Raw genomic sequence first — 57,671 nt, 5'->3', positions numbered from 1 at the left:
TCTCCCGGAAGACCTCCAGCGAGCGCTCGGTGCGGACGGCGGCCTGGGTGACCCGCACGCCGGCGACGTCCTCCTGCAGCCGGGCGTTGACCGCGCTGACCCGCTCCCGGGCCTCGGTGTAGGCCGGCACCGAGCGCCGCCGGAACCACCAGGTGGCCACGGCCAGAACCGGCAGGAAGGCCACCATCACCAGCGCGAGCTCGACGTCGAGCAGGGTCAGCGCGACCAGCACGCCGACCAGGGTGAGCAGGCTGACCACGGCCGTGGTGAGCCCGGTCTGCAGGAACGCCGACAACGCGTCGACGTCGGTGGTCATCCGGGTCATGATCCGGCCGCCGAGCTCGCGCTCGTAGTAGTCCAGCCCCAGCCGCTGCAGCTGGGCGAAGGTCTTGACCCGCAGCGTGTAGAGCAGCCGCTCGCCGGTGCTCCCGGTCAGCCGGGTGGACCCGATGGTGACCGCCCAGTCGACGAGGACCACCAGCAGCGCCAGCCCGCTGATCGCCATCAGCACCGCGGTGGACCCGGCCGACACCCCGCGGTCGATGCCGCTGCGGACCAGCGCGGGCACCGCGATCTGGGCGGCCGCGTCGGCCGCGGTGAGCAGCAGGGCCAGCGCCAGCACCCAGCGGAAGGGGCGCAGCAGCCCGGCCAGGGTGAACCCGGGGTCGGCGGCCCGGGCGCGCTCCTCGGGCACCCGCGGGTCGTCGTCCGACGGCGGCAGGGCAGCGACCAACGCCCGCAGCTTGGGCGTGGGCGCCGCGTCGGCGGTGGCGGACCCGCGGCCGCCGATCGCGGTGGACACCCCGCGCAGCGGCTGGTCCTCGGTCTCGGCGGTGGCCACGACCGGCCACGCGGCCGGGTCGGTCCGCTGCCCCGACCAGGTCTCCTCCGCGGGCACCGGCAGGCCGTCGGCGGCGGGCTCGGTGATGCCAGAGACCAGCAGCCGGAACTCCGCGCTGCGCTCGGTGAGCTCGTCCACGGTGCCCACGTCGACCACCCGGCCGGCGTGCAGCACGGCCACCCGGTCGGCCAGGGCGAGGGTGGAGGCCCGGTGGGCGACCAGCAGCGTGGTGCGGTCGGCCCGGCCGTCCTCGCGCAGGCCCTGCTGGATGCGGGCCTCGACGGTGGCGTCGACGGCCGAGGTGGCGTCGTCGAGCACCAGCACGCGGGGGTCGGTGAGCAGCGCCCGGGCCAGGGCGACCCGCTGGCGCTGGCCACCGGACAGGGTCAGGCCCTGCTCGCCGACCACGGTGCCGTAGCCCTCGGGCAGGTCGGCGATGAAGCCGTCGGCCTGCGCGGTGCGCGCGGCGGCCGCGACCTCGGCGTCGGTGGCGTCGGGCCGGCCGAAGGCGATGTTCGCCCGCACGGTGTCGGAGAACAGGAAGCTGTCCTCGAAAACCACGCCCAGCGCGCCGCGCAGCTGGTCGGTGTCCAGCTCCCGGACGTCGGTGCCGCCGATCCGGACGGCGCCGGACCCCACGTCGTAGAACCGGGGCAGCAGGCCGACCACCGCGGACTTGCCCGAGCCCGCGGTGCCCACCAGCGCCAGGGTCTCCCCCGGCGCGACGGACAGCGAGACGCCCTGCAGCGCCGGGGCCCCGCCGGCGAAGGCGAAGGTGACGTCGTCCAGCTCGACGGACAGCGGGCCGGCGGGCACCGGCGTGCTGCCCGACCGGAGCACCGGCTCGGTGTCGACGATCTCCAGCACCCGCTCGACGCCGGCGCGGGCCTGCTGCCCGATGACCAGCACCGCGGCGAGCTGGCGGACCGGGGAGACCAGGGCGGCCAGGTAGGTGGCGAAGGCCAGGAAGGTGCCCAGCGTGATGCTGCCCTGCAGGGCCAGCCAGCCACCGAGGGCGAGCACACCGACCTGGCCCAGCGCCGGCACCGCCTGCAGGGCCGGGTTGTACCGGGCGGTGAAGGCGACCACCCGCATCCGGGCACCGAACAGCCGGCGGGCGCCGGCGTCGAGGCGGTCGAGCTCGCGGCCCTCCTGGCCGAAGCCCTTCACCACCCGGACCCCGGTGACGGCGGCCTCCACGTCGCCGACCACCGCACCGGCCTGCTGCTGGGCGGCCCAGTTGGCCGGGAACAGGTCGCGGCGGGAGCGCAGCGCCAGCCACCACAGCGCCGGGCCCACGGCCAGCGCGACCACGGTGAGCACCGGGGACAGCCAGGCCATCACGGCCAGGGAGACGACGAACAGCAGGGCGTTGCCGGCCAGGTTGGGCAGGAAGGCCAGCAGGCCTTGCACCAGGGTGATGTCGGAGATCGACCGGCTGACCACCTGGCCGGTCTGCAGCCGGTCCTGGGCCGGGCCGTCCAGGCGGGACAGCGCCCCCGCGACGTCGTTGCGCAGGTCGTACTGGACGTCCAGGCTCAGCCGGCCGGCCAGGTAGCGCCGCACGAACCCGGCGCCGAACCGGACGACGCCGGCCACCACCAGCAGCCAGACGTAGGGCGCCACCGAGCTCGTGCCCCCGGCGACGACGTCGTCGACGACGGCGCGCACGACCAGCGGGACGCCGGCGGCGATCACCGAGCCGATCAGCGCCGCGGCGAACGCACCGACCAGGTCGGCGCGGTGGCGCAGGCAGTAGCCGACCAGGCGGCGCAACCACCCGCCGCGGTCGGGATCGGGGGTGGAGGGGCGCGGCACGCCCCCCAGTCTGCGCCGGGGGTCCGACAGCCCGGGGTGGGAAGCTCCTGCACGTGGCGGACAGGGGGTTGCGGGCACCGGCCTGGCTGGAGGAGCTGGTCCGCACCGGTCGCCCCGCCGTCCCCTGGGCCGACGTCGTCCGGTTCGCCGTCGCGATCTCCGGTCCGCTGGTGCTGGTGGCCCTGCTGGGCCGCCTCGACGACCCCGCCGGGCTGGGTGCCGGCGTGTTCGGCACCACCGGCGCCCTGGCGGTCACCCTGGCGCCGCAGGGCGGGCCGCTGCGCACCCGGATGCGCCGGGTGGTGGCCGCCGGCGGGTTCGGCGCGCTGGGCCTGGTGGCCGGCGAGGCCGCGTCGGGCGAGGGCTGGGGGCCGGTCCTGGTGATCGGCCTGCTGTCCGCGGTGGCCGCGCTGGTCAGCTCGATCGACGCCGCGCTGTCCCTCGGCGCCCTGCAGCTGCTGGTCTACACCGCCCTGTCGTCCGGGCTGCAGACCACGCTCCCGCTGCCGGCCGAGATCGGCTTCTTCGTCGCCGGCGGCCTGTGGGCCACCGTGCCCGTGCTGCTGCAGGCCCGCACCGAGGCCGCCGACCCGGACCGCACGTCGGTCGGTGCCGTGTTCACCGCGATCGGCGACCTGCTGGCCGCCGTCGGCACCCCGCGCACGGAGGACGCCCGCCGCGCGCTGACCCTGGCGCTGAACACCGGCTACGACCGGGTCATCCACAGCCGCAGCACCTCGGCCGGGCGCAGCGCCGAGCTGGCAGAGCTCGCCGGGCTGCTCAACGCCGCGGCGCCGCTGGTGGAGGGTGCCGTGGCCACCGCCCGGGCCGGGGTCACCGCCGACCCGGTCGACGTCACCGCCGCGCACGCCCTGGGCGCCGCGGTGGTCGGCCGTCGTCCCCTGGTGGGCGACCGGCCGCCCGCGCTGGAGGACGGTCCGACGACCCGCCGCGCGGTGCGGCACGGCGTCCGGCTGGTCTGGAACGTGGTCGGCGACCCGGAGGAACGGGCCTCGGCGGCGGTCGTGCGCGAGACGCTGCCGTGGCGGTTGCGGGTGCGGGACCTGGTCGACCGGACGACGGGCAACGCCGACTCCCGCGCCTTCGTCGTCCGGCTGACGCTGTGCATGGTGGTCGCGGAGGTCGCCCGGCAGCGGCTGCCCATCGAGCGGCCGTACTGGGTGCTGCTGACCGTGGCCGTGGTGCTCAAGCCCGACTTCGGGTCGGTGTTCTCCCGGGCGGTGCAGCGCGGTGCCGGCACCCTGCTCGGGGTGCTGCTGGGCTCGGCGTTGCTGGCCGTGCTGCCCCGCGGGGCGCTGGTGGTGCTCGCGCTGGCGCTGTTCGCCGCCGTGCTGCCCTGGGCGCGCAACGCGAACTTCGGGCTGTTCTCGGTGTTCCAGACCCCGCTGGTGATCATGCTGCTCGACCTGGCCGCGCCCACCCCGTCGGACCTGGTGGGGCCGCGGCTGGTGGACACCCTGATCGGCTGCGCGATCGTGCTGGTGTTCGGCTACCTGCTGTGGCCGCAGACCTGGCGGGCGCCGCTGGACGACGCGCTGCACGGGGCCTCGGTGGCCCTGGACCGGTTCGTGGACGCCGCGTTCACCGGGACGCCGGAGGAGACCCGCCGGGCGCGCCGGGGCAGCTACCGGGCACTCACCGAGCTGCAGACCCAGCTGCAGCGCCGGCTGGCCGAGCCGCCGCCGATCAGCACCCGGGCGGCGGCCTGGTACCCGGTGATCGTGCAGCTGGAGCGGACGTCGGACGCGGTCACCGAGGCGGTGATCGCCATGCGGGCCGGCGCGGAGATCCCGCTGCGCGGCCAGGTGCACGTGCTGCGCCGGGCCATCCGCGAGCTGGACGACGACCTGCGGCTGGACCGCTTCCCCGACGACACCGAGATCCACGCCGAGGGCGTGCTGGCGCCGGTGGCCCGCGAGGTGGACGCCGCCCGGCGGCTGGTCCGCGCGCAGGCACCGGGTCGGAGCTGACCGGTGGGCGCGACAGGGATCGAACCTGCGACCGCTCGCTTGTAAGGCGAGAGCTCTACCGCTGAGCTACGCGCCCGGGAGCCGCCCCACCGTAGTGGGGCGGGTCCGGGATCAGGCGGCCAGCGCGGCGACGGCGTCCTTCCAGCCGGTCTGCGCCCGGGCGTCGCCGGGGCCGTTGACCTCGGCGAAGGCGATCTTCCCCTCGGCGTCGACCAGGAAGGTGCCCCGGTTGGCCATGCCGGCGACGTCGAAGAACGCGTCGTAGGCCTTGGCCACCTCGCCGTGCGGCCAGAAGTCGCTGAGCAGCGGGAACTCGAAGCCCTGCTGGTCCTTCCACGCCTTCAGCGTCGGCGCCGGGTCGCAGGACACGGCGACGACCTTCACGCCGGCGTCGGTGTAGGTGGCCAGCTCGTCGCGCAGCTGGCACAGCTCACCGGTGCAGATGCCGGAGAAGGCGAACGGGTAGAAGACCACGAGCACCGGCGTCCCCCGCTGCTCGGACAGCGTGAAGGGCTGGCGGTCGGAGTCGTTCAGCGTGAAGTCGGGGGCGGTGTCGCCGACGGAGAGGCTCATGCCCGCGATCGTGCCGTACCCCTCAGCGCTTGGAGCGGGCGGCCTTCGGGGTGACCAGGCGGATCCCGGCCCACTCCTTGGCCGCGGAGATGCTGCTGGTCTGCTGCAGGCCCGCGGTCGGCGCGGCCTCGGTGACCTCGCCGGGCTCGACGTGGCCCGGGCGCCCGGACTTCGGCGTCAGCAGCCAGACGACCCCGTCGTCGGCCAGTGCGGCGAGGGAGTCGACGAGGGCGTCGATCAGGTCGCCGTCCTCCTCGCGCCACCACAGCAGGACGACATCGGCGACCTCGTCGGAGTCCTCGTCGACCATCTCGCCGCCGGAGAGCTCGACGACGGAGTCGCGGAGGTCCTCGTCGGCGTCCTCGTCCCAGCCGAGCTCCTGCACGACCATGCCCGGCTTGATCCCCAGCCGGGCCGCCATGCTGGCGCTGCCCGAGTCGACGCTCATCCCCGCTCGTCCTCCATGTGCTCGACGTACCCGGTGCCGGTGGCCGCCGTGGTGCGGCGCACCCGGGTCGGTGCGTCAGTGTGTCCGACGCACGCCCGGAGCGGTAGCCGACGGGTCCGATCCGTGCCCGGAACGTGTCCCGACCGGCGAACTCCACGACCAGAACGTGAGGCGGCGTGACGTCGGCGGGGGCGGCAGGAGACGATGTCCCCATGAGCGCCACGCAGCAGTCGGACGGAGACCCCGCCCGAGAGTCCGGCACCCCCCGCGCGGTCATCACCGACGGCCTGCCGAGCCAGTTGATCGACAACGACCCCGACGAGACCGGTGAGTGGCTGGAGTCCTTCGACGCCGTCGTCGACCACGCCGGCAAGGGCCGCGCCCGCTACCTCATGCTCCGCATGCTGGAGCGCAGCCGCGAGCAGCAGGTCGGCGTCCCCGCCCTGCGCAGCACCGACTACATCAACACCATCGCCCCCGAGCGGGAGCCGTGGTTCCCCGGCGACGAGCACGTGGAGCGGCGCATCCGCGCCTACATCCGCTGGAACGCCGCGATCATGGTGCACCGCGCGCAGCGGCCCGGCGTCGGCGTCGGCGGCCACATCTCGTCCTACGCCTCCTCGGCGTCGCTGTACGAGGTGGGCTTCAACCACTTCTTCCGCGGCAAGGACCACCCCGGCGGCGGCGACCAGATCTGGTTCCAGGGCCACGCCTCCCCCGGCATCTACGCCCGCGCCTTCCTCGAGGGCCGGCTGACCGAGCACCAGATGGACGGGTTCCGCCAGGAGGTCAGCCACCCCGGCGGCGGGCTGTCCTCCTACCCGCACCCCCGGCTGATGTCGGACTTCTGGGAGTTCCCGACCGTGTCGATGGGCCTGGGCCCGATCAACGCGATCTACCAGGCCCGGTTCAACCGCTACCTGCACGACCGCGGCATCAAGGACACCTCCGACCAGCACGTCTGGGCCTTCCTCGGCGACGGCGAGATGGACGAGCCCGAGTCGCTCGGCGCGATCGGCCTGGCCGCCCGCGAGGAGCTGGACAACCTCACCTTCGTCGTCAACTGCAACCTGCAGCGCCTCGACGGCCCGGTGCGCGGCAACGGCAAGGTCATCCAGGAGCTGGAGAGCTTCTTCCGCGGCGCCGGCTGGAACGTCATCAAGGTCGTCTGGGGCCGCGGCTGGGACAAGCTGCTGGCCGCCGACCGCGACGGCGCGCTGGTCAACCTGATGAACACCACGCCGGACGGCGACTACCAGACCTACAAGGCCGAGGACGGCGCCTACGTCCGCGAGCACTTCTTCGGCCGTGACCCGCGCACCCGCAAGCTGGTCGAGGGCATGACCGACGACGAGGTCTGGGCGCTGCAGCGCGGTGGCCACGACTACCGGAAGGTCTACGCCGCCTACAAGGCCGCGATGGACCACAAGGGCCAGCCGACGGTCATCCTGGCCAAGACCATCAAGGGCTGGACGCTGGGCAGCCACTTCGAGGGCCGCAACTCCACGCACCAGATGAAGAAGCTGACCGCCGAGGACCTCGCCACCTTCCGCGACCGGCTCTACCTGGACATCCCGGACTCCGCGCTGGAGGACAAGTACCTCCCGCCGTACTACAAGCCGGACCCGGACTCCGACGAGATGAAGTACATGCTGGAGCGGCGCCAGGCCCTCGGCGGTGCGGTGCCCCGGCGGCACGTGGCGGCCAAGCCGCTCAAGGCGCCGGAGGAGAAGGCGTTCGACGTGCTCAAGCGCGGCTCGGGCAAGCAGGAGGTCGCCACCACCATGGCGTTCGTCCGGCTGCTCAAGGAGTTCCTCAAGGACAAGGAGCTCGGCCCGCGCTTCGTGCCGGTCATCCCCGACGAGGCCCGCACCTTCGGCATGGACTCGCTGTTCCCGACGTCGAAGATCTACTCCCCGCACGGCCAGACCTACACCGCGGTCGACCGCGAGCTGATGCTGGCCTACAAGGAGTCGACGACCGGCACGATCCTGCACGAGGGGATCAACGAGGCCGGCTCCACCGCGTCGTTCACCGCGGTCGGGACGTCGTACTCCACGCACGGCGAGCCGATGATCCCGATCTACATCTTCTACTCGATGTTCGGGTTCCAGCGGACCGGTGACGCCTTCTGGGCCGCCGCCGACCAGATGACCCGCGGGTTCGCCCTGGGCGCCACCGCCGGTCGGACGACGCTCAACGGCGAGGGCCTGCAGCACGAGGACGGGCACTCCCTCCTGCTGGCCGCCACCAACCCGGCCGTGGTGTCCTACGACCCCGCGTTCAGCTACGAGCTGGGGCACATCGTCAAGGACGCCCTGGCCCGGATGTACGGCGAGGACCCGGGTGCGCCGCTGGGCGGCTCGCGCAGCGCCGACGTCTTCTACTACCTGACGATCTACAACGAGGCCTACCAGCAGCCGGCCGAGCCCGAGGACCTGGACGTGCAGGGTCTGCTGGCCGGCATCTACCGGCTCAACCAGGGCCCGTGGATCGACGACGCCAAGAAGGCGCAGATCCTCGCGTCGGGCGTCGGCGTGCCGTGGGCGATGCGGGCGCAGGAGCTGCTGGCCGCCGACTGGGGCGTCTCGGCCGACATCTGGTCGGTGACCTCCTGGACCGAGCTGCGCCGCGAGGCGGTCCAGGCCGACGAGTGGAACCTGGACAACCCGGCCGAGGAGCCGCGGGTGCCCTACGTGACCCGCGCGCTCTCCGACGCCCCCGGCCCGCTGGTCGCGGTGTCGGACTGGATGCGGGCGGTGCCGGACCTGCTGGCCCCGTACGTGCCGGGTCTGGTGTCGCTGGGCACCGACGGGTTCGGCCTGTCCGACACCCGTCCGGCGCTGCGCCGGCACTTCCGGGTGGACGCCGAGTCGATCGTCGTCCGGGTGCTGGGCGAGCTGGCCAAGCGGGGCGAGATCGAGCGCTCCGTCGTCGCCCAGGCGGTGGAGAAGTACCAGATCACCGACCCGTCGAAGGCGCCGGTCGACCTGACCCAGGACACCCCCGCCACCTAGCCCCTGGGCTTGGATCAGCTGGGTTCAGCAGAGTTCGTCCTGGCTCACCGACGCCGGTGAGCCAGGACGGACTCTTGCGTTCCGGGCCCGATGATCCACAGGCCGCGGCCCCATCCACAGATCCGTCGCGGTCCTCCCCCCGGGGCCGGGCACAGGCCACAGTCGGCCCGTGGATCCCCTGCTCACCGCTGCCATGGCCCGGCACGGCGACGTCTTCGCGACAGCGGACGCCCGCGCCGCCGGCCACGACCGGCACGCGATCGCGGCCGAGGTGCGGACCGGCGCCTGGCACCCCGTGCGCTACGGCGTCTACACCGACCACGACACCTGGTGGGCCTACGCCGCCAAGGGCGAGACGCACCACCTCGAGGCCGCCGCGGTCGTGCTCCGCCTCGGCCGCACGGGGTCGGTGCTGAGCCACTCCTCGGCCGCCCGGTTGCACGGGCTCGTGCTCCCGGCAGACGTGTCCACCGAGGTCGAGCTCACCGATGCCGAGCAGTTCCGCCGCGGCCGCGGCTACCGCGTCCGCCGGGCCTCACTGCCGCCGGAGGACGTCACCACCATCGGCGGGCTACCGGTGACCACCCTCGCCCGCACCCTGGCCGACGTCGGTCGGGAGTGGGATGTCGTGGACACGGTCGTCGCCGTGGACGACGTCCTGGCCGACGGTCGGTTGACCCCCGCCGACCTGACGGCGACGGCGCTGCGCCACCGGCACTGGCCCCGGGCCGGGCGGATGGCGCGCGCCTTCGGCTTGGCCCGGGTGGGCGCGCACTCCCCGCACGAGACCCGCACGCGACTGGCCTTCGTCGCGGCCGGGCTGCCGGAGCCGGTGCTGCAGGTCGCGGTCTACCGGGGACGGCGACTGGTCGGCGTGCTGGACATGCTGTGGGTCGAGCCCGCCGCCTTCGCCGAGGGCGACGGCAGGGTCAAGGTCAGCGAGCCGTGGAACGGGCGTACGCCCGCCGAGGCGGTGTGGGCGGAGAAGTGCCGGCACGACGACCTCGTGGACCTCGACCTGCGCGGGGTGCGGGTCAAGCCGGCGGACCTGTTCGACCCGTTCCCGGCCAAGATCGCCCGACTGCGGCACCTCATCGCCAACCCGCCGCCGGGACCCCGTCGGTACCGGGTCGAGCAGCGCAACGGCGGGCTCCGGCTCCGGCCCCGGGTCGGCGGGACCGCCGAGGGCACCAGCGTGCGTCCTGGCTCACCGGCGCCGGTGAGCCAGGACGCACGGTCGTGAACCCAGCTGATCCAAGCCGCGGCCGACGGCTAGGGGGTGAGGGCGGCGAGGGCCATCGCGGTGTACATCGCGACACCTGCCGGCAGGGCGGCCTCGTCGAAGACGACCAGGTTCGAGTGGTTGCCCGGGGACTGGTCGGGCACCAGGTCCGGCGGGCAGGCGCCGAGGAAGGCCATCGCGCCAGGCACCCGCTCCAGCACGTAGGAGAAGTCCTCGGCGCCCATCAGCGGGTCGACCATCGGCAGGCTCATCGCCGGACCGAGCAGCCCGGCGGCGACGGACTCCACCTGGCCGGCGACGACGGCGTCGTTGACGGTCACCGGGTAGCCCTCGACCCGCTCGAACTCCGCCACCAGCTCGTGCGCGGCCGCGACGTGCTCGGCGACCCGCTGCACCCGGGCGACCACGTCGGCCCGGCGCTCTGCGGACAGGGTCCGGATGGTGCCCTCGAGGAACGCGGTCGCCGGGATGATGTTGTTCGTCGTCCCGGCGCTGATGTGCCCGACGGTGACCACGGCGGGGTCGAAGACGTCGACCCGGCGGGTGACCATCGACTGCAGCGCCAGCACGATCTCCGCGGCGACCGGGACCGGGTCGGCGGTCACGTGCGGGGTCGAGGCGTGCCCGCCGGCGCCGCGCATCGTGATCCGGAAGTGGTCGGCCGCGGCCATCATCGGGCCGGGCCGCACGTTGATCGTCCCGGTCGGGAACGACGTGCTGATGTGCAGCGCGAACGCCCCGCTCACCGGCGCCTCCGGGACGGCGTCCAGCAACCCCTCCTCGAGCATGAACCGCGCGCCGTGGTGGCCCTCCTCCCCCGGCTGCACCATGAACACGACCTGCCCGGCGAGCTCGTCGCGGCGGTCGGCCAGCAGCCGCGCGGCGCCCAGCAGCATGGCCACGTGGGTGTCGTGCCCGCAGGCGTGCATCGCGCCGGGGATCTCGGAGGCGAAGTCGAGACCGGTGTCCTCCTGCAGCGGCAGCGCGTCCATGTCCCCGCGCAGCAGGTAGGTCGGCCCCGGCCGGGCACCCCGCAGCACCCCGACCACCGAGGACGTCGACCGCCCGGTCGTCACCTCCACCGGCAGGTCGGCGAACGCCTCCAGCACCATCGCCTGGGTCTCGGGCAGCTGCAGCCCCACCTCGGGACGGCGGTGCAGCCGGCGACGCAGGTCGACGGTGCGGTCGGCATCGGCTCGGGCGGCGGCGAGCAGCGCGGTGTCGTCGGTCATCGGGTCAGTCTCCCCCACCTGCTCATCACCCTTGACGTATATGCACTGCCCCTCATATGGTCGACGGGTGGACGTGTTCACCGTGCTGGCCGACCCGACCCGCCGCGCCGTCCTCGACCTGCTGGCCGGCGGTGAGCGGAGCGCCGGCGACCTGGGGCAGGCCGCCCCGGCCCTCACCCAGCCCGCCCTGTCCCGGCACCTGCGGGTGCTCCGCGAGGCCGGGCTGGTCCGGGTGCGGGTCGAGGGCCAGCGCCGGGTCTACCGGCTCGACGCCGCACCGCTCACCGAGGTCGACGCCTGGGTCGACCGCTACCGCAGCCACTGGACGGCGGCCCTCGACCGGCTGGCCGACCACCTCACCGAGGGAGACCCGACATGACCGGCACCTTCTCCGCGATCGCCGACGGCCGGCGCACCGTCACCTTCGTCCGGGTGCTCCCGGCCAGCCCGGAACGGGTGTGGGCAGCGCTCACCGAGTCCGCCGACCTGGCCGTCTGGCTCGCCCCGGCCACGATCGAGCCCCGGGTCGGCGGCGCCGTCCGCATCGAGTTCGACGGCGAGGACTCGCTGACCACCGGCACCGTGCTGACCTGGGACCCGCCGCGCACCCTGGAGCACGGCTGGCACTACCCGGGCGAGGACCGGTCCGTCGTCCGGTACGACCTGGTCGCGGTCGAGGGCGGCACCGAGCTCACGCTGGTCCACCGCCTGCTGCGCACCGACCAGGCGCCCGGCTACGGCGCCGGCTGGCACGCCCACCTGGACGCCCTCGCCGCCCGGCTGGCCGGCGTCGGGCACGACTGGGACGCCGCGTTCGGCGAGCTGCTCCCCCGCTACCGCGCACTCGCGGGCTAGTCGACCGCCCACAGCGGGCGGGCCCGGTCCAGCTGCCAGACGCACACCGTCGCCGGCCCGGTCACCCGGCCCTCGCCCTGCGTGGGCAGCGGGCCGGCCCAGACCCGCTGCCGGGTGGCCACCACCCGCAGGCCCGGCGGCACCGCGACGGTGTCGTCGGCCTGCACCCGGGCCACCCAGAGCCGGGCGTCCGGGCGGCCGAGGTCGACCCAGCCGCGACCCAGCCCGGCTGCCCAGCGCACCGTCCGGTGTCCGGGTTCCTGGCCCGGCGACCGGGTGCGCAGGTAGGTCTGCAGCACGTGCGCGCCGTCGGCGCCGGCCACCTCGTCGTGCACCAGCCCCGTGCCCGCCCGCAACACGCCGACGTCCCCGGCCCGCAGCGTCGCCCGCCCGCCCCAGTTGTGCGCCAGCGACCCGGCCAGGACGACGGCCACCACGTCGACGTCGGCGTGGTGGTGCGCGCCGTAGCCGGCCCCGGGCATCAGCCGGTCCTCGGCGATCCGCAGCAGGGGTCCGCCGGAGCCGTCGGTGGGCTCGACCAGGGGGCGGGAGCTCAGGCCGTCGTCCACCGCACCCCCCGGGCCACGCCGACGACCAGCAGCGTCCAGCCGACGCCGAACGCCCAGCCGGCCACCACGTCGGACAGGTAGTGCACACCCAGCAGCATCCGGGTGGAGCCGACGACCACGACCGCTGCCACGCCCGCCAGCGTCCACCACCGGCGGCCCGCGCGGGAGAGGCCGGGCCAGGCCAGCACCAGCGCCGTGGTCACCAGGCAGGCGATGCCGGCGGAGTGGCCGCTGGGGAACGACAGCGAGTCCACCTGCGCCCCGCCCTCGGCGAAGCCCGGTCGCACCCGGCCGACGAGCTCCTTGAGCCCGGAGTTCGCCACCCCCACCCCGACCACCGACACGGTCACCCACGCGGCGGCCACCCACCGGCGCGCCCGCAGCAGCAGGACGACGACCGGCAGGAACACCAGGAAGCGGAACGCCGACAACCCCGGGGCGGTGAGCACCTCCAGCACCACGGACACCGTGCGGGACCGGTCGTCGCCGGCGTAGAGCGCCCGGCTGACCGCGTCGTCCAGCCGGAGCTGCGGGGCCCAACCGGTGGCCACCCCCACCCCCAGCAGGACGACGACCAGCGCACACGCGGCGACCGGCAGCAGGCGGACCCCGATCGGGTGCACCCGCTGCGCCGTCGTCACGTGGTCAGCCTGCCCCATGACAGGCTGACCACGTGACCACGGCGGGACCCTCCGAGGCGACGCTCCGGCGGTTGGAGCGCGCGTCCGGGTCGCTGGCCACCCAGGCGGTCGCCCGGATGGACGACACGCTGCCCTGGTTCCGGGCGATGCCGGCCGACCAGCGGTCCTGGGTCACGCTGGTCGCCCAGGCCGGGATCGCGTCGCTGGTCGAGTGGTGCCGGCACCCGGGGCGGCCGCCCCGGCTCACCGGCGAGGTGTTCGGCGCCGCGCCCCGCGAGCTGGTCCGCGCCGTCCCGCTCAAGCAGACCGTCGACCTGATCAAGGTGACCGTCGAGGTCGTCGAGGACCGGCTGAGCCAGGTGGTCGGTCCCGGCGAGGCCGACGTGCTGCGGCTCGCCGTCCTGCAGTACAGCCGGGAGGTCGCCTTCGCCACGGCGCACGTCTACGCCAGCTACGCCGAGAGCCGCGGCGCCTGGGACGCCCGGCTGGAGGCCCTGGTGGTCGACGCGCTGGTCCGCGGCGAGCGCTCCGACGAGCTCCCCGGCCGGACCGCCGCGCTGGGCTGGGCGACCACGGCGCCGGTGCTCGTGCTGGTCGGGCGCACCGCACCCGACGTCGACGACCTGCACTCCGCGGTGCGCCGGGCGGCCCGCTCGCTGCGCGCCGAGGTGCTGGTCGGGGTGCACGCCGACCAGCTGGTCGTCGTCCTCGGCGGGCTGCCGGACCTCGACCCGGTGGTGCAGCGGGTGTCCCGGGAGTTCGGTCCCGGGCCGGTCGTCGTCGGCCCGGCCGTGGACTCCCTCGCGCAGGCCGGCGACTCCGCCGCCGAGGCCCTCGCCGGGCTGCGGGCGGCCGTCGCCTGGCCCGGCGCGCCCCGCCCGGTGGCCGCCGACGACCTGCTCGCCGAGCGCGCCCTGGACGGCGACCCGCTGGCCCGCACGGCCCTGGCCGAACGGGTCGCCCAGCCGCTGGAGGCCGCCGGCGGCGGGGTCCCCGACACCGTCCGGGCGGTGCTGGCCAGCGGCGGCAACCTGGAGGCCAGCGCGCGGGCGTTGTTCGTGCACCCCAACACCGTCCGGTACCGCCTCAAGCGGGCCACCGAGCTCACCGGGCTGTCGGCCACCGACCCCCGGGGCGGCTGGACGCTGCAGGTGGCGTTGGCGCTGTCCGCCCTGGACGGTGGACGCTCCCTCTGGTCCTGAGCTGTGGCACACCGCACCACGGCTCACAGATTTGTAGGAACCCTACTGAAGATCACCGGTGTTCTTCGTGGGCCTCGACCGCCCACGAGGAGCCCGCGACTGGCACCGTGGGCCACGTGCTCGCCGTCCTCGCCCCCGGTCAAGGGGCCCAGAAGCCCGGGATGCTCACCGACTGGTTGGAGCTGCCCGGCGCCGAGTCCTTCTTCCGCTGGGCCGGTGCGGTCGCCGACGCCGACCTCCTGACGCTGGGCACCACCGGGGACGCCGAGGCGATCAAGGACACCGCGGTCACCCAGCCGCTGGTGGTCGCGATGTCGCTGTTCGTCGCCCGCGAGCTCGGTGGGCTGCCCGGACCGGTGGCGCACACGCCGCAGACCGGACGGGACGTCGTCATCGCCGGGCACAGCGTCGGCGAGCTCACCGCCGCCGTGCTGGCCGGGGTGCTGTCGATCGAGGCGGCCATCGCGCTGACCGCGGTCCGCGGCCGCGCCATGGCCCGGGCCTGCGCGCAGACGCCCACCGGGATGTCCGCCGTCCTGGGCGGCGACCCCGCCGAGGTGCTGGCCGCGATCGAGACCCACGGCCTCACCCCCGCCAACGTCAACGGCGCCGGTCAGGTGGTCGCCGCCGGGTCGCTGGAGGGACTGGCCGCGCTGAAGGCCGCCCCGCCGGCGAAGGCCCGGGTCATGCCGCTGTCGGTGGCCGGCGCCTTCCACACCGACTACATGGCCTCGGCCCGCACCGAGCTCGAGGGCCTGATCGGTGGCCTGCGGCCCGCGCAGCCCTCCCGCCTGCTGATCTCCAACAAGGACGGCTCCGCGGTCGAGACCGGCGCCGGGGTGCTGAACCGGCTGGTCAGCCAGGTCACCAGCCCGGTCCGCTTCGACGCCTGCCTGGACACCCTGCGCGGCCTGGGGGTCACCGCGGTGATCGAGCTGCCCCCGGCCGGCGCGCTGGCCGGTCTGGCCAAGCGCGACTGGAAGGGCGTCCACGACGTCGAGGTGCTGGCCATCAGCAGCCCGGCCGACCTCGACCGGGCACGCGAGCTGATCGCCGCCGAGCGCGGCCGCGCCGAGGCCGAGTACCAGCCCGACTGGCGCGTGGTGGTCTCCCCCGCCCGCGGCTCCATCTCCCCGGTGGCCATCGAGGAGGGCACCGCGCTGCCCGCCGGCGCCAAGCTCGCCACCGTCACCGGCCGTCGGGAGACCGTCGACGTGGCCGCCGGGTACGCCGGCGTCCTGGCCGAGTGGCTGGTCGCCGAGGGCGACCTGGTCGACGCCGGCGACCCGCTGGCCCGTCTCTACCCGGAGGTCTCCGCATGAGCGCCATCACCCTGCCGACCGGTCCCGCCGGCGCGCAGATCCTCGGCGTCGGGGCCTACCGCCCCCGCCGGCGGGTCACCAACGACGAGCTCGCGCAGAGCATGGACACCAACGACGAGTGGATCCAGAGCCGGGTCGGCATCGCCGAGCGCCGCTGGGCCGAGCCCGACGAGACCGTCGTGGAGATGTCGGTGGCCGCCGGCGGCAAGGCGCTGGCGGCCAGCGGGCTGTCCCCCGAGGACGTCGACCTGGTGGTCGTGGCCAGCTGCAGCCTGCCCACCCAGATCCCCGGCGCCGGCCCCGAGGTCGCCTACCGGCTGGGCATCCCCCGGCCCGGCGGCTTCGACGTCAACGCCGGCTGCGCCGGGTTCTGCTACGCCCTCGCGGCCGCCTCGGACGCCATCCGCGCCGGCTCGGCCCGCAACGTCCTGGTCGTCGGCGTCGAGAAGCTCACCGACGTGGTGGACATGACCGACCGCTCCACCGCGGTGATCTTCGCCGACGGCGCCGGCGCGATGGTGCTGGGTCCCTCCGACGAGCCCGGCATCGGCCCGGTGGTCTGGGGCAGCGACGGCGACCAGCGCGACGCCATCTCCATCCCGGCCCCCGGCGAGCCCGACGCCGGCAACCTGACGATGGCCGGCCAGGCGGTCTACCGCTGGGCCACCACCAAGCTCACCGACACCCTGCAGGAGGCGATGGACCGCGCCGGCGTGACCGCCGCGGACATCGACGTCTTCGCCCCGCACCAGGCCAACCTGCGGATCATCGAGCTGATGGCCAAGCGGCTGAAGCTGCCCGAGTCCACCGTGATCGCCCGCGACGTCGTCCAGGCCGGCAACACGTCCTCGGCCTCGGTCCCGCTGGCGATCTCCGCCCTGCTCGAGTCCGGCGAGGCCAAGAGCGGCGACCTCGCGCTGCTGCTCGGGTACGGCGCCGGGCTCACCTTCGCTGGACAGGTCGTCCGGCTCCCCTGAACCCCGGGCGGCCCCGCCGCCCGGCCGCACGACCCCCTGACCCGAAGACGAAGAGGAGCCCCCGTGGCCAGCACCGCCGAGATCCAGTCCGGCCTCGCCGAGATCCTGGAAGAGGTCGCCGGCGTCGCACCCGCCGACGCCACCCCCGAGAAGTCCTTCACCGAGGACCTGGACGTCGACTCCCTGTCCATGGTCGAGATCGCCACCGCCGTCGAGGACAAGTTCGGCGTGGCCATCCCCGACGACGAGCTCGGCGGCATCAAGACCGTCGGCGACGCCATCAGCTTCATCGAGAAGCACCAGTAGAAGGACCTCGTCGCCCCCCAGGACGTGCTCCGCACGTCCTGGGGCCCTGCGACGAGGCCGTTCCATCCGCTCACCTGTCCCAGGAGGAAAGAACGTGAACTTCAACAACGGCGACGTCGTCGTCACCGGTCTCGGTGCGACCACGCCCCTCGGGGCCGACGTCCCCTCCACCTGGGACGCCCTGCTGGCCGGCCGGTCCGGGGTCACCCGCATCACCGACGAGTGGGTCCAGCCGTTCCCGGCCCAGCTCGTCGCCCGGCTGGCGGAGGAGCCCGCCGAGAAGATCGACCGGGTCCGCTCCCGCCGGCTGGACCGCAGCCAGCAGGTCGCCGTGGTCGCCGCCGAGGAGGCCTGGGCCGACTCCGGCGCGGGCGACGCCGGCTACGACTCGCTGCGGGTCGCCGTCGTCATCGGCACCGGCATCGGCGGCGCGCTGACCCTGCTCGGCCAGGACGACATCCTGGAGGAGAAGGGCCCCAAGCGGGTCTCCCCCTTCACCATCCCCATGCTCATGCCCAACGGCCCCGCCGCGGCCGTCGGCCTGGCGATCGCCGCCCGCGGTGGCGTGCACGCCCCGGTGAGCGCCTGCGCGTCCGGTGCCGAGGCGATCCGCTGGGGCCTGGACATGCTCCGCCTGGACCGCGCCGACGTGGTGCTGGTCGGCGGCGCCGAGGCCTGCGTGCACCCGCTGCCCATGGCCGGCTTCGCCTCCATGCGCGCGATGAGCACCCGCAACGACGACCCCGAGCACGCCTCCCGCCCCTTCGACGCCGGCCGCGACGGCTTCATCCTGGCCGAGGGTGCCGCCTGCCTGGTCCTCGAGCGCGCGGACGCCGCCAAGGCGCGCGGCGCCAAGGTCTACGGCCGGGTGGCCGGCGCCGGCGGCACCTCCGACGGCTACGACCTGGTCGCCCCGCACCCCGAGGGCGAGGGCGCCCAGCGCGCCATCGGTGCTGCGCTGCGCGACGCCGGCCTGACCGCCGCCGACATCGGCCACGTCAACGCGCACGCCACCTCCACCCCGGTCGGCGACATCGCCGAGGCCGCCGCGATCCTTGAGTCCATCGGCGACCACGCCGCGGTCGCGGCGACCAAGAGCCAGACCGGGCACCTGCTCGGCGCGGCCGGTGCGCTGGAGTCGGTGTTCTGCCTGCTGGCGCTGCGCGACCAGGTCATCCCGGGCACGCAGAACATCGAGCAGCTGGACGACGCCGCCGCGGTCCAGAAGCTGGACATCGTCCGCGGCGAGCCGCGCAAGGCCACCTTCTCCGCCGCGCTCAACGACTCGTTCGGCTTCGGCGGCCACAACATGGCGCTGGTCTTCACCACCGCCTGATCCCGTCCTCCTGCTGCACCCGACCTGGAGGTCGCCATGACCACCGTCCACCCCGCCCCGACCGCGGTCGAGCCGGACCCGCGCGACCCCGAGGACCGGCTCGCCCGGTTCTTCGACCCGGGCACGATGCAGCTGCTGATGCCCCGGGACACCTCCGGTGCGCTGGCCGCGCGCGGTCAGGTGCAGGGCTCCCCGGCGATCGCCTACTGCACCGACGCCACGATCATGGGCGGGGCGATGGGGGTGGACGGCTGCCGGCACATCGTCGACGCCATCGACACCGCACTGCGCGAGCACGTCCCGGTCGTCGGCATCTGGCACTCCGGCGGCGCCCGGCTGGCCGAGGGCGTCACCGCGCTGCACGCCGTCGGCGAGGTCTTCGCCGGGATGATCCGGGCCTCGGGCCGGATCCCGCAGATCTCGGTCGTGCTCGGCCCGGCCGCCGGTGGCGCGGCCTACGGCCCGGCGCTCACCGACCTGGTCGTCATGGGTCCGTTGGGCCGGGTGTTCGTCACCGGTCCGGACGTCGTCCGCTCGGTCACCGGCGAGCAGGTCGACATGGAGGCCCTCGGGGGGCCGGACACCCACGGCCGCCGCTCGGGCGTGGTGCACATCGTCACCGACACCGAGCAGAGCGCGCTGGACACCGCCCGCGAGGCGGTGGACCTGCTCGCCGCGCAGGGCACCTTCGCCGGCACCGAGGGCGAGGCCGACGTCGACCTGGCCGCGATGCTGCCCGAGGCCAAGCAGCGCGCCTACGACGTCAAGCCGATGATCACCGCGCTGCTCGACGGCCCGCCGCTGGAGCTGCAGAGCCGGTACGCCCCCAACGTGATCACCGCGCTGGGCCGGCTGGCCGGCCGCACCGTGGGCGTGGTGGCCAACAACCCGCTGCGCCTGGGTGGCTGCCTGGACTCCCCCTCGGCGGAGAAGGCGGCCCGCTTCGTGCGCATGTGCGACGCGTTCGGCGTCCCGCTGGTCGTGTTGGTCGACGTCCCCGGGTACCTGCCCGGCGTCGGCCAGGAGTGGGACGGCGTCGTGCGCCGCGGCGCCAAGCTGCTGCACGCCTTCGCCGAGGCGGTCGTGCCGCGGGTGACCCTGGTGACCCGGAAGTCCTACGGCGGTGCCTACATCGCGATGAACGCCCGCTCGCTGGGCGCCACCGCCGTCTACGCCTGGCCGGGCGCCGAGGTGGCCGTCATGGGCGCCAAGGCCGCGGTCGGCATCCTGCACCGCAAGAAGCTGGCCGCGGCGCAGCCGGGTGAGCGGGAGGCGCTGCACGCCCAGCTCGCGCTGGAGCACGAGCGGATCGCCGGCGGCGTGGCCCGGGCCCGCGAGATCGGTGTCGTGGACGACGTCGTCGAGCCGGCGCAGACCCGCAAGCGCCTGGTGGCCGCCCTGGCCGCCGCCCCCGCGGGCCGCGGCGCCCACGGCAACATCCCGCTCTGAGGGCGCCCTCCCTACAGTTGATCATCGTCACCTGCAGGTGGGACGCGCCGCCCGCCGGCGTGTCCCGCCTGCGGATCGCGATGATCAACAGCTGCTGACGGGAACAGCACTGCGGCCCGGCACCCTGGTAGGTGCCGGGCCGCGGTGCGTACTGGTCTGGGGTGGGGCCGCCTCCGGGGTCAGGGGGGGACGACGCGGACCCAGACGGAGGGGCTACCCGACAGGCCTAGACAACCTGGTGCAGCCAGCTGATGGGGGCGCCGTCGCCGGCGTGGCGGTAGACCTCGAGGTCGTCGTCCCAGGCCGCGCCCAGGAGCTCGTCGACGCCGTGCCGGAAGGCCTCACCGGAGCCGGCCGTGGCGGCCAGGTGGCGGAGCTGCTGCTCGGTCACCACCAGGTCGCCGTTGGCGGACATGGGTGCGCGGAAGACGCCGTGCCCGGGCACGTAGGCCATGCGCTCGCCGTCGTTGCCCTGGCTGGGCTCCTCGGTCACCTCGAAGCGCAGCATCGGCCACGCCTTGAGGGCAGCGACGAGCTTCGCACCGGTCCCGGTGGCTCCGGTCCAGGCGACCTCGGCACGGTAGGCACCGTGCTGCGCGGGCTGTTCAGCCCAGGACAAACTCACCGGCCCGCCGATGACCCGCTCGAGGGCCCAGTCGACGTGCTGGCAGAGAGCCTTCGGGCACGCGTGCACGAAGACAACACCCTGCGTAGACCGTCGTTGCACAGTGCACCTCCATCGGATCAAGACGGGTCTCGTCTTCCCCAACGGACCTGACTCGGTGATGGCGGTGCGTAGCTCGAACGGGTGGAGCGGAGTGCTCGGGACAGTCTGCCCGACTACCACGCCTCCGCGCTACTGCGGGTTCGAACCGCGGGCCCAGGTGTGCCAGAAGTGGCGGGTGGGGTTCATGTGGCGATGAGCGTGTCCTGCCACGACCACACATGTCGACAAGTGGACTGGGGTGCCGAACGGGGCAGCAGGCAGATGTCGCTGGACGAATCGGGCCCAGGTGACCAATCGGTGGGGCGATTGGGGACCAAGGGTCAGGTTGGCCGAACGTGACTGTGTCGTTACGCCGCGTGCGGTCTGTCGACCCGGTGACCCTGTGTGGAGCTGCCATGGTCGCTGCGTGACCTCGACACAGCGACGCGGCCGGCACTCGGTCCTGAGCCAGGAGACCTTCGTCTGCGGCCAGGCCGCCGTGCAGGTGCTCTGGAACGGCGTCAGCGGGACGCCGATCGTGGACTCCAGCGGCCCCTGGCACGCCTGCGAACCCGGACCCTCCGAGATCGTCTACGCCCTCTGCGGGCGGGAGGTGGCCCGCATCGAGGGGGCCGCCATCTGGCCCGACCAGCGCCGCACCCCCGGGTGCGTGGTCTGCGCGGAGCTGGCGCTCGACTAGGTCCCCGGCACGACAGGAGCCCCGCACCTCGAGCTGAGGTGCGGGGCTCCTTCCGTCGCGGTCAGGCGCGGCGGATCGTCATCGTCGGCGGCACCTTGAGGGTCTGGGCCACCACGCAGTACCGCTCGGTCAGCTTGGCCAGGGTGGCCAGCTTCTCGTCGTCGGCGTCGGTGTCGATCTCCATGACGACCTCGATGCCGGTCATGCCGACCGGGACGTCGCGGGAGACGCCGAGGGTGCCTCGGGCGTCCATGTCCCCGCGGGCGGTGAGCTTCGCGCTTCGGATGTCGATGCTCATCGCCGTAGCCACGCTGCGCAGGGTCACGCCGGAGCAGCCGAGCAGGGCCTGCAGCAGCATGTCGCCGGAGCAGGCGTCCGAGCCGTCGCCGCCGGTGGTCTCGTGGAACCCGGCGCGCTGCGGGCCCGACCAGGTGTCGATGGTCGCGGTGATGCCCTCGTCCCGGAAGTCACCCGCGGCGTGCAGGTGCGCCAGCGCGGCGGCTGGGTCGTCCTTGTACCTCTGCTTGATCGGGGCCTGCATCTCGCGCAGTGCGGCAGCATCCATGGGTTGAACCTTCCTCGAGGGGTCGAGGACCATCCTGCCCGGGGGGCAACCGCCCCCGCCCGGTCACCCAGCGCCGGTAGCCGTCACCTCCGCGGCCCGCGCGCTGAACCAGGCGAGCACTTCTTCCCCGGCCCGGATTCCCGTGGCGGTCAGCGCGGTGACGTGCGGCCGGGTCCAGCCGCGGTCGGCGAGCTCGCCGTGCCCGGGCCGGACGGCCAGGTGCGCGAACTCCAGCAGGTCGGTGTCCAGCAACGAGTCCCCCGCGGCGAGCACGGTCGTGGCCCCGGTCCGCCGCGCCACCTCGGCGACCGCCGCGGACTTGGCAAGCACCACAGGGACCAGGTAGAGCTTGCGTCCCTGCAGCGACACCCCCCACCCAGCTGACGCGCCCCAGGCGCGCAAGGCGTCGAGGCGCTCGTCGGTGAACGCCGGTCGGTCCACGACCGCATAGCAGAACAGGCCGGGCACGGTGTGCCGGCGGGCCGTGGGGTCTCCGGTACACGCACGGGCCAGCGCCTCCTGGGCCTCGGCCAGCGGGGCGACGTTGGTGAGGGCGGCCGCCACGCTCTCCGCCCATGCGGGGTCGGCCTCGCCGTCCTCCAGCAGCACGGCACCGTTGGCCGCCACCGCGTGCCGGGCCGGCGGGCCGGGCAGCCGGATGCGGGCCAGTTGGGCCGGTGTCCGGGTGGTCACCGGGATGACCGGCCAGCGGCGGGCCAGCGCCTCGTACCGCCCGGCCCCCAGGACGGACATGTGCGAGATCGCCCGACCGTCCAGGTGCTCGACGACCACCCACCCTGGCTCGCCGGGACGAGGCTCCCCAGCTGCGGCCAAGGAGTACACCAGCGTGCGGTCCAGGTCTGTGGCGATGAGCACCCCGCCCCTCACGCGACCTCGCCGCCGGGCCGGATGACGCCGATGCAGGAGAACGGCATGCCCTCCCGGGTCTCCACCTCGACCCCGCGGTCGCGCGCCAAGTGCAGCACGTGGGCCAGCTCTGCGGTGCGGTCCGGGCGCACCAGGACCTTCCAGGGCACTCGTCGCAGCAGCACCCGGGTGGTCTCCCCCACCCCAGGCTTGACCAGGTTCAGGTCGGTGATGCCGAACCCGGCCGCCACCTCCTCCACCGCGGTCCAGCCGGCCCAGGTCGGGGTGCGGTCGACCGGCACGGCGAGTGTGCGTGCCACATCGTCGACGACGGCGGCGAAGCAGTCCGACACGGTGTCCAGGAACCGGCCGGACACGTCCTGCGGCGCGAGCTCCCGGTAGAACTTCGCCCCGTGGTAGCCGCCCGGTGGGACCAGGTCCGCCCGCAGCACGGTGCGCGAGACCAGCCCGGAGACGGTGGAGTTCAGGCACGCCGAGGGGATGAGGAAGTCCTCCCGGGTGCCGAACAGACCCGTGCACGCGCCCGGGTCGGCGACGACGGCGAGCTCCGGGCGGAAGCCCCGGGGGCGCGCCTGCTCGACCTCCTGCACAGCGGCGTGCAACTCACGAGTGATCGCGCCCTTGCCGGTCCAGCCGTCGACGAAGACCACGTCGGCCGGGTCGTGGTGAGCGGCCAGGTGGTCCAGGGCTCGCGGGTCCAGCCCGCGGTCGCGGACGATGGAGACGGTCAGGTGCGGCACGTCGACGCCCTGGGTAGCCGCCCACCGGCGCATGAGCACGCCGATCGGCGTCCCAGCGCGGGCCAGCGACACCAGCACCGGCGGACGCGACCGCCCGGCCAGCACGCGCTCGGTGACCACGCCGACCGCCTCGGCCAGCCGCGCCGACGAGGTCGCCAGGGCCTGCTCGAACAGCTCGAGGTAGGCCGGCCCCGGCTGGTACTCCACCGGCAGGGACTCCGAATAGTGCGCACGCCCGGACTGGATCGCCCGCTCGCGGTCCTCCACGGGGGCCTCCAGAGGGACGTCGGAGAGGTCGGTGAGCAGCCACCCCACCTCGTCGGGCGCGTAGGAGCCGAAGTCCGGTCCGCGCAGCGGCTGCGGCGGAGGCCGGTGGCTGGGCACGGTGAGCACCACCACCGGCCCGTCGACGGCCGCGGCCAGCACGGCGGGCAGCGCAGCGGGGTCGTCGTCCGCCCAGTCGTGGGACACGTCGTCGACGACGAGGACGGCGGCGGCGAACGAGGTCGACCCGGCACCCGGCGCGACGTTGTAGGCGAACCGCGGCCCGGGCCCGTCGGCCGGCCGATCGTGGCTGGGGAAGCGCAGCGCGGTTCGGACGGCGTAACCCGGGTCGTCGATCGGTAGGACCGGCGAGCGGGTGGTGCTCGAGACACGGACGTCGAGGCCACGCCGGGCAAGCTCCCCGGCCACCCGCACCGGCAGGTGGACCAGCTCCTCGGTCCCCAGCACCAACACCCGGCCGGCCGGCGACCCCAACGCCCGGTGCGCCTGCTCGGCCACCCGCGGCAGTGCGGCGTCCAGCACTCGGCGGTGCGCCGGGGTGAAGCCGTGCCGCCCGCCGTCGCGGGGGACGTCAGCGTGCACCTCTACCACCGGGCCACCGTGGCGGCCGGTCCGGTCGGGCGCCAGTGCAGCCGTCCGCCGGGCGACCAGCGCGGTCCCCCGGGCCAGCACGTCGGCGGGCAGCCCGACCACCCCGCCGGCCAGGGCCACGACGTCGACCTGCACCCCGAGGTCGGCGGCGAAGCGGTCGAGCTCGTCGCGGGCGGCCCCGGTGCGCAGGTCGACCAGGCTCGCGACGACCCACCGCGGTCGGAAGGCGACGGCCTGGAGTCCGCGGATGGTGTCCATCACGGTGGCCCCGGTCGAAAGCTCGTCGTCGACCAGCACGATCGGCCGGTCCCCCGCGAACAGCGCCGGGTCGTCGGGCAGCAGCAGGTGACCGGTCGCGTGGGAGTGCACCTCCTCGAAGGTGCCGAACGGCGTCATGCCGACCGGTCGCCGGGTGGAGTGCAGGACGTCGGCATCCAGGGCATCGGCAACGAGGTGCCCCAGGCCCGTGGCGGTCTCGGCGAACCCGAGCACGAGCACGTCGCACCGGCCGCGGTCCGCCGTCCACCGGGTGAGCTCGACCAGCTGGGCCGCGGCGGCGCCGTCCCCGCGGAGGGCGGCGGCGAGCAGGTCACCGCCGGTCGCGGCCACACCGCTGTCCACCCCGACCAACCGGTCGGCGACCAGCCGCCCGAGCAGCATCCCGGCGCCGCGGACGACGTCGGGGTCAGCCGGCACGTGCTTGCCGAGCACCCGGCTGACCAGCAGGTGGGCCCGCCGCGGGTTGACCCGCACGGCCATCCCCACCAGGTCGGCGACGTCCAGGGACCCCGCAGCGCCGGTGGTGGTGACCGCGACGTCCAGCTCGCGCTGCACCCACTCCCCGGTCCAGACCGGGCCGCTCACCGGTGCATCCCGGCGCCCAGCAGGTCGACGAAGGATGTCGTGGGACGGGCGACGCCGAACACGTGGGCCCGCTGCACCAGCCTGTGGGCCCAAGCCCGGTGCGGCTTGGACTCGTTCATCTTGTTCCGGTAGGACGACGCGGCCACCCCGCCGCCGGCACCGGTACCGAGGACGTCGAGGGCGTCGGCGTGCTCCTCGTGCGGCACCACCGACAGGGCGTGCACGGCGGCCACGTGCGTCGGGTGGATGACGGTCTTGCCGTTGAGGCCGTTGGCCTGGTCGAGCACCACCTCGCGGATGAGGCCGTCCAGGTCGCGGGCCAGCAGGTTCGCCCGCAGCGGTCGCTCCTCGTGCTCCCGGAACGGGGTCTCGCGCAGCTGCGGCTTGAACACCCGGTCGGGGCTGTTGAAGTACTCCCACACCGGGCCGGTGACGACGTGGCCGGTGCCGTCGGCCCGTCCCAGCACGTTCACCACGTCAGCGATGGCGTCGGCGACGACGCGCACGTCGTAGACGGTCAGCTCGCGGCGCCGCCGCAGGCCGAAGGCGGCCGACAGGTCGGTCGCGCCGATCCGGACGGCGAGGACCTCGTCCCGGTGGTCGGCGAGCAGGTCCCGCACCTGCACCAGCGCGTCGACCCGGGTCTCGGCGTGGGCCATCTCGGGGGACTCAACGACGGGCATGACCCGCAGCGACCGACCGAGCTGGGCCGACGCAGCACCCACCGCGTCCAGGAACGCCGGGCCGGTGGCGCCGCTGAACTTGGGCAACACGAAACCGGTGAGGACGGCGGCGGCCTCCCCCAGCGCGTCGACGAGCTCGCCCACCTGCTCGGCGCGGCGGACCCGGACGAAGACCAGCGGCAGACCCGAGTAGGCGGCCAGGTCGCGGACGTGGTGGACGAGGTTGGCCTGCGCGGTCTCGACGTCGGCGTCGGCGATCGCGTCCTCGAGGCAGAGCACGACGCTGGTCACCCCCGCGGCGCGCTGCCGGCGGACGTCGCCGGCCAGGGTCGGCCGGTCGGCGGGCAGGTAGAGCGTGGCGCCCAGCGACAGGGCAAGGACCTCGGCGTCGCCGGCGGGGTCCACCGGCTGGGGCGGGTGCAGGAAGAGTCGCGCCTCGTCGGCAGGGTCCAGGTGCGCGAAGTGCCGCAGCGGGAGTGCCCGGGCGGGCGCGCTCACAGCACCGGGGTGCGGGCGTCGGCCCAGGTGATGGCACGGAAGCCGTAGGCCTGCGCGACGTCGCGGACCAGCCCCCGTACAGGCTCGAGCTCGGCGCGGACCACCAACTCGCCGTCCACCACGTAGACCGAGGCGACGACGACCGGGCCGTCGTGGGCGGGCAGGTCCAGCGGGATCTCCACCCTGGAACCGCCGTGGGTGGCAATCAGCAGGGTGCCGCCCCAGGCCAGCGAGGACTCCGACGCCGACTGCGCGTAGACGACGAACCGGCGCAGCAACCGGGTCTGCCGGAGGTCGACCCGGATCTGGTCGAACTCGCCGCGACCAGCCTCGAGCACCGGGCGGCGCGAGCGGGGCGGGGCCGTCGGAATGCCCGCGGTGCGGCTCACCACCCCGGAGCTGCCGTCGCCCAGCTGGTGCACCGCGCCCAGTACGAGGTCGCCGACGGCAGGTGAGCAGACCGCGGTCACGGTGAGCGCACCGACGCCGGACTGCACCCGGTCCAGGGTCACCGTGGGCTCGCGGCGGGTGAGGATGACACGGCCACCGGGGGCCACCCGCGGCACCGTGCGGATGACGCGCTCGGGTCGCGGGGCAGGTGCGGGCGAGCGCGCCGGCGGAGCGGTGGGGGGCGCCGGGGCCTCGGGGAACAGGTCCAGGTCCGACGCCGCGGACGGCGGGGCGGCCGGCGGGGTGGCCGGCCGCGGGTCGGACAGGTCGAGGTCACTGGAGGACGGGGCCGGAGCGGGGACCGGCCGGGGCGCCGGCGCCGAGAGGTCGAGCAGGTCCCCGCCCGACGTCCCGAGGTCGAGGTCCAGGTCCAGGTCGAGGTCGAGGTCGAGGTCGAGGTCCAAGCCCACCGGCACCTGCGAAGGCGCCACAGGCTGCGGGGTGGGTGCCTGGTCGGGCTGCCGGCGGGTGGTCCGGCCGGCCAGGAAGTCGACCAACCCGCCCGGCGCGGCGTCGGCGGTCACTGGCTCGGCCGGCGACCCGCGGCGGCTGCGGTGCCGGAGCCAGTCGAGGTCCGGGCGTGCCGGGGCGTCGCCCGGGGCCAGGATCACAACGGCAACCCGTAGTCGCCGGCGATGCCGCTGATCCCGTTGCGGTAGCCCTCGCCGACGACCTTGAACTTCCAGTCGCCCCCGTGTCGATAGACCTCGCCCAGCACCAGGGCGGTCTCAGCCTGCAACACCGGGGCGAGGTCCTCCGAGCGGACCAGCTCGCGGTGGGTGCTGGCGTCCCGGACCACCACCGAAACCGCGCGCAGCTGGCCCAGGGTGCGCCGCTGCGCGGTGCCCTCATTGACGTAGACCACGGCGACCAGCCGGGACACCTCGGCGGGCACCCTGCGCAGGTCGACCTCGATCTGCTCCTGGTCGCCGTCCAGCGCCTCGTCGCGGGCGGCCACGGACTCCTCGGGGGACGTCAGCTGGTTGAAGAACACCATGTGGCGGTCGGACAGCACCCGGCTGTCGGGGCCACAGAGCAGCAGCGCGAGGACCAGGTTCTCCGCGAGCACCCGCTCGCTGCCGGCGTCCCAGGCCACCCCGACAACCAGGCTGGTCAGGCCGGGGATCTCCCGGGTCAGGGCCACGTTGGCCCCGCGGGTCATGCGTGCCACGGTGCTCGCCTCTCAGGTGGTGCTGGTCGGGTCACAGGGCTCGGTTCACAGGTCGAGGTCGGAGCCGGAGAACTTGGTGCGCAGGAAGCTGCCCTGGGTCATCAGCGCATCGACGTCCTGCCGCCGCGCGGCCTGCAGCACCTTTTCGGCGGCCCCCTCGAGCGCCTCCAGCTGGGCGGCGAGCGACTGGGCCGGGGTCACACCCGAGGTCGCCGGGACGTCGACCAGATCGGGGTCCAGCGCCACGAAGCCGCGCACCGTGGTGGGCAGGTAGTCGGTGGCGGTGGCACGCACGGAGATGGCCGCGTAGACGTCGAGCGGGCGGACGTCGGAAGTGCGGACCACCTCCGACAGCAGGTCGGTGATCCGCCGGGCCGCCACCACCGAGGCCACCGGGAGGTCGCCGGCCGCGGCGTTGACCAGGCGGACGACGCCGGCGATCTCGGCGTCCAGTGCGGCCGGTGTGTCCTCCCGGTCCGCCTCGACCGGGGCGACCTCCAGTTCCTCGCTACGCCGGAACCAGGCCACGGTGTCTCTCCCCGGTGCTCACGACCGGCTCAACCCTCGATGGCCTCGTTCGCGCGGACCCGGGCCAGGTAGGGCTGCGCCCGCTCGAGCTGTCCCTCCAGCGCCCGGACCGTGTCGGCCATGGAGGTCACGGCCTGGGCCCGGAAGGTGTCGACGGCATCCATGGTGGCGAACACGTTGTCGAAGGCGGCCTGCAGCTTGGCGACGTCGATGGTCGAGGAGGCCGCCTGCTCGTTGATGGCCGCGCCCTGGATGCGCAGCTGCTCCGACGTGGACTGGATGAGGTCCGAGGTCACCGTGTTCAGCGCGTTGATCTGGTCGAGGACGAGCTTCTGGCGGCTCAGCGCCTGGGACACGATCACCGCGGTGCGCAAGGCCGCCACGGTGGTGGTCTGCGCCCGGTCGACGCCGCGGATCAACTCCAGGTTGTTGCGCCGGATGAGGTCCAGGGCCATGTAGCCCTGCACCGCGACCGCCATCTGGGTGGTGATGTCCTGTCGCCGCTGACGAACCGGGAACAGCGCGTCGGAGCGGACGGTGTTGGCGTCGTCGGTGCGCCCGGCGGCCTCCAGCTCGGCGACCTTGCCCTCCAGCGCTTCGTCGAGGGCCGTGGCCAGCTCGTTGTACTCCCGCAGCTTGGCCATGGTCGTCCACATGTTGGCCTTCTCGGTCTCGATGGCCGCGTTGTCCTTGCGCAGCTCGTCCTGACCGGAGTCCAGCGCCTTGATGATCGCGTTGAGGTGCGACTGGGCGGACTTGTACTTGTCGAAGTAGCGGTCGATCTTGTCCCCGCCGGGCAGCCACTTCAGCACCTTCTTGACCCCGGTGAGGTCCGAGCGCTTGGGGTCCAGGTCGGTGACCGTGCGGCGCAGGTCGATGAGGGTGTTGGAGACCCGCGTCTGCGCGTCGGCGTCCTTCCCCTTGGCCCCCATGGCTGCCGCCGGTCGGTCGAGCATGCGGTTGGAGACCGCCGCCGAAGACCGCATCTCCTTGTCGCCCATCGCCGTGATGGAGCCGACCTTCTGTGCGAAGGCCGGTGACTTGGTGTCCAGGGAGACCAGGTCGGTGACGAACGCGGTGGCCTTGCTGCGCAGCTCCACCTGCTTGGCCGTCTCCAGCGTCACCGCACCGGCGGCCTGCTCGGGCGCCACCAGCACCACGGGGGCCGGGGGCTGGAGCACCAGCGCGCCCCCGGCGGGTGCGCTCGGCCCAGCGGCGGTGGGCGTGGACGAGGAACCGAGGTCCAGCTCGGACATGGTGGCTGTCTCCTGGGTGCGGTGGTGTGGTGTGGGACTACAGGGAGCCGGCGATGGCCGGGAGCAGGTCGCGGAAGGTGCGGCCCGAGGCCGGGACACCGAGCGCGGTCATTGACCAACCGGCGCCGTCGCGGGAGACCTTGGCCATGATCTGGGCGTTGTGCCGACCCGAGCCGCTGAGCTCGTAGCGAGCGATTTCGGTCTCGGTGGTCTCGTCGATCAGCCGGCAGAAGGCGTTGGCGATCTGGGAGAAGTCCTGCCCGGTGAAGGAGTTCACCGTGCAGACCAGCGTGGTGACCGCGGCCGGGAGCTTGGTCAGGTCCACCTTCACCGACTCGTCGTCGCCGTCCCCGGCGCCGGTGCGGTTGTCGCCGGTGTGCTGCACCGAGCCGTCCTTGCTCCGCAGCTGCTGGAACCACACCTGGTCGACCAGCTGGCCGGCGGCGTCGAACATCAGCACCGAGGCGTCGAGGTCGATGGACTGGTCCCGGCTGCCGAAGAAGCCCTTCTTCTTGATCGCGTCCCAGCCCAGGCCCATGCGGACCCGGGTCAGCTGGCCGCCGTCGCGCTTAGCCAGCGAGACCTTCTGGCCCTTGCTCAAGTTGACGCTCATGCGGGGACTCCTCGTGTCGGGGGGCGGTGCGTCGTCAACGGTCGGGATGCCTTGTGCATCCCCGGGCTACTTGCGGGCCGAGCTCCACCGGATGCCCCACCCGTAGGCGGCGTCGAGCTGGGGTTGTGCTCCGTCGACGTAGCGGACCTCGCGGCGGACCGCGAGGTCCCCCGCCGAGGGTGCGAGCAGGGCCACGGCGCAGGTGGTGGCACCGGCGCGCGGCTCGTCGAGGGCCACCTCGATCTGCGGGCCGTCGGGCGGGGTCAGGGTCACCAGCGCCCGGGCCGCGGCCCAGTTCGGCACCCCCTCGTAGATGTAGGCGAAGACCAGCACCCGGCTGATGTGCGCGGCGTACTGCAGGTCGACGAACAGGTTCTCCCCGCCGGAGTTCGCGCCCGAGCGGTCGTCGCCGTCCAGCCAGATCGCCGGGGACGGCGCGCCGGGCAGACCCGCGCGGAAGGAGTTGCCGAGCGCCTGGACGACGCCCTTGGTGCCGTCGGTGAACTCGAACAGGCAACCCAGGTCGAGGTCGATGTCGGGCTCGCGGCGGGCGAAGAACCCGCCCTGCTGACCGGGCGGGCGCGCCGTCCAGTTGAGGTTCACCCGTAGCACCCCGCCGGCCGACGCCTTCTTGGTCAGGGAAACCGTGGGCGCGGACTTGGTTAGCGTGACCTTGCGCGGGGGTCCCGGCGGGGGCCCGGCGGGCGGAGGCCACGACGGGCCGTCGGAGGGGGGGACGGCCGGGCGCTTCGTGTAATCGATGGGCACGGGATCAGCCGACGTCCACGCCGAAGTCACGGGCGATGCCGGCGAGCCCGGAGGTGTAGCCCTGGCCCACGGCGCGGAACTTCCAGTCACCCGAGTGCCGGTAGATCTCGCCGAAGATCATCGCGGTCTCGGTCGAGGCGTCCTCGGAGAGGTCGTAGCGGGCGATCTCCACGCCGTCGGCCTGGTTCACCACCCGGATGAAGGCGTTGCGCACCTGACCGAACGATTGTCCCCGGTTCTCGGCCTCGTAGATCGACACCGCGAACACGATCTTGTCCGCGGCCGCCGGGACGGTGGGCAGGTCCACGGTCAGCGCTTCGTCGTCGCCGTCGCCCTCGCCGGTGAGGTTGTCACCGGTGTGGGTCACCGAACCGTCCGGCGAGGTCAGGTTGTTGAAGAAGACGAAGTGCGCATCGCTCAGCACCTTGCCCCCGGCGTCGACCAGCAGCGCCGACGCGTCCAGGTCGAAGGCGTTCCCCGACGTCGTCCGGGCGTCCCAGCCCAGACCGACGAGGGCAGCGGTCAGACCGGGCGCCTCCTTGGTCAACGAGACGTTCCCGCCCTTGCTCAGGCTCACGCTCATGATCCGCTCCCCTCGTCGTGGTTCAGGTCAGACGTTCACGCCGAAGTCGGCGGCGATGCCGCCCAGACCGGTCGAGTAGCCCTGGCCGACGGCCCGGAACTTCCAGTCGGCGCCATTGCGGTACAGCTCGCCGAACACCATCGCGGTCTCGGTGGATGCGTCCTCGGAGAGGTCGTAGCGCGCGATCTCAGCGTTGTCGGCCTGGTTGACCACGCGGATGAAGGCGTTGCGGACCTGGCCGAAGCTCTGGCCGCGACTGTCGGCCTCATAGATCGACACGGGGAAGACGACGCGGTCCAGGTCGGCGGGCGCGCCGGCCAGGTCGACCTTGATCTGCTCGTCGTCGCCGGCGCCCTCACCGGTCACGTTGTCGCCGGTGTGCTCGATCGCCCCGTCGGGGCTGCGCAGGTTGTTGAAGAACACGAAGTGCTCGTCGGAGGCGACCTTGCCGTCGGCGCGGCAGCCGATGGCCGATGCGTCTAGGTCGAAGGGCTTGCCGTCGGTCGTGCGAGCGTCCCAGCCCAGGCCGACGGTGACCGCGCGCAGGCCAGGGGCCTCCTTGGTCAACGAGACGTTGCCACCCTTGTTCAAGCTGACTACCACGCGATGTCTCCGTCTCCTCGCAGGTGGGTGAGGGACCCCGGTTGTACTGGGACCCCCGCGGCGCCGGCCTCCGGCGCCGTTCGACCGATCCTATGCAGCCTCGGTACACCCGGCAGCATGATCACGGGGGCTCACGTCTGGTCCCCAGGCGCACCAGGCCCAGCAGCTCCATCGTCCCGTCCACCGTCGTCGCCGGGGTCATCGGGCAGGCGAGGCGCCCGGGCCACCCATGGCCGGATCGGCTGGACCACCTCGCCGTAGAACCCCTCCACTGCACCAACCACGCTGGGGATGAACGCCCCGCGCACGCCGGACCGCTTGGTGCCCATCGCCACGCTGCGGCTCAGCTGGAAGGACTGCAGCGGAACACGTCCGGCCGGTGCCAGGCACGACGGGTCCGCCCGCACCAGCTGCAGCTGCTCACAGGTGGGCGGGCTCGTGCCGTCGAAGGCCGCCTCGACGAGCAGGTCGGCGGGGGCGTCGGCGAGCTGCTTGACCAGCCAGCCGGTGCGCCTGTGGTTGGTGCCCTCCTGGGGTGCAGGCACCCGGGTGGAGGTGAGCACCTGACCGGTGCGCAGGTCGGCGACCACCTCCAGCGGACCTACGGCGCCGGGTACCCGCAGGGTGGCCGTCAGGCGGCCGGTCGCGGCGAGGGTCTCGACCCCGGCCGTCGTCCGTGCGGCGGGATCGGTGGCCAGCCTCCGGGGCAGCACGTGGGCGACGTCGACACCGAGCTCAGCGGTGAGCCGCAGGCACAGCTGGCGGACCAGCCGGATCCAGGCGTCGACGGCAGCCGGAACCTTGCGATCGCCCGGACGCAGCGTGCCGGCGGCCACGGCTTCGCGGACCGGGACCCAGGAGGCCCCCATGTCCTCGAAGCCCGCAGCGCCGGAGCGGGGGTGCTGCAGGTAGCGCAGGAATTCGTGCAGCAGCCAGGCCTGCACCGGATCGCCCACCCCGCGGTGGGTCAGCACCATCTGAGCCTCGTGGACCACCTCGGCCCAGGACAGATGGTGCAGCGCGACCTTGGCCAGCTTCCGGCGGTCGACCTCGACCGGGTGCTCGTTCACCCCGGGCGCGATCTCGTTGGACAGCGTGATCACCGCGTCGTAGCCCTCGTGCCGGGCGACGTCGAGGTAGTTCTCGACCTGTTCGCGGCGCAGCTGCCCACTGCCGGTCTTGGTCTCCATCAATGCGGTCCACAGGCGTGCGCCGCGTTGCACCCGGAGGACGCCGTCGGGGACGACGACGGACTCGCCGCGGTGGAACGGGACCTCGAGGTAGGTCTCGAGCAACCCGGCGGGCGCCCCGAACCGGGAGGTGATTCCGCGCCCGAACGGCCGCACTGCCATCATCGTGGCCAGCAGCGCGGAGGTGGCCCGCTTCTCCTGCTCCCCAGCGTTGCCGACGCCCGAGATGGAGAACAACCGTGCCGCGCTCCAGGTGTCGGCGCCGGCCAGCTTGAGCGCCGGCGGAGTGGCGCGGACCGGCGGCTGCTTGCGAGTCCGCACGCCGACGGCGACCGGCTGGGGCACCGGCTGGGGGTCGTCCGGCCGTGGGGCGGGAACCACCAAAGGCTCGGGCTCTTCTACGACCACAGCGGTCGGCCCGGAAGCGGTGGGCTCGAGCTCCACTACGGCCACGTCGTCCTCGGCGCCCTCGTCGTCCTCGGCGCCCTCGACGGTGTCCGGAGCAGGCGCGGCCGGCGTCGGAGGCGAGATCACCTCGGCCGGTTCATCGGCAACGGTGACGCCGAGATCCGTGGCCAAGCCAGCGAGACCGCTGGCCCAGCCCTGGCTGACGGCCCGGACCCGCCATGACCCGTCGCGGCGGTACAGCTCGCCGAGCACCATCGCCGTCTCGGCGTCGGCACCGGTGACGCGGTGCAAGACCAGCGGGGCGCCCTCCTGGTCGAGGACGAGCAGGGCGAGACCGGGGACGTCGGCGAAGGTGCCAGAGGCCACGCTGACCGCTACTGCGACGGTGGCGACCTCCCCGGCCAGATCCTCCAAGTCGACCGCGAGGCCCTCCTGCCCACCGTCGTCGGTGAGCGACCCGCCGAGGTGCCGCACAGCGCCGTCGCTGGATGTCGGCTGGTTGTAGAACACCATGTCTGAGTCGTCCCGGACCCGTCCCGACGAGTCCAGCAGTAGGGCCGAGGCGTCGACCTCGACCTCGGCGTGTCCCCAAGCGACGACGCACCGCACACCGGGGGTCCCGGTAGGCAGCGGACCGTTTGCGCCCTTGCTTAGCTCCATCGCCTGCACGACCGCAGACTAGGAGAGGAACACGCCGTTCCGACACCGGCTCGCCCTGGTTCGTGACTTACCTGCGGACGGGCCGTGCCGTACGTATCGTGCCCCGACGTGGAACTCCCCGTCTGGTTCGAGATCAGTACGTTCGTCGGTCTCACGGTGCTCCTGCTGGCCGACCTGGCCATCGTGGCCCGTCGCCCTCACGAACCCTCGGTGCGCGAGGCCAGTCTGTGGGTGACGTTCTACGTCTCCCTGGCCCTATTGTTCGGGGTGGTGCTGCTGTCGGTGACCAACGGGGACTACGCCACCCAGTTCTACGCCGGCTGGCTCACCGAGTACTCGCTGTCGGTGGACAACCTGTTCGTCTTCGTGATCATCATGGCTCGCTTCAGGGTGCCCCGGAAGCTGCAGCAAGAAGTGCTGATGGTCGGGATCATCATCGCCCTGGTGCTGCGCGGGATCTTCATCCTCGCCGGCGCTGAGCTCATCGAACGGTTTACCTGGGTCTTCTACCTGTTCGGCGCGTTCCTGGTCTACACGGCTATCAATCTGGTGCGCGGGGAAGACGAGGACGACTACGAGGAGAACGCCCTCATCCGGCGGCTGAAGAAGGTCCTGCCGATGACCGCGGAGTTCCACGGCAACAAGCTGCGCGTCCCCGACCCCGACGCGATGAACAAGGCCCGCGGCGGCAAGAGCAAGAAGCTGTTCACCCCGATGATCGTGGTGTTCCTCGCGCTGGGCACGACCGATCTGCTCTTCGCCCTGGACTCGATCCCGGCCATCTTCGGCCTCACCCGCGAGGCCTTCATCGTCTTCACCGCCAACGTCTTCGCCCTCATGGGCTTGCGCCAGCTCTACTTCCTGCTCGGCGGACTGCTCAAGCGGCTGGTCTACCTGTCCTACGGGCTGGCCATCATCTTGGGGTTCATCGGCGTCAAGCTGATCCTGGAAGCGGTCCACGACAACTCCCTGCCCTTCTTCAACGATGGCCAGCCCATCGAGTCCGTCCCCGAGATCCCCACCTGGCTGTCCCTGGCCGTCATCCTCGGCGTCCTGCTCGTGGTCACCGTGGCGTCGCTGCTCAAGACCCGCGGCCAGACCCCCGAGAAGGACGCCGACGTCGCCGACGAGGCGGCGCCCGCGGACCGGGTGGAGCGGCCCGAGGGCAACTGACCGGTGCAGGGCCCGGCCGTGGCAGGCTGTCCGCACGCACGGGGCGGTAGCTCAGCCGGTCAGAGCATGGGACTCATAATCCCTGGGTCGTGGGTTCGAGCCCCACCCGCCCCACTCCCCCACCCGGCCCGCTCCTGCTGGTGACCGCACCATGGACCGGTGCCCTTCACCCACGAGACCACCGTCCCCGCCACGCCCCAGGTCCTCGTCGACACGCTGACCGACGAGTCGTTCGTGCGGGCCGCGCTGGCCGACCTCGGGGCCGACGTCCGCGAGGTCACCGTCGAGGGGACGACGACCCGGGCGCGCTACACCGTGCCGACCACCGGCATCCCCGAGGCGTTCGCCCGCTTCGTCGGCGACCGGGTGGAGGTCACCGACGTCCGCACCTGGACCCCGGACGGCGACGGCGCCACCGGCACCGTGCTGGTCACCACCACCCTCTTCGGCCGCGCCGTGAAGCTCGAGGCCCAGCGCCGGATCACCCCGGGCGCCACGATCACCAGCACCGGCAACTCGAAGGTCGACGCCCCGTTCGTCGGGCGCAAGGCCGAGGGTGCGGTCGACGAGCTCGCCGTCGTGGTGCTCAGGAAGGAGGCGGCGACCCTCGCCGGCCGGGTCGGCTGAGCCCCAGCAGGACGATCGGCACGGCCAGCAGACCGGCCAGCGCCGTCCGCCCGGTCCGCAGGTCCTGGCAGCGGTCGGCGATGTACTGCTGGGTCTCCGCGAGAGGCGATCTCACTTCTCAGGCGGCTCATGAAATTCGACGAGCAGACTCCCGGCGTCGCGGCAGAGGACTCAATGCTCCTGAACGATCATTGACCAACCCCGCCATGGCCGCGAACCCCTCGGTCACCGCCAGCTGATCTGTATGACGTGCTGACCGGTCAGCAGGCCATCCCACAACAACCGGCCCACGACGAGCGCCCCAGCCACCATCGTGAGGTGGCTGCGCATCCTCCAAGACCGCCGCGCTCCGTCGTTGTCCGCCGCTGCTTGGCCGGGGGCGCCGCATGCACGCTGGACCCGTAGTCAATCGAGGGCTACGAGCGCCGTTGACGAACTAGTCGTGGCCCTGCCATCCCGAAGCGCCACCGATGAGCGGAGATGGGCCTTGCTTTCTGCCGCAAACAGCTGTCGGCAGAATTTGCAGTCACGAGACACAGCGCGCCTCGCCTCGCCGTGCGGTCCTCCCTGCGAGCATCACTGCTCACTCAACGGGGGGATGAAGATGCGGCGGTCGGCAGCAATTGTCGCTGTGGGGGCTCTGTTGCTGGGGGGGTGCAGTTCGGGCGACTCGACGGAAGCCGAGTCCTCATCCACGACCCTCGCGCCTTACACCCCGGGTGAGGCCGTCCAGGACGCCAGGGAGAGCGAAGCTGCGGCACGCTCGTCCGCCGATGCGGCTGCAAGTGCGGCGTCTGCATCGGAGGCGGCTGCTGCGGCAGCCGTCAGAGCGCCTGGGGAAACAGTGAACACCCCAACCGGACAGACGGTCACCTACTACTCCATACAGCGACCGTCCGCTCAGTCTGCGCCGTCGCCGCAGGAGCCAGATTCCGAGTGGGTGTCGATCGATGTTCAGGTGTGCTACGACGCGACGGCACTCAATTTCGACAACAACCAATCATGGGTACTAATCGACGATAATAATGGAAACTACGGCCCGTCCAATACCGGATACAGTCAGTTTCCAGCGCCCAAGTTCCCGTTTGGTGACATCACCGTGGTGGCGGGGCAGTGCATCCGAGGCTGGATCGTCTACCCGGTCCTCGTCGATGCCACGATCGTCAACATCGCGTACTTGCCTTACGGGGCAACTTCGCCGGTGCGCTGGACACCCTAAACGCTCAATGCAGCACCACCACACAACCCGATCCCGCACGAGATCGGATTGCCCCCGCGTCGCGTGAAGAAGCGGGAGCGGGTCGAGTGCACTTGGCTGGGCTGCTCAACACCAATACGAGACCACCGTCCCCGCCACGCCCCAGGCCGTCGTCGACACGCTGACCGACGAGTCGTTCGTGCGGGCCGCGCTGGCCGACCTCGGGGCCGACGTCCGCGAGGTCACCGTCGAGGGGACGACGACCCGGGCGCGCTACACCGTGCCGACCACCGGCATCCCCGAGGCGTTCGCCCGCTTCGTCGGCGACCGGGTGGAGGTCACCGACGTCCGCACCTGGACCCCGGACGGCGACGGCGCCACCGGCACCGTGCTGGTCACCACCACCCTCTTCGGCCGCGCCGTGAAGCTCGAGGCCCAGCGCCGGATCACCCCGGGCGCCACGATCACCAGCACCGGCAACTCGAAGGTCGACGCCCCGTTCATCGGCCGCAAGGCCGAGGACGGAGTCGACCAGCTGGCCGTCGTCGTCCTGAAGAAGGAAGCCGGGTCCCTCGCCGCCCGCCTGCGCTGAGCTCGGCACGGATCCTGAGCAGGCTGGCGCCCGGAGTGCCCAAGATCCGTGCCGAGCTACCCGATCTGCTCGACGCCGGCGGCGTGCCGGCGGGCGAGCTCCTGGTAGATCGACGGGTTGCCGTCCACCCACTGCGCAGCGCCCGCCGACAACGGGCCCCGCACGCGGGCCGGGGACCCCAGCGCCAGCACCTCGTCGGGGACGACGACCCCCGGCGGCACCAGCGACCCGGCGCCGATCAGGGTGCGCCGGCCGATCCGGGCGCCGTCCTGCACCGTCGAGCCGTTGCCGATCAGCGCCTCGGCCCCGATGACGCAGCCGTGCACGACGCACAGGTGGCCGATCGTGGCGCCCGGCCCGACCTCGGTCACCGGGTCGTCGCCGCCGTGCAGCACCGACCCGTCCTGCACGTTCGCACCCTCGCGGACGACGATCGCCCCGAAGTCCGCACGCAGCACGGCGCCGTACCAGACCGAGGCGTGCGCCTCGACCGTCACGTCGCCGACCAGCGTCGCGGTCGGCGCGATCCAGGCGTCGGGGTGCACCTGCGGGGAACGGCCTTCGAAGGAGAACAGCGGCATGCGCGCAGCTTCACACAGCGGACCCCGCCGGGTCGGGGCACCGTTGTCGCCATGACGACACCGCAGTCCGACGAACCGCAGCCGCGCGACATCGCCCTGGAGCAGGAGACCGAGGACCAGGCCATCGACCTGGAGGAGCAGAGCGACCCGGAGTGAGCGCCGGCCGGACAGTCGCCGGCCGCTACCGGATCACCCAGGAGATCGGTCGCGGCGGCATGGGCGTCGTGTGGCTCGCCCACGACCAGGTCCTCGACCGCGAGGTGGCGGTCAAGGAGATCACCTTCGGCCCCCAGGTCAGCCCGACGGAGCGCGCGATCCTCTGCGAGCGCACCCTCCGCGAGGCCCGGGCGGCCGGCCGGGTGGACCACCCCGCCGTGACCCGCGTCCACGACGTGGTGGAGGAGGACGGCAAGCCCTGGCTGGTCATGGAGCACGTCCGCTCCCGGACCCTGCTGCAGCTGGTCCAGGAGCACGGGCCGCTCCGGCTGGACGTCGTCGCCCGGATCGGCCTGGACCTGCTCGACGCCGTCGCCGCCGCGCACCGCGAGGGCGTGGTGCACCGCGACGTCAAGCCGGACAACGTCCTGGTCGACGACGCCGGCCGGGCGCACCTCACCGACTTCGGCATCGCCACCACCACCGGTGACTCCAGCCTGACCGCCACCGGCACGGTGCTGGGCTCGCCGTCCTACATGTCGCCCGAGCGCGCCACCGGGCAGCAGCCCCAGCCGCAGGACGACCTGTGGTCGGTCGCCGCGACCCTCTACACCGCCGTCGAGGGCCGACCGCCCTACGACCGCGGCGAGCCGATGGCGACCCTGCTGGCCGTGGTGTCCGACCACCCGGCGCCGATGGTGCACGCCGGACCGCTGCAGCCGGTGCTGGCCGCGATGCTGGCCCGCGACCCGCAGCACCGGCCCACACCCGGGCAGGCCCGGGTCGCGTTCGCCGGCGTGCTGCAGGTCCCCGTCCCGCACGCCGCGACCGCCGCCGCACCGGCCGCCCCTCCCCCGGCACCGGCGCCCCGCCCGCGACCGGTGGACGCCGGGATCCAGGTGCAGCGCTTCGACGCCGCGGACCTCCGCCGCCGGGCGCACGACGCCAAGGTCAAGCTGCGCGCGCTGTCCGAGCAGCTGTCCACCACCGGGGCGGCCCGCGCCCCGGAACCGGAGCGGCCGCGGTTCCGGTTCAAGCGCCGCTGGGTGGTGGTGCCCACCGTGCTGCTCCTGCTGGTGACCGTCGCGGCCCTCGCCGGGCTGGCCTGGCTCCTCGTCGAGGGCGGCCACCTGTTCGCCGGCTGAGACGGCCCTGGCGCCGGGGGCCGGGCACGTGATCAGCTGAGGTCCCGCCCGGCCCCGCCCCCAGGGAGACACCCCCGTGACGACGACCGGCACCCCCACCGCACCGCAGCTCTCCACGGACCAGCTCCGCCGGCTCACCGCCTACGGCGACCCGGGCGAGGTCGTCCCCGGCGACGTGGTCTTCGCCCCCGGCGACACCGGCTACGACCTGGTCGTCCTGGAGTCCGGCCGGGTGGAGATCACCAGCCCGGCGACCGGCGACCAGCCGGAGTCCCCGATCGCCGAGTACGGGGCGGGCAGCTTCCTCGGCGAGCTCAACCTGCTCACCGGCCAGGTCGTCTACGTGACCGCCCGGGTGGTGGAGGCCGGCCGGGTGCACCGGGTGCCGCCGGCCCGGTTCCGCCGGCTGATGGCCGAGGACGCCGACCTCGCCGACGTCCTGCTGCGCACCCTGATGGCCCGCCGCAAGGCGCTGCGCACCGGCGTCGCCGCCCGCGCGGTGGAGATCATCGGGTCGCAGCTGTCGGCCGGGTCGCACGCGCTGCGCACCTACGCGGCGCGGCAGCGGATCGCGCACCTGTGGTTCGACGCCGAGACGGTCGCCGGCCAGGCGCTGATGGCCGCCACCCCGCTGGCCGCCGGCGACCTGCCCGCCGTCGTCGTCGGCGGGCGGGTGCTGCGCCGGGCGACCCCCGGTGAGCTCGCCGACGTCCTGGGCCTGTCCTACCGGGCGCTGTCCGGCGACCCGGTCGACCTGGCCGTCGTCGGTTCGGGCCCGGCCGGGCTGGCCGCGGCCGTCTACGGCGCCTCGGAGGGCCTGCGGACGGTGCTGCTGGACGCCGTGGGCACCGGCGGGCAGGCCGCGGCCAGCTCTCGGATCGAGAACTACCTCGGCTTCCCGTCCGGGCTGTCCGGGGTCGAGCTGACCCAGCGGGCCGCCCTGCAGGCGCTCAAGTTCGGCGCCCAGCTGTCCAGCCCGTGCGAGGTCGTCGAGCTGGACACCGGCGGCACCCAGCTGCGGCTGGTGCTCCGCGACGGCACCGAGGTGCTCGCCCGCTCGGTCGTGCTGGCCACCGGTGCGCGCTACCGCGGGCTGCCGCTGGACCGCTGGGCCGACTTCGAGGGCGCCGGCATCTACTACGCGGCCACCGAGCTGGAGGCCCGGGCCTGCAGCCACGCGCCGCTGACCGTCGTCGGCGGCGCCAACAGCGCCGGGCAGGCCGCGCTGTTCCTGGCCTCCCGGGGTGCGCCGGTCACCCTCGCCGTCCGCGGGCCCGACCTGACCGCGGGCATGTCGGCCTACCTGGTGGACCGGGTGCTCGCGCACCCGCGGATCACCGTGGCCACCGGCACGCAGGTCACCGCGCTGGGCGGCGGGGACAGCCTGGAGTCGGTCACCCTCACCCCCCGGGACGGCGGCCCCTCCCGCGAGCAGGCGTGCGTCGGGCTCTTCTGCTTCATCGGCGCGGAGCCGGCCACCGACTGGCTGGGCGGGGTGGCCGTCGACGGGGACGGCTTCGTGCTGACCGACGTCGACCTGCCGGCGGGCCCGGACCCCACATGGACGGCGCTGGGCCGGGAGCCGCTGCCCTTCGAGACCAGCGTCCCGGGCGTGTTCGCCGCCGGCGACGTGCGGCACGGGTCGATGAAGCGGGTGGCAGCCGCCGTCGGCGAGGGGGCCAGCGCGGTGCGCTCGGTGCACGCCGCGATCGGCGCGCACGTGTGACCACCGCCCGGTCCCGGGTAGGCCCGCGCGCATGCGCACCGACGAGGTCCTGACCGCTGCCTTCGACAACATCGCCGGGGTGGTCGACGCCGCCGTGGACGGGCTCACCACCGACCAGCTGGCGCAGTCCCCCGCGCCCGGGACGAACTCGATCGCCTGGCTGGTCTGGCACCTGACCCGGGTGCAGGACGACCACGTCGCCGAGGTGGCCGGGCGCGAGCAGGTGTACACCGCCGACGGCTGGGCCCGCCGGTTCGACCTGCCGTTCCCCGACGAGGCGCACGGCTACGGCATGTCCACCGAGGACGCCGCGAAGGTCCGGGCCGACGCCGAGCTGCTGGTCGGTTACCACCACGCGGTCAGTGCCAAGACCAAGGAGTACCTGGCCACGCTGTCCGACGCCGACCTGGACCGGGTGGTCGACGAGGGCTGGGACCCGCCGGTCACCCTCGGCGTCCGGCTGGTCAGCGTGGTCACCGACGACCTGCAGCACGCCGGCCAGGCCGCCTACGTCCGCGGTCTGCTCTCCGTGTGACGGAGGCGAAGGTCGACCTCAAGGACGACGACGTCTACCGGGCGCACCGCGGGGAGTTCCGAACGCTCACCGTCCCGGACCGCGCCTACCTGGCCGTCGACGGGCACGGGGACCCCAACACCCAGGTGTTCGGCGACGCGGTGCAGTCGCTGTACCCGGTGGCGTTCGCGCTGAAGTTCGCCAGCAAGGCCGCCGGGCGGGACTACGTCGTCCCGCCGCTGGAGGGGCTGTGGTGGGCGCAGGACATGGACACCTTCACCCGCCGCCGGGACAAGGCGGCCTGGGAGTGGACGCTGCTGCTCCTGGTCCCCGGTTGGCTGGGCCCCGACGAGGTGGCCGCCGCGGTCGAGGGCACCCGGGCGAAGGCCCCGCCGCGGCTGGACGACGTCCGGGTCGAGGTGCTGTCCGAGGGCCGGTGCCTGCAGACGCTGCACGTCGGCCCCTTCGACGACGAGGGCCCGGTGCTGCACCGCCTGCACCACGAGGTGCTGCCCGGGGCCGGGCTGAGCCCGACCGGCCGGCACCACGAGGTCTACCTGACCGACCCCCGCCGCACCGCTCCGGAGAAGCAGCGCACGATCCTGCGCCAGCCGGTCAGCTGACCGCCCGCTCGGCCAGGTCGGCGAGCAGCCGGGCGGGCTCGGCGAGGCAGACCGCGACGTCGGGCTCGAGGTCGACCAGGCCGTGGGCCGCGGTGAACCCGGCGGCGGACAGCTGCGCCGGGGCCAGCCGGACGACGCCGGCCAGACCGAGGCACGGCACCCCGGCGGCCGCGGCCCGGCGGGCGACGACGGCAGGGGCCTTGCCCGACAGCGTCTGCTCGTCCAGCGCGCCCTCGCCGGTGAGGCACAGATCGGCGCCGGCCAGCGCGGCGTCCAGGCCGACCAGGTCGCAGACCAGGTCCGCCCCGGAGGTGATCCGGGCGCCCAGCAGCGCCAGCGCGCCGGCCGCCGTCCCCCCTGCTCCGCCGGCGCCGGGCACGGCGTCCACCTCGACCCCGAGGTCGCGGCGGACCACCGCGGCGAAGCGGGCCAGCGCCCGGTCCAGCAACGCGACGTCGACCGCCGTCGCCCCCTTCTGCGGGCCGAACACCGCGGCCGCACCGGCCGGGCCGGTCAGCGGGTTGTCCACGTCGGTCGCGACCACCACCTCGACCCCGGCCAGCCGCGGGTCCAGACCGGACGCGTCGACCCGGTCCAGGCGAGCCAGCGCCGCGCCGCCGGGGGGCAGGTCGGTGCCGTCGGCGGCCAGGAACCGGACGCCGAGCGCGGTCAGCATCCCGGCCCCGGCGTCGGTGGTCGCGCTGCCGCCGATGCCCACCACCAGCCGGCGCGCACCCGCCTCGAGCGCGGCGAGCAGCAGGTCGCCGACCCCCCGGGTGGTCGCGGTCAGCGGGGCCGGCGGCGCCAGGTGCAGGCCGGCCGCGGTGGCCAGCTCGACCAGTGCGGTGCCGTCGTGCAGGGCGAGGACCGCCTGCCGGGGTGCGCCGTCCGGACCGCTGACGCGGACGGCCAGCGGGGTCCAGCCCGCCCGCAGCGCGGCGGCGACCGTGCCGTCGCCGCCGTCGGCGACCGGGCGCAGCAGCACCTCCGCCTCCGGGTGCACCCGGGCGACGCCGGCCGCCATCGCGTCGGCCACCCCGTCGGCGTCCAGCGTGCCCTTGAACTTGTCCGGGGCGATCACGATGCGCACGACGAGCAGCATGCCGGACACCGGCCTAGCGTCCGAGGTCGTGAGCACCGACGCCGACACCCTCGCCCCCGCCACCGACTTCTACGCCGTCGACGACCTCATCGACCCCGGCGACCTGGAGATCCGGGACCGGGTGCGCGCGTTCTGCGCGGCCGAGGTCACCCCGATCATCAACGACTACTGGGAGCGGGCCGAGTTCCCCGCCCACCTGGTGCCCAAGCTCGCCGACCTCGGCATCGCCGGCGGCACGGTGAAGGGCCACGGCTCGGCCGGCATGAGCGCCGTCGCCGCCGGGCTGGTGGCCGCCGAGTGGGCCCGCGCCGACGGCTCGATGGGCACCTTCCACGGCGTGCACAGCTTCCTGGCCATGCAGTCGATCGACCTGCTGGGCAGCGAGGAGCAGAAGGAGCGCTGGCTGCCGGGCATGGCCCGGATGGAGACCATCGGTGCCTTCGGGCTCACCGAGCCCGACCACGGCTCGGACGCCGTCGCGCTGGGGACGACGGCCACCCGCGACGGCGACGGCTTCGTGCTCAACGGGGCCAAGAAGTGGATCGGCAACGGGTCGATCGCCGACATCGTGCTGATCTGGGCCCGCGACGAGGACGGGAACGTCGGCGGGTACGTCGTGGAGAAGGGCACGCCGGGCTTCACCGCCACGGTGATGACCGGCAAGACGGCGCTGCGGGCGGTGTGGCAGGCCGAGATCACGCTGGAGAACGTCCGGGTCGGGCCGGAGAACAAGCTGGAGAACTGCCACAACTTCAAGGACGTGTCCCAGGTGCTCGACCGCACCCGGTACACCGTCGCCTGGCGGGCGCTGGGCGTCGCGCAGTCGGCCTACGAGCTGGCCCTGGCGCACACCCTGCAGCGCGAGCAGTTCGGCCAGCCGATCGCGGGCTACCAGCTGGTGCAGGAGAAGCTCGCCCGGATGCTGGCCGAGATCACCACCATGCAGCTGATGTGCTGGCGGCTGTCGACGCTGGCCGACGAGGGCCGGATGACCGCGGCCATGGCGTCGCTGGCCAAGATGAACTGCTGCAAGAAGGCCCGCACGATCATCGCCGACGCCCGCGACCTGTTCGGCGGCGACGGCATCCTGCTCGAGCACCACATCGCCCGGCACCACGCCGACATCGAGGCGATCTACACCTTCGAGGGCACCGACCACGTGCAGGCGCTCATCGTCGGCCGCGAGGTCACCGGTCTCTCCGCGATCACCGGTCGGCGCCCTCGCCGGGAGGGCTAGGCCGAGCGGCTGAGCTGCTGCGCGGTGGACCGCTTGCACTCGGTGCAGGCGGTCTCCCGCGCACCCACGCGGTCCCAGCGGTGGGCGCCCCACACCTGCACGATGGCGCCGCAGACGGCCAGCTCCACCTCCCCGTCGAGCTCCGACGGCGGGCGGTGCGCCTCGACGGCGTGCCACGAGGAGGAGACGGTGTCCTCGGGCCGCGAGCGCGACCACCGGTCCGGGCGGGCGTATCCGACGGCGTAGCTGTCCACGGCTCCAGTGTGCCCCCGATCACATGGGGCTGCCAGCGGAACGACGGCCGGGACGCCCGCCTACCGTTGCGACACGTGGCAGACCACACCGCGCGCGACCGGATCGTCACCGAGCTGGTCCACCCCGAGGACCCGCGGGCCGTCCCGATGCTGAAAGATCTGCTGCGCGAGTAAGACGCCCGCTACGGCGACCTCTTCGGCAGCGCCACCGAGGAGATGGACCGCTACCCCGCGGCCGAGTTCACCCCGCCGACCGGCGTCTTCCTCCTGCTGCTCGACGACGGCGCCGCGGTCGCCGGCGGCGCCTACCGGGCGCACGAGGACCCGGGCACCGCCGAGGTGAAGCGGATGTGGACCTCGCGGGACCACCGCCGGCGCGGACTGGCGCGCCGGGTGCTCGCCGAGCTGCAGCAGCACGCGGCCTCGGCCGGCTACACCCGGGCGTTCCTGACCACCGGCCCGCTGCAGCCCGAGGCGCGCGAGCTGTACCTGTCGGCCGGGTGGACGCCGTTGTTCGACGGCCTGCGGCCCACGGCGGTCGAGGAGCTGCGCGCCCTCCCGGTGGTCGACCGGCTCTACGCCTTCGAGACCACCCTGGGGTGAGCGACCTCACCGACCATCCTGGTCGGTAAACCGACCAGATCGGTCGGTCCCCGCGTAGCGTGCTCCCGGTGACCAGGTCGACGCGCACCCACCACGGGGACGACGACATCCTCGACCGGGCGGCCGCGCTCTTCGCCCGCCGCGGGTTCGCCAAGACCTCCGTCCAGGAGATCGCCGACGCGGTGGGCCTGTCCAAGGCCGGGCTGCTGCACCACTTCCCGAGCAAGGACGCCCTGCACGCGGCCGTCACCACCCAGGCCGACCAGCTCGCCGACCAGGTCCTGGCGGTCAGCGGCCGGTTCCCCGCCGGCGTCGACCGGGACCGGGCCACGGTCGAGGTGCTGGTCGACATCGCCTTCGCCCACCCCGGCCTGGTCGCGCTGCTGCTGTCCCCCGCCGCCGAGGAGCCCACCCCCGAGTGCGCCGTGTCCGCCGGCGACGCCGCGGTGCGCGCCTTCGGCCTGGCGCCCGGCGAGGTGCCCGACGACCCGACGCGCACCGTCCGCGTGCTGGGCGCCCTGGGTGCCCTCGCCGTCCTGTCTCTCGCCGCCACCGAGCTCGGGTCCACCACGACCTGGCGGTCCCTCGTGGTCGCCACCTGCCTCGACGCGCTCGGCCACCGCCGCCCGGACGCCGACGTCACCCCCGCCCGCTCCACCGACCCGGAGGCCTGACCCCCATGGCTGCACTGCTCGCCCGGCTGGGTGCCCTCGCGCACCGCCGCAGGTTGACCGTCGTCCTCGTCTGGCTGGCCGTCCTGGTCGCCGGCGGCGTCGGCGCCGCGACGCTGGCCGGGGAGACGACGTCGTCGTTCTCCATCCCGGGCCAGGAGTCGACCGTCGCCCTCGACCGGATCTCCGAGGAGTTCGGCGCGACCGACGCCGGGGCCAGCGCCCAGGTCGTCGTGCGCGCCCCCGCCGGCACCACCCTCGCCGACCCCGACCAGGCCACCGCGCTGGGCACGCTGGTCGCCGACCTCGGCGGGCTGCCCGGCGTGGTCTCGGCCAGCAACCCGCTGGACCAGGCCGCGCCCACGGTCAACCAGGAGCTCACCACCGGGTACAGCACCGTCACCTACGACGTCGGCCCCGGCGAGGTCACCCCGGCCGAGCAGGACGCCCTGCTCGCCGCGGTCACCGACGCCCGCGACTCCGGGCTGACCGTCGAGGTCGCCGGGCAGGCCCTGGAGGCCGCACCCGAGATCGGCGGCATCGGCGAGATCGCCGGCGTGGTCGTCGCCGTCCTGGTGCTCGCGCTGACCTACGGCACGCTCGTCGTGGCCGGGATGAACCTGCTCACCGCCGCGGTCGGCGTGGGCATCGGCGTCCTGGGCATCACCATCGCCACCGGGTTCCTGGAGCTGTCCTCCACGACGTCCATCCTGGCCGCGATGCTCGGCCTGGCCGTCGGCATCGACTACGCGCTGTTCATCATCAACCGCCACCGGCAGGAGCTGCGGCGCGGCGTCGACGTGCCCACGGCGATCGCCACCGCGGTCGGGACGGCGGGCTCCGCGGTGGTCACCGCCGGCCTGACCGTCGTGATCGCCCTGGTCGGGTTGTTCGTCGCCGGCATCCCGTTCCTCACCCAGATGGGCATCGCGGCCGGCGCGACCATCGTGGTCGCCGTCCTCGTCGCGCTGACCCTGGTGCCGGCCGTGCTGTCCTTCCTGGGCCGCCGGGCGCTGCCCAAGAAGCAGCGGGACCTGCCGCCGGCGGCCTCGGTCGACGACGCCGCACCGGCCACCGGACTGTTCGGCCGCTGGGCCGTCGCGGTGACCAAGCACCGGATCGTCGCCCTGCTGGCCGCGGTCGTCGCCCTGGGCGTCATCTCGATCCCGGTCGCCTCGATGCGGACCACGCTCATCCAGACCCCGCCGGCCGACAGCACCCAGGACCGGGCCCAGCAGCTGCTGGCCGACGGCTTCGGCGCCGGCATCAACGGCCCGATCACCGTGCTCTTCGAGGGCACCGGCGCGGCCGAGACCGCGACGGCGGCCACCCCCGGCATCCAGGGGCTGGACGACGTCGTCACCGTCACCCCGGCCATCCCGAACGCCGACGGCGACGCCGCCCTGCTGACCGTCGTCCCGGACTCGGGCCCGACGAGCGCAGCGACCGAGCAGCTGGTCGAGGACCTGCGGGCCGAGCTGTCGGACCTGGACGGCGTCACGGCCTCGGTCACCGGGCAGACGGCGGTCAGCGTGGACGTCGCGTCCTCGCTGAACAGCGCGCTGCCGGTGTACCTGGCCCTGGTCGTCGGGCTGGCGCTGGTCCTGCTCGTGCTGGTGTTCCGGTCGCTGCTGGTGCCGCTGGTCGGCGTGCTGGGCTTCCTGCTCACCATCGGGGCCGCGCTGGGCGCCACCGTGGCGGTCTTCCAGTGGGGCTGGCTGGGCGACCTGGTCAACCTGGAGAGTGCGGGTCCGCTGATCAGCCTGACGCCGATCCTGGTCATCGGGATCCTGTTCGGGCTGGCGATGGACTACCAGGTCTTCCTGGTCTCCCGCATGCACGAGGCGCACGCCCACGGGGCGGCACCCACGGCGGCGATCCGCAGCGGGTTCCGCTCGGCGGCGCCGGTGGTCTTCGCCGCGGCGCTGATCATGTTCAGCGTCTTCGCCGGGTTCGTGCCGGCCGGCGACGCGACCATCAAGTCGATCGGGTTCGCGCTGGCGATCGGCGTGCTGTTCGACGCCTTCGTCGTCCGGATGGTGCTGGTGCCCGCCGCGCTGGCGCTGCTGGGCGAGCGGGCGTGGTGGCTGCCGCGCTGGCTGCGGTGGCTGCCGGTGCTCGACGTCGAGGGCGCGGCGCTGGAGAAGGCCGACCCCCGGGACGACGAGCGGGAGCTGGTCGGCACCTCGGCACCGTGACACGCTGAAGATGCGGGGACTGCAATCTTGCAGTCCCCGCATTTTTTGTGCCACCCTCCTCGGGTGACCTCGGGGCTGCGCGACCGCAAGAAGGCCGCCACCCGTCGCGCGCTCCACGTCGCCGCCCTCGAGCTGGTCGCCGAGCGCGGGCTGGACGCGGTGTCGGTCGACGAGATCGCCACCGCCGCCGACGTCTCGCCCCGGACGTTCTTCAACTACTTCCCGACCAAGGACGACGCCGTCCTCGGCCTGGACCCCGACGAGTCGGGCTCGGTGGCCGCCGCGGTGGCCGCGCGGCCGGGCGACGAGACACCGGTCGAGGCCCTGCGGGCGGTCGCCGTCGAGCGGGCCGCCGTGATGGCCCGGGACGGCGAGCTGTGGCCGCTGCGCATGCGCGTCGTCGACGCCTCCCCCGTCCTGCTTGCCCACCTGGCCGCGGCGTTCGGGCGGGGTGACCACGAGGTCGCCGCCGTCCTCGCCGCCCGGTCCGGCACCGGCCCGCAGGACCTGTACCCGCTGCTGCTGGCCGGGGTGAGCGGGGTGGCCATGCGCACGGCCCTGCACCGCTGGCTGGCCACCGACTTCACCGCCTCGCTGCCCGACCTGGTGGACGAGGCCTGGGGCGTCCTCGCCGCCGGCCTCCCCGCCCCCCGCTGACCACCCCGCTGAGCAGGAGACCCGTGACCACCGCAGCACCCCCGCTCGTCCTCACCCGACGACGGATCAACATCATCTTCAGCGCCCTGGTGGCCGGCATGCTCATGGCCGCCCTGGACCAGACGATCGTGTCCACCTCGATGCCCACCATCGTCGGGGACCTCGGCGGCGTCTCGCACATGGCGTGGGTGACCACCGCCTACCTGCTCGCGACCACCCTGGTGATGCCGGTCTACGGCAAGCTCGGCGACCTCTTCGGCCGCCGCACCCTGTTCCTGGTGGCGATCGGGCTGTTCACCGTGGCCAGCGTCGGTGCCGCGCTGGCGCCGTCCTTCGGCTGGTTCGTGGTCTGGCGCGGGGTGCAGGGCCTGGGCGGCGGCGGGCTGATGATCCTGTCGCAGGCGATCATCGCCGACATCGTCCCGGCCCGGGAGCGCGCCCGGTACATGGCCCCGATCGGCGCCCTGTTCGGGCTGTCGGCGGTGGCCGGGCCGCTGATCGGCGGGTTCTTCACCGACTCCTCGCTGGGCTGGGAGTGGTGCTTCTGGGTCAACGTGCCGGTCGGGCTGGCCGCCTTCGCCATCGGCTGGTTCGCCCTCACCCTGCCCAAGCGGCGGAACACCACGCCGCTGGACATCGCCGGCATCATCGCGCTGTCGGCGGTCACCACCTGCCTCGTGCTGGCCACCGACCTGGGCGGCAGCGAGGGCTGGACGGCGCCGTGGACGCTGGCGCTGGGTGCCGGCTTCGTCGTCGCGGTGGTCGTGTTCGTGCTGGTCGAGCGACGGGCCGTGGAGCCCGTCGTGCCGCTGCAGCTGTTCACCAACCCCACCTTCGCCGTGGCCACCGCCCTCGGGCTGGCCGTCGGGCTGGGCATGTTCTCCGCGATCGCGTTCCTGCCGACCTACCTGCAGATGAGCTCCGGCCAGTCGGCCACCGTGTCCGGGCTGCTGCTGGTGCCCATGACCGCCGGCATCATCGTGACCATCCAGGGCACCGCCGGGTTCATCGCCCGCACCGGCCGCTACAAGGTGTTCACCGTCGCCGGGGTGGCCACCATCCTGGCCGCGATCGTGTGGATGACCCAGCTGACCGGGGACACCTCGCTGTGGACCATCGGCGCGATGGTCTTCACCCTGGGCGCCGGGCTCGGGCTGATCATGCAGAACGTGGTGCTGGCCGCGCAGAACGCGGTGCCGGCCACCCAGCTCGGCGTGGCCACGTCGACGAACAACTACTTCCGCGAGGTCGGCGCCACACTCGGCGTGGCCGTGTTCGGCACGCTGTTCACCACCCGGCTGGCCGAGCGGCTGGGCACGGCGCTGTCGGCCAACGCCGAGCAGGCGGTGACCGCCGGGATCCTCTCCCCGGACTCGCTCACCCCCGCCGCGGTCGACGCCGCCGGCGACCCGCTGCGCAGCGCCGTGGTGTTCGCCTACGCCGACGCCCTGGCCCCGGTGTTCTGGTACCTGGTGCCGATCCTGGTCGTCGCGCTGGTGCTGGCGTTCTTCCTGCGGGAGATCCCGCTGGCCACCGAGGCCGGCATGGTCGCCCGCGGCGAGGCCGTCACCGAGGAGCCGACGCCGGCCGCCGAGGTCCAGCCGGTCGTGGTCGTCGAGCGCGACGGGATGCCGGCCGGTCGACCCAGCGCCGGGGAGTGAGCCGCTCAGCGGTGGGGTGAGCCGCGGTCTGCGGCGGCGCACCCCACCGCACCGCGGTTCATCCCCGGGCGCCGTCCGAGGCAGGTCCGCCCAGCTGGGGGGAGGTCCGGCGCCGGCCGCGGACCCACCCCCAGCAGGGTGGACCTGGCTCGGCAGGGACCGCGACGCTCAGCCGCCGAGGGCCAGCCGCTCGTGCCGGCGGAGCTTGGCGAGCAGGTCGGCGACCAGCAGCCGGACGTCGACGTCGGTGACCACCCGTCGGGGCGCGCCGTCGGACGCGACCTCGGTCCACGCGCTGGTGGTGTCGGTCAGCGCGGTCAGCAGCACCGGCGGGCTGTCCCCCAGCGGCCAGGTCTCGCCCTGCTCCACGAAGTCCGGGATCGGCAGCTCGACTAACCGCTGCCACAGCCAGGCGCCCACCCGCCCGGCCTGGCCCAGGTCCTCCTCCAGCTCGGCGACCGAGTGCTCGCACCGCCGGTAGGTCTCCAGCGGGACCTGGGTGACGGCCAGGTCCGACCGGGCCAGCACCTCGCGGGCAGCCCCGGAGTCGGTCTCGCGGTTGTACTCGAACGCGTCGGCGTCCAGCGACCCGCCGACCCAGACCAGCGTCATCCGGGACGCGATCTCCGGCTCCTGGCGCAGCGCCTGCGCCACGTTCGTGAGCGGGCCGGCGCAGACCACCACCAGCGGCAGCGGGTCGTCGCGCAGCGCCTGGGCGACGACCAGGTCCGCGGCGGCCGAGCCGGTGTCCCCGGCGTCCAGGACGACGTCGCAGCCGGCCGCGACCACCGGCCGGGGCCCGTCGACCAGGTCGACGAGCTCCCGGGCCAGCCGGGCGCCGCGCTCGGCCGTGCCCTCGGCCGGCCCGAACACCGGGCTCAGGTGCGAGCTGGTGACGGCGTCCACCCGGTTGGCGGGGCTGAGCAGGTGGTGGGCGAGGGCGACCAGGCCGTCGGGGTCCCCCGCCCAGTCGTTGTCCAGCACGACGCGGCAGCGCTGGGTGGTCCGCAGGCTCACGCGTGCGCGTCCGGGTCGAAGAACAGCGCGGGCTTCTCGACCGGCTGCGGCTCGACGATCGTGCAGGCGAAGGTGTGCGCCCCCGAGCCCACGACCACCGGCGCGCTGTCGTCGGGCAGCCGCACCGTGGCCGTCGTGCTCGGCGGCACGGTCAGCTCCAGGGCGAACGCCGTCCCGCCGGTCAGCGTCCAGGACACCGCGGCCCGGCCGTAGGGCGTGTCGTGCTCGGCCGACGCCGAGCTGATGCCCGGGCCGGGACGCGGGGCGACCAGCAGCTCCCGGTACCCCGGCGCCGCCGGGGCGAGGCCGGCGACCGTGCGGTGCAGCCAGTCGGCGACCGCGCCCAGCGCGTAGTGGTTGAACGACGTCATGTCCCCGGGGTTGATCGAGCCATCCGGGAGCATCGAGTCCCAGCGCTCCCAGATCGTGGTCGCCCCCATCGACACCGGGTAGAGCCAGCTCGGGCACTCCTCCTGCAGCAGCAGCTCGTAGGCGCTGGCCAGCTCGCCGGCGTTGGTGAGCGCGTCGCAGACCAGCGGCGTGCCGAGGAAGCCGCTGGCGATGTGGAACCCGTCGTCGAGCACCTGCCGGGCCAGCAGTGCCCCGGTGTGGCCGCGCTGCTCCGGCGCCAGCAGGTCGAACTCCAGCGCCAGCGCGTAGGCGGTCTGCGACGGGAAGGCCACCCGGCCGGTGGGGCTGACGTACTCGGAGCGGAACCGGGCGGCGGCCCGCTCCCCCAGCTCGGCGAACCGCGCGCCGTCCTCACCCAGCAGCCCGGCGATCTCCGCCAGGGTGCGGGACGAGCGGGCGAGGTAGGCGGTGGCGACGGCCTGCCACGGCGTGCGGGCGGCGGCCGGGTTGTCCGGCGGAGCGGAGGCGTCCAGCCAGTCGCCGAAGGAGAACCCGCCCTCGGGGAAGTCGACGTCGGCGCCGGCCCGGCCGGCGAACGCGTCGACCCAGGCCACCATCGACGGCCACTGCCTCGCGAGCAGGCCGAGGTCACCGGTGCGCTGGAACAGCACCCACGGCACGACGACCGCCGCGTCGCCCCAGCCGACCTCGGGCTGCTGCGGGAAGGGCAGCAGCGGGATGAACGGCACGTACATCGGGACGACGCCGTCCAGCTCGGCCTGCTCCACGGCCAGGTCGGCCAGCCAGCCGCCGAGCATGCCGGTGGTGTCGTAGAGGAACGACGCGGTGGGTGCGAAGACCTGCAGGTCACCGGTCCAGCCCAGCCGCTCGTCGCGCTGCGGGCAGTCGGTCGGCAGGTCCAGGAAGTTGCCGCGCATCCCCCACAGCACGTTCTCGTGCAGCCGGGTGACACGCTCGTCAGAGCAGGCGAACCAGCCGGTGCGCCGCAGGTCGGTGTGCAGCACCACGGCCTCGAGGTCGTCCACGGTCAGCTCGCCGGGCCAGCCGGTCACCTCGGCGTACCGGAAGCCGTGCACGGTGAAGCGCGGCTCCCACGACCGCGGACCGGCGCCGTCCAGCACGACGACGTCGGTCGCCTGCGCCCCGCGCAACGGGCGGGTGCCGAGCTCGCCGTGCTCGAGCACCTCGGCGTGCCGGAGGGTGATGGTCGTGCCGGCCGGGGCGTCGGGCAGCGCCAGGCGGATCCGGCCGGCCAGGTTCTGGCCGAAGTCCACCAGCACGGCCCCGGACGGCGCGGTGCTCACCTCGACGGCGCGCACCACCTCGGTGCGGCGGACCGGGGGGCCGGTCGGCGCGACCAGCGTCGCGGGGTCCAGCACGCCGACCTCGACCGGCGTCCAGGCGGTGTCGTCGAAGCCCCGTGCCGACCAGCCGGGCAGCTCCCGGCGCAGGTCGCCCGACTCCCCCGGGTACAGCCCGGTCGAGGTGATCGGCCCGTCGGTGGTGGACCGCCAGGTCCCGTCGGTGGTGACCACGGTGCGGCTGCCGTCGGGGTGCTCGACCTCCAGCTGGGCGTAGGCGCCGGTCCGGTCGCCGTAGAACGCCCGCCCGCCGGTGAAGCCCAGCGCGCCGCGGAACCAGCCGTCGGCCAGCGCGATCCCCAGCGCGTTGGTGCCCTCGGTCAGCAGGTCGGTGACGTCCCAGGTCAGGTAGCGCAGCCGGTGCCGGTAGCTGGTCCACCCCGGGGCCAGCACCTCGTCGCCGACCGTCTGGCCGTTCACCTCGGCCTCCAGGACGCCCTGGGCGGTGGCGTACAGCCGCGCGGACACCACCGGGGCGTCGAGGGCGAACTCCCGCCGCAGCAGCGCGACCGGGTCCGGCGCGTCGCCCAGCACGGGCTGGACCAGGGTCGCCGTCCAGTCGGCCGGCTGCAGCAGCCCGGTCTCCACGACGACCTCGGGCGACCAGTCCGTCGGGTCGCCGTCCGGGCCCCAGACGCGGACCCGCACGGTGCGCCGCTCCCGGCTGGCCAGCGGCTCGACCGGCCAGGGCACCAGGACCGAGTCGCGCGCGTCGACGCGGTCGCCGACCACGTCGCCGATCTGCAGCTGGTAGGCCGTCTGCACCCAGTCCGGCTGGTCGGTCGAGGTCACCCAGGACAGCCGGGGGGCGGCCTCGCCGATGCCGAGCGGCTCCCGGTGGTGCTCGACGGTGACCGGTCCGACGGTGCTCACGACAGCTGCTCCGCCACGAAGTCCACGGTGAGCTGCACGAGGGCGTCGATGTCGTCGTGCCCGTCGAAGATGTGCAGGGCACCCTCGACGGGGACCAACGTCGCCGGCACCCCGGCGGCGGTCAGCGCGGCGTGCAGGATCTCGCTCTGCTCGTAGGGCACCAGCCAGTCCGCGGTGCCGTGCACCAGCAGGAACGGGGGCGCCTGGGGTGTCACGTGGGTCACCGGGCTGGCGTCGGCCAGCGCGTCGCCGGTGAGGCCCCGGGTGAGGTGGTCCTCCGGTGCGGTCAGCAGCTCCGGGGGCAGCTTCGCCGCGACGTGCGGCGGCGGCGGCCGGCGGGGCATGGTCGACAGGTCCGCCGGGCCGTACCAGTCGACGACGGCCTGGACGGCGGAGGACTCCCCCACCACCCCGTGCGCGGGCTCCAGGTCGGGGCGGTGGGCGGTGAGGCCGACCGAGGCGGCGATGTGCGCCCCGGCGGACTCCCCGACGATGCCGACCCGCTCGGTGGCCAGACCCAGCTCGGGCCCGAAGCGGCGCAACCAGCGGACGGCGGCCTTGGCGTCCAGCAGCTGCGCGGGGAAGGGCGCCTCCAGCGCGTGCCGGTAGTCGATGCTGGCGACGGCGATCCCGGCGGCGAGGAACGCGTCGAACACCTGGTCCGGGCGGAACGTCTCGGGCAGTTCCCGGCGGTCGCCGAACATGAACCCGCCGCCGTGCACCCACACCACCAGCGGCGCCGGGGAGGTGGCCGGCGCCCACAGGTCTAGCTGCAGCGGCCGGAAGCCGAAGGCCACCGCGTAGGTCAGACCCGACCAGTGCCGGCTCCCGTCGGGTCGGACGGTGGGCTGGTGCGGCGGCAGGAACCGGGCCGGGCCGGCCCAGTCGGCGGTGAGCTCGGTCATCGGGGGACGTCCTCCAGTGCGTGGGTGCAGGCGTAGGTGTGGGTGCCGGGACCGGCGGTCGCCGTCGTCCCGTCGGGCAGGACGACCTCGGCCGACGTCCCGGCCGGGACGACGACGGTCAGCTCGAACCGGCCGTCGGCCAGCGACCAGGCCGACTCGACCCGGCCGTAGGGGCACTCGTGCGCGGCCGAGGCCGAGGTGAGCCCGCCGCCGGGGCGCGGGGCGACCCGGAACCGTCGGTACGCCGGCTCCAGCAGCGAGATCCCCGCGGTGTACCGGTGCAGGAACGAGACGACGGCGCCCTTGGAGTAGTGGTTGAGCGACTCGTGCGGGGTGCCGTCGGGCCGGACGCCGTCCCAGCGCTCCCAGACGGTGGTGGACCCGGCGTCGACCATGGCCATCCAGCCGGGTTCGCCGTCGGCCAGCAGCACCTCGTAGGCGGTGCCCAGGTGGCCGGCGTCGGCGAGCACCGGCAGCAGGTCCGGGGTGGCCAGGAAGCCGGTGCCCAGGTGCCCGCCGGCCTCGCGGACCAGCTCGACCAGCCGGTCGGCGACTGCGGCGCGCAGGTCGGCGGGCACCAGGTCGAAGGCCAGCGCGCGCACGTGGGTGGCCTGGGTGTCGACGACCAGCCGGCCCCCGCGCACGTACTCGCGCTGCCAGGAGTCCCGGGCGCCGTCGGCCAGGGCGGTCCACCGGGTCGGGTCCTCGCCGATGATCCCGGCGATCCGGGCCATCAGCCCGGCGGAGTGGGCGAGGAACGCCGTCGCGACGTCGCCCTTGTCCGCGGCGACGAAGGCGTCCATCGGGCCGGGGCCCTCGCCGGGCTCCAGCCACTCGCCCCAGTGGAAGCCGGTGTCCCAGAGGTACCGCTCGTGCGGGGCGGGCTCGCCGGTGCGGGTGGGGTGCCGCTGCTCCCGGGCCATGGTCTCGGCCCGCTCCAGCCAGCGGACCATCGTCGGCCAGTTCTCGGCCAGGACGTCGGTGTCGCCGTGGGCCCGGTGGATCTCCCACGGCACGATCACGCACGCGTCGCCCCAGCCGGCCGACCCCTTGAGGAGGGCGATCGGCCCCTCGCGGCCCTCGTGCCGCGGGGACGGGCTGACGTTGGCGACGGTGCCGTCGGGCCACTGGTCGGCGGCGACGTCGCGCAGCCACTTGGTGCTGAACCCGGCGACGTCGTACAGGAAGGCGGCGGTCGGCACGAACAGCTGCCAGTCACCGGTCCAGCCGTGCCGCTCGCGGTGCGGGCAGTCGGTCGGGATGTCGCAGGCGTTGTCGCGGAAGCTCCACACCGCGGCGTCGTGCAGCGCCTGCAGCCGGGGGTCGCTGCAGGTGAACCAGCCGGTGCGGCGCAGGTCGGTGTGCACCACGACGCCGCGGACGTCGTCGACGGTCAGCGGTCCGGGGTGGCCCTCGACCCGGGCGTACCGGAAGCCGTGGGTGGTCCGGCGGGGCTCGAAGACCTCCCCGGGCACCCCCGCGGACACCACGGCGTCGACCTGGCCGGCGGGCAGCCGGTGCGGCAGGAACGGCAGGTCGGGCTCGAGGTTGGCCACGGTGACGTCGCCGTCGCCGTCCAGCCACTCCCCGTGGGTGATCGTCAGCTCGGTGCCGGCCGGGCCCAGGTCGGTCAGCCGGAGCCAGCCGTTGATGTTCTGGCCCAGGTCCACGACGTCGGCGCCGGAGGCGAGCCGGGTGACCGAGCGGGGCACCAGCTCCTCGACCCGGCGGACCGGCGGGGCCGGGGAGTCGACCAGCCCCGCGTAGCCGTGGTCGACCACGGCGACGGCGTCCCAGCCGGTGTCGTCGAAGCCGGGGGCGTCCCAGCCGGCGGGCCGGCGGGTGAGGTCCCAGC

Annotated in this window: 52 protein-coding genes, 2 tRNA genes and 1 pseudogene (2 of these 55 running past the window's edge); 27 read left to right on the top strand and 28 right to left on the bottom strand. The window is 73.9% G+C overall.

The genetic code is table 11. The features are described 5' to 3' along the window. A protein-coding gene (locus UXQ13_RS08635; RefSeq protein WP_225232155.1) for an ABC transporter ATP-binding protein crosses the window boundary here: on the bottom strand, positions 1–2,659 show its 5' portion. Its footprint begins 1,067 nt before the window's first position; 2,659 of the gene's 3,726 nt are visible here — the first part of the coding sequence; it begins with the start codon at positions 2,657–2,659; its stop codon lies off the left edge, out of view. 53 nt (positions 2,660–2,712) lie between these two features. On the opposite strand from UXQ13_RS08635, the gene UXQ13_RS08630 reads away from it, so the two are divergent. Next, positions 2,713–4,650, top strand: a complete 1,938-nt coding sequence (locus tag UXQ13_RS08630) for an FUSC family protein (RefSeq protein ID WP_225232156.1) — start codon at positions 2,713–2,715, stop codon at positions 4,648–4,650. 4 nt (positions 4,651–4,654) lie between these two features. On the opposite strand, the gene UXQ13_RS08625 is transcribed toward UXQ13_RS08630, so the two are convergent. The 3 genes from UXQ13_RS08625 to UXQ13_RS08615 all read right to left on the bottom strand — a co-directional run bounded on the left by UXQ13_RS08625 (position 4,655) and on the right by UXQ13_RS08615 (position 5,671). After that, positions 4,655–4,726: transfer RNA gene (locus UXQ13_RS08625), tRNA-Val, on the bottom strand. 35 nt (positions 4,727–4,761) lie between these two features. Continuing rightward, positions 4,762–5,223: a peroxiredoxin gene (locus UXQ13_RS08620; RefSeq protein WP_225232157.1), complete on the bottom strand. Its 462-nt coding sequence runs from the start codon at positions 5,221–5,223 to the stop codon at positions 4,762–4,764. Positions 5,224–5,245: 22 nt separating this feature from the next. Further along, a complete protein-coding gene (locus tag UXQ13_RS08615) occupies positions 5,246–5,671 on the bottom strand; it encodes a DUF3052 domain-containing protein (RefSeq protein ID WP_091248960.1) in 426 nt (141 codons plus the stop codon). A gap of 212 nt (positions 5,672–5,883) precedes the next feature. Here UXQ13_RS08615 and aceE point away from each other — a divergent pair, with 212 nt between their 5' ends. Beyond that, a complete protein-coding gene (gene aceE / locus UXQ13_RS08610) occupies positions 5,884–8,688 on the top strand; it encodes a pyruvate dehydrogenase (acetyl-transferring), homodimeric type (RefSeq protein ID WP_225232158.1) in 2,805 nt (934 codons plus the stop codon). 169 nt (positions 8,689–8,857) lie between these two features. Continuing rightward, positions 8,858–9,931, top strand: coding sequence for a type IV toxin-antitoxin system AbiEi family antitoxin domain-containing protein (locus UXQ13_RS08605; RefSeq protein ID WP_225232159.1), 1,074 nt, complete (start codon positions 8,858–8,860; stop codon positions 9,929–9,931). Between the two features lie 29 nt (positions 9,932–9,960). Here UXQ13_RS08605 and UXQ13_RS08600 read toward each other — a convergent pair whose 3' ends face one another. After that, complete coding sequence (locus tag UXQ13_RS08600; RefSeq protein WP_225232160.1) at positions 9,961–11,163, bottom strand: M20 metallopeptidase family protein; 1,203 nt, start codon at positions 11,161–11,163, stop codon at positions 9,961–9,963. 67 nt (positions 11,164–11,230) lie between these two features. Between UXQ13_RS08600 and UXQ13_RS08595 the strand changes: the two genes are divergently transcribed. Then, on the top strand, positions 11,231–11,542 hold the full coding sequence (locus tag UXQ13_RS08595; protein WP_225232161.1) for an ArsR/SmtB family transcription factor: 312 nt from the start codon (positions 11,231–11,233) through the stop codon (positions 11,540–11,542). Then, on the top strand, positions 11,539–12,018 hold the full coding sequence (locus UXQ13_RS08590) for an SRPBCC family protein (RefSeq protein WP_225232162.1): 480 nt from the start codon (positions 11,539–11,541) through the stop codon (positions 12,016–12,018). Before UXQ13_RS08595 ends, UXQ13_RS08590 begins: the two co-directional genes overlap by 4 nt. Here the strand turns inward: UXQ13_RS08590 and UXQ13_RS08585 are convergent. Both UXQ13_RS08585 and UXQ13_RS08580 read right to left on the bottom strand, forming a co-directional pair. Then, the gene (locus UXQ13_RS08585) at positions 12,015–12,587 is read right to left on the bottom strand and encodes a pirin family protein (RefSeq protein ID WP_336392194.1); all 573 of its coding nucleotides are present in this window, start codon (positions 12,585–12,587) and stop codon (positions 12,015–12,017) included. The genes UXQ13_RS08590 and UXQ13_RS08585 overlap by 4 nt on opposite strands. Further along, positions 12,572–13,228, bottom strand: coding sequence for a phosphatase PAP2 family protein (locus UXQ13_RS08580; protein WP_225232164.1), 657 nt, complete (start codon positions 13,226–13,228; stop codon positions 12,572–12,574). Before UXQ13_RS08580 ends, UXQ13_RS08585 begins: the two co-directional genes overlap by 16 nt. Before the next feature lie 32 nt (positions 13,229–13,260). On the opposite strand from UXQ13_RS08580, the gene UXQ13_RS08575 reads away from it, so the two are divergent. The 6 genes from UXQ13_RS08575 to UXQ13_RS08550 all read left to right on the top strand — a co-directional run bounded on the left by UXQ13_RS08575 (position 13,261) and on the right by UXQ13_RS08550 (position 19,820). Beyond that, positions 13,261–14,430 carry a PucR family transcriptional regulator gene (locus UXQ13_RS08575; protein WP_225232165.1) on the top strand — a complete coding sequence of 390 codons (1,170 nt, stop codon included), beginning with the start codon at positions 13,261–13,263 and terminating at the stop codon, positions 14,428–14,430. A 116-nt stretch (positions 14,431–14,546) separates the two neighbouring features. After that, positions 14,547–15,752 carry an acyltransferase domain-containing protein gene (locus UXQ13_RS08570; RefSeq protein WP_225232166.1) on the top strand — a complete coding sequence of 402 codons (1,206 nt, stop codon included), beginning with the start codon at positions 14,547–14,549 and terminating at the stop codon, positions 15,750–15,752. After that, positions 15,749–16,729, top strand: a complete 981-nt coding sequence (locus UXQ13_RS08565) for a beta-ketoacyl-ACP synthase III (protein ID WP_225232167.1) — start codon at positions 15,749–15,751, stop codon at positions 16,727–16,729. Before UXQ13_RS08570 ends, UXQ13_RS08565 begins: the two co-directional genes overlap by 4 nt. Before the next feature lie 63 nt (positions 16,730–16,792). Continuing rightward, complete coding sequence (locus UXQ13_RS08560) at positions 16,793–17,035, top strand: acyl carrier protein (RefSeq protein WP_225232168.1); 243 nt, start codon at positions 16,793–16,795, stop codon at positions 17,033–17,035. A 94-nt stretch (positions 17,036–17,129) separates the two neighbouring features. Beyond that, a complete protein-coding gene (locus tag UXQ13_RS08555) occupies positions 17,130–18,371 on the top strand; it encodes a beta-ketoacyl-[acyl-carrier-protein] synthase family protein (RefSeq protein WP_336392193.1) in 1,242 nt (413 codons plus the stop codon). A gap of 36 nt (positions 18,372–18,407) precedes the next feature. After that, a complete protein-coding gene (locus tag UXQ13_RS08550) occupies positions 18,408–19,820 on the top strand; it encodes an acyl-CoA carboxylase subunit beta (RefSeq protein ID WP_225232170.1) in 1,413 nt (470 codons plus the stop codon). 226 nt (positions 19,821–20,046) lie between these two features. Here UXQ13_RS08550 and UXQ13_RS08545 read toward each other — a convergent pair whose 3' ends face one another. Continuing rightward, positions 20,047–20,514: a DUF3145 domain-containing protein gene (locus tag UXQ13_RS08545; RefSeq protein ID WP_263639344.1), complete on the bottom strand. Its 468-nt coding sequence runs from the start codon at positions 20,512–20,514 to the stop codon at positions 20,047–20,049. A gap of 439 nt (positions 20,515–20,953) precedes the next feature. Here UXQ13_RS08545 and UXQ13_RS08540 point away from each other — a divergent pair, with 439 nt between their 5' ends. Further along, on the top strand, positions 20,954–21,226 hold the full coding sequence (locus tag UXQ13_RS08540; protein ID WP_225232172.1) for a hypothetical protein: 273 nt from the start codon (positions 20,954–20,956) through the stop codon (positions 21,224–21,226). Between the two features lie 61 nt (positions 21,227–21,287). On the opposite strand, the gene UXQ13_RS08535 is transcribed toward UXQ13_RS08540, so the two are convergent. The 13 genes from UXQ13_RS08535 to UXQ13_RS08475 all read right to left on the bottom strand — a co-directional run bounded on the left by UXQ13_RS08535 (position 21,288) and on the right by UXQ13_RS08475 (position 34,570). Then, positions 21,288–21,791, bottom strand: a complete 504-nt coding sequence (locus UXQ13_RS08535) for an OsmC family protein (RefSeq protein WP_225232173.1) — start codon at positions 21,789–21,791, stop codon at positions 21,288–21,290. 63 nt (positions 21,792–21,854) lie between these two features. Continuing rightward, positions 21,855–22,667 carry a Cof-type HAD-IIB family hydrolase gene (locus UXQ13_RS08530; protein WP_225232174.1) on the bottom strand — a complete coding sequence of 271 codons (813 nt, stop codon included), beginning with the start codon at positions 22,665–22,667 and terminating at the stop codon, positions 21,855–21,857. An 8-nt stretch (positions 22,668–22,675) separates the two neighbouring features. Further along, positions 22,676–25,159, bottom strand: a complete 2,484-nt coding sequence (locus UXQ13_RS08525; RefSeq protein ID WP_225232175.1) for a phosphoribosyltransferase — start codon at positions 25,157–25,159, stop codon at positions 22,676–22,678. After that, on the bottom strand, positions 25,156–26,340 hold the full coding sequence (locus UXQ13_RS08520) for an HpcH/HpaI aldolase/citrate lyase family protein (protein WP_225232176.1): 1,185 nt from the start codon (positions 26,338–26,340) through the stop codon (positions 25,156–25,158). Before UXQ13_RS08520 ends, UXQ13_RS08525 begins: the two co-directional genes overlap by 4 nt. Further along, a complete protein-coding gene (locus UXQ13_RS08515) occupies positions 26,337–27,401 on the bottom strand; it encodes a hypothetical protein (protein WP_336392192.1) in 1,065 nt (354 codons plus the stop codon). The genes UXQ13_RS08520 and UXQ13_RS08515 overlap by 4 nt, the downstream gene beginning before the upstream one ends. Further along, entirely contained in the window at positions 27,398–27,952 is a 555-nt protein-coding gene (locus tag UXQ13_RS08510) for a TerD family protein (protein WP_225232178.1), read from the bottom strand. The genes UXQ13_RS08515 and UXQ13_RS08510 overlap by 4 nt, the downstream gene beginning before the upstream one ends. Positions 27,953–28,006: 54 nt before the next feature. Next, complete coding sequence (locus UXQ13_RS08505) at positions 28,007–28,489, bottom strand: hypothetical protein (RefSeq protein WP_225232179.1); 483 nt, start codon at positions 28,487–28,489, stop codon at positions 28,007–28,009. Between the two features lie 29 nt (positions 28,490–28,518). Further along, a complete protein-coding gene (locus tag UXQ13_RS08500; RefSeq protein WP_225232180.1) occupies positions 28,519–29,745 on the bottom strand; it encodes a toxic anion resistance protein in 1,227 nt (408 codons plus the stop codon). A gap of 37 nt (positions 29,746–29,782) precedes the next feature. Further along, positions 29,783–30,358 carry a TerD family protein gene (locus UXQ13_RS08495; RefSeq protein WP_225232181.1) on the bottom strand — a complete coding sequence of 192 codons (576 nt, stop codon included), beginning with the start codon at positions 30,356–30,358 and terminating at the stop codon, positions 29,783–29,785. A 66-nt stretch (positions 30,359–30,424) separates the two neighbouring features. Continuing rightward, on the bottom strand, positions 30,425–30,961 hold the full coding sequence (locus UXQ13_RS08490; protein WP_225232182.1) for a hypothetical protein: 537 nt from the start codon (positions 30,959–30,961) through the stop codon (positions 30,425–30,427). 169 nt (positions 30,962–31,130) lie between these two features. Next, positions 31,131–31,709: a TerD family protein gene (locus UXQ13_RS08485; RefSeq protein WP_091249022.1), complete on the bottom strand. Its 579-nt coding sequence runs from the start codon at positions 31,707–31,709 to the stop codon at positions 31,131–31,133. Between the two features lie 27 nt (positions 31,710–31,736). After that, on the bottom strand, positions 31,737–32,312 hold the full coding sequence (locus UXQ13_RS08480) for a TerD family protein (RefSeq protein ID WP_225232183.1): 576 nt from the start codon (positions 32,310–32,312) through the stop codon (positions 31,737–31,739). Positions 32,313–32,443: 131 nt separating this feature from the next. Further along, positions 32,444–34,570, bottom strand: a complete 2,127-nt coding sequence (locus tag UXQ13_RS08475) for a TerD family protein (RefSeq protein WP_225232184.1) — start codon at positions 34,568–34,570, stop codon at positions 32,444–32,446. Positions 34,571–34,678: 108 nt separating this feature from the next. Between UXQ13_RS08475 and UXQ13_RS08470 the strand changes: the two genes are divergently transcribed. The 5 genes and pseudogenes from UXQ13_RS08470 to UXQ13_RS08450 form a co-directional block, all read left to right on the top strand. Further along, a complete protein-coding gene (locus tag UXQ13_RS08470) occupies positions 34,679–35,743 on the top strand; it encodes a TerC family protein (RefSeq protein WP_225232185.1) in 1,065 nt (354 codons plus the stop codon). Positions 35,744–35,783: 40 nt separating this feature from the next. After that, positions 35,784–35,857: transfer RNA gene (locus tag UXQ13_RS08465), tRNA-Ile, on the top strand. 45 nt (positions 35,858–35,902) lie between these two features. Further along, entirely contained in the window at positions 35,903–36,370 is a 468-nt protein-coding gene (locus UXQ13_RS08460; RefSeq protein ID WP_336392191.1) for a DUF2505 domain-containing protein, read from the top strand. Positions 36,371–37,214: 844 nt separating this feature from the next. Next, the gene (locus UXQ13_RS08455; RefSeq protein WP_225236136.1) at positions 37,215–37,589 is read left to right on the top strand and encodes a DUF4352 domain-containing protein; all 375 of its coding nucleotides are present in this window, start codon (positions 37,215–37,217) and stop codon (positions 37,587–37,589) included. Positions 37,590–37,716: 127 nt separating this feature from the next. Then, positions 37,717–38,160: pseudogene (locus UXQ13_RS08450) on the top strand (DUF2505 domain-containing protein); the annotation flags it as partial. Positions 38,161–38,216: 56 nt separating this feature from the next. On the opposite strand, the gene UXQ13_RS08445 reads toward UXQ13_RS08450, so the two are convergent. After that, positions 38,217–38,741, bottom strand: coding sequence for a gamma carbonic anhydrase family protein (locus UXQ13_RS08445; protein WP_225236135.1), 525 nt, complete (start codon positions 38,739–38,741; stop codon positions 38,217–38,219). 152 nt (positions 38,742–38,893) lie between these two features. Between UXQ13_RS08445 and UXQ13_RS08440 the strand changes: the two genes are divergently transcribed. The 4 genes from UXQ13_RS08440 to UXQ13_RS08425 all read left to right on the top strand — a co-directional run bounded on the left by UXQ13_RS08440 (position 38,894) and on the right by UXQ13_RS08425 (position 42,905). Further along, positions 38,894–40,042, top strand: a complete 1,149-nt coding sequence (locus tag UXQ13_RS08440; RefSeq protein WP_336392190.1) for a serine/threonine-protein kinase — start codon at positions 38,894–38,896, stop codon at positions 40,040–40,042. A 76-nt stretch (positions 40,043–40,118) separates the two neighbouring features. Continuing rightward, the gene (locus UXQ13_RS08435) at positions 40,119–41,768 is read left to right on the top strand and encodes an FAD-dependent oxidoreductase (RefSeq protein ID WP_336392189.1); all 1,650 of its coding nucleotides are present in this window, start codon (positions 40,119–40,121) and stop codon (positions 41,766–41,768) included. A gap of 31 nt (positions 41,769–41,799) precedes the next feature. Next, on the top strand, positions 41,800–42,303 hold the full coding sequence (locus tag UXQ13_RS08430) for a mycothiol transferase (RefSeq protein WP_225232187.1): 504 nt from the start codon (positions 41,800–41,802) through the stop codon (positions 42,301–42,303). Then, the gene (locus UXQ13_RS08425) at positions 42,300–42,905 is read left to right on the top strand and encodes a GyrI-like domain-containing protein (RefSeq protein WP_225232188.1); all 606 of its coding nucleotides are present in this window, start codon (positions 42,300–42,302) and stop codon (positions 42,903–42,905) included. The genes UXQ13_RS08430 and UXQ13_RS08425 overlap by 4 nt, the downstream gene beginning before the upstream one ends. On the opposite strand, the gene UXQ13_RS08420 is transcribed toward UXQ13_RS08425, so the two are convergent. Next, on the bottom strand, positions 42,898–44,007 hold the full coding sequence (locus UXQ13_RS08420) for a glycerate kinase (protein ID WP_225235994.1): 1,110 nt from the start codon (positions 44,005–44,007) through the stop codon (positions 42,898–42,900). The two genes, UXQ13_RS08425 and UXQ13_RS08420, sit on opposite strands and share 8 nt — an antisense overlap. Before the next feature lie 28 nt (positions 44,008–44,035). Here UXQ13_RS08420 and UXQ13_RS08415 point away from each other — a divergent pair, with 28 nt between their 5' ends. Continuing rightward, complete coding sequence (locus UXQ13_RS08415; RefSeq protein ID WP_225232189.1) at positions 44,036–45,244, top strand: acyl-CoA dehydrogenase family protein; 1,209 nt, start codon at positions 44,036–44,038, stop codon at positions 45,242–45,244. Here the strand turns inward: UXQ13_RS08415 and UXQ13_RS08410 are convergent. Beyond that, entirely contained in the window at positions 45,241–45,498 is a 258-nt protein-coding gene (locus tag UXQ13_RS08410; protein WP_225232190.1) for a hypothetical protein, read from the bottom strand. The two genes, UXQ13_RS08415 and UXQ13_RS08410, sit on opposite strands and share 4 nt — an antisense overlap. A 216-nt stretch (positions 45,499–45,714) precedes the next feature. On the opposite strand from UXQ13_RS08410, the gene UXQ13_RS08405 reads away from it, so the two are divergent. From UXQ13_RS08405 to UXQ13_RS08385, 5 genes are all read left to right on the top strand, one after another. Further along, on the top strand, positions 45,715–46,101 hold the full coding sequence (locus UXQ13_RS08405; protein WP_225232191.1) for a GNAT family N-acetyltransferase: 387 nt from the start codon (positions 45,715–45,717) through the stop codon (positions 46,099–46,101). A gap of 68 nt (positions 46,102–46,169) precedes the next feature. Further along, on the top strand, positions 46,170–46,775 hold the full coding sequence (locus UXQ13_RS08400; RefSeq protein WP_225232192.1) for a TetR/AcrR family transcriptional regulator: 606 nt from the start codon (positions 46,170–46,172) through the stop codon (positions 46,773–46,775). A gap of 5 nt (positions 46,776–46,780) precedes the next feature. Continuing rightward, positions 46,781–48,970 (top strand): MMPL family transporter, encoded by a 2,190-nt coding sequence (locus tag UXQ13_RS08395; protein WP_225232193.1) that lies wholly within the window; start codon positions 46,781–46,783, stop codon positions 48,968–48,970. Positions 48,971–49,033: 63 nt separating this feature from the next. Beyond that, positions 49,034–49,627 carry an acyl-CoA-like ligand-binding transcription factor gene (locus UXQ13_RS08390; RefSeq protein ID WP_336392188.1) on the top strand — a complete coding sequence of 198 codons (594 nt, stop codon included), beginning with the start codon at positions 49,034–49,036 and terminating at the stop codon, positions 49,625–49,627. Positions 49,628–49,650: 23 nt separating this feature from the next. After that, entirely contained in the window at positions 49,651–51,288 is a 1,638-nt protein-coding gene (locus tag UXQ13_RS08385) for an MDR family MFS transporter (RefSeq protein ID WP_336392187.1), read from the top strand. 168 nt (positions 51,289–51,456) lie between these two features. Here the strand turns inward: UXQ13_RS08385 and UXQ13_RS08380 are convergent, their stop codons facing one another. The 4 genes in view from UXQ13_RS08380 to UXQ13_RS08365 are tightly spaced (each overlapping or abutting the next) and all read right to left on the bottom strand, a layout consistent with a single transcriptional unit that may run on beyond the window. Continuing rightward, positions 51,457–52,305, bottom strand: a complete 849-nt coding sequence (locus tag UXQ13_RS08380) for a nucleoside hydrolase (RefSeq protein WP_336392186.1) — start codon at positions 52,303–52,305, stop codon at positions 51,457–51,459. Next, complete coding sequence (locus UXQ13_RS08375) at positions 52,302–54,911, bottom strand: glycoside hydrolase family 78 protein (RefSeq protein WP_225232197.1); 2,610 nt, start codon at positions 54,909–54,911, stop codon at positions 52,302–52,304. The genes UXQ13_RS08380 and UXQ13_RS08375 overlap by 4 nt, the downstream gene beginning before the upstream one ends. Next, complete coding sequence (locus UXQ13_RS08370) at positions 54,908–55,816, bottom strand: alpha/beta hydrolase (protein WP_336392185.1); 909 nt, start codon at positions 55,814–55,816, stop codon at positions 54,908–54,910. The genes UXQ13_RS08375 and UXQ13_RS08370 overlap by 4 nt, the downstream gene beginning before the upstream one ends. Continuing rightward, positions 55,813–57,671, bottom strand: the 3' portion of a protein-coding gene (locus UXQ13_RS08365; protein WP_336392184.1) for a family 78 glycoside hydrolase catalytic domain. The gene runs 775 nt beyond the window's last position; the window shows 1,859 of its 2,634 coding nt (coding positions 776–2,634); its start codon lies off the right edge, out of view — the gene reads right to left on this strand; its stop codon occupies positions 55,813–55,815. The genes UXQ13_RS08370 and UXQ13_RS08365 overlap by 4 nt, the downstream gene beginning before the upstream one ends.

It is taken from the genome of Klenkia terrae (genome assembly GCF_037083865.1).
GTDB classification, from domain to species: Bacteria; Actinomycetota; Actinomycetes; order Mycobacteriales; family Geodermatophilaceae; genus Klenkia; species Klenkia terrae.
Note: the sequence above shows the minus strand (reverse complement) of the source record. Positions and strands in the feature narration are given on the sequence as shown.

Bases quoted from the DNA above. Each gene is read 5' to 3' on its own strand.
- UXQ13_RS08485 (WP_091249022.1), bottom strand. From the start codon at position 31,709: ATGAGCGTGAGCCTGAGCAAGGGCGGGAACGTCTCGTTGACCAAGGAG.
- UXQ13_RS08615 (WP_091248960.1), bottom strand. From the start codon at position 5,671: ATGAGCGTCGACTCGGGCAGCGCCAGCATGGCGGCCCGGCTGGGGATC.
- UXQ13_RS08395 (WP_225232193.1), top strand. From the start codon at position 46,781: ATGGCTGCACTGCTCGCCCGGCTGGGTGCCCTCGCGCACCGCCGCAGG.
- UXQ13_RS08420 (WP_225235994.1), bottom strand. From the start codon at position 44,007: ATGCTGCTCGTCGTGCGCATCGTGATCGCCCCGGACAAGTTCAAGGGC.
- UXQ13_RS08620 (WP_225232157.1), bottom strand. From the start codon at position 5,223: ATGAGCCTCTCCGTCGGCGACACCGCCCCCGACTTCACGCTGAACGAC.
- UXQ13_RS08475 (WP_225232184.1), bottom strand. From the start codon at position 34,570: ATGGAGCTAAGCAAGGGCGCAAACGGTCCGCTGCCTACCGGGACCCCC.
- UXQ13_RS08550 (WP_225232170.1), top strand. From the start codon at position 18,408: ATGACCACCGTCCACCCCGCCCCGACCGCGGTCGAGCCGGACCCGCGC.
- UXQ13_RS08430 (WP_225232187.1), top strand. From the start codon at position 41,800: ATGCGCACCGACGAGGTCCTGACCGCTGCCTTCGACAACATCGCCGGG.
- UXQ13_RS08405 (WP_225232191.1), top strand. From the start codon at position 45,715: ATGGACCGCTACCCCGCGGCCGAGTTCACCCCGCCGACCGGCGTCTTC.
- UXQ13_RS08445 (WP_225236135.1), bottom strand. From the start codon at position 38,741: ATGCCGCTGTTCTCCTTCGAAGGCCGTTCCCCGCAGGTGCACCCCGAC.
- UXQ13_RS08495 (WP_225232181.1), bottom strand. From the start codon at position 30,358: ATGAGCGTCAACTTGAGCAAGGGCCAGAAGGTCTCGCTGGCTAAGCGC.
- UXQ13_RS08370 (WP_336392185.1), bottom strand. From the start codon at position 55,816: ATGACCGAGCTCACCGCCGACTGGGCCGGCCCGGCCCGGTTCCTGCCG.
- UXQ13_RS08565 (WP_225232167.1), top strand. From the start codon at position 15,749: ATGAGCGCCATCACCCTGCCGACCGGTCCCGCCGGCGCGCAGATCCTC.
- aceE (WP_225232158.1), top strand. From the start codon at position 5,884: ATGAGCGCCACGCAGCAGTCGGACGGAGACCCCGCCCGAGAGTCCGGC.
- UXQ13_RS08535 (WP_225232173.1), bottom strand. From the start codon at position 21,791: ATGGATGCTGCCGCACTGCGCGAGATGCAGGCCCCGATCAAGCAGAGG.
- UXQ13_RS08500 (WP_225232180.1), bottom strand. From the start codon at position 29,745: ATGTCCGAGCTGGACCTCGGTTCCTCGTCCACGCCCACCGCCGCTGGG.
- UXQ13_RS08600 (WP_225232160.1), bottom strand. From the start codon at position 11,163: ATGACCGACGACACCGCGCTGCTCGCCGCCGCCCGAGCCGATGCCGAC.
- UXQ13_RS08510 (WP_225232178.1), bottom strand. From the start codon at position 27,952: ATGACCCGCGGGGCCAACGTGGCCCTGACCCGGGAGATCCCCGGCCTG.
- UXQ13_RS08590 (WP_225232162.1), top strand. From the start codon at position 11,539: ATGACCGGCACCTTCTCCGCGATCGCCGACGGCCGGCGCACCGTCACC.